Source organism: Mycobacterium bourgelatii, from assembly GCF_010723575.1.
GTDB lineage: Bacteria > Actinomycetota > Actinomycetes > Mycobacteriales > Mycobacteriaceae > Mycobacterium > Mycobacterium bourgelatii.
The window spans coordinates 1,722,007-1,779,677 of record NZ_BLKZ01000001.1 but is presented as its reverse complement, the minus strand read 5'-3'; the positions used below and the strand labels follow the sequence as shown (position 1 = coordinate 1,779,677).

41 protein-coding genes and 2 tRNA genes (2 of these 43 only partly in view) are annotated in these 57,671 nt (G+C 67.6%); 19 read left to right on the top strand and 24 right to left on the bottom strand.

Going from position 1 to position 57,671, the window contains the following annotated elements:
- Window positions 1-1,180, bottom strand: the 5' portion of a protein-coding gene (gene leuC, locus G6N68_RS08020) for a 3-isopropylmalate dehydratase large subunit (protein ID WP_163710111.1). Its footprint begins 224 nt before the window's first position; only the first 1,180 of its 1,404 coding nucleotides appear in the window; its start codon is at window positions 1,178-1,180; the stop codon falls past the left edge of the window.
- 79 nt (window positions 1,181-1,259) lie between these two features.
- Between leuC and G6N68_RS08015 the strand changes: the two genes are divergently transcribed.
- Both G6N68_RS08015 and G6N68_RS08010 read left to right on the top strand, forming a co-directional pair.
- Window positions 1,260-1,961, top strand: a complete 702-nt coding sequence (locus G6N68_RS08015; protein ID WP_163710107.1) for an IclR family transcriptional regulator — start codon at window positions 1,260-1,262, stop codon at window positions 1,959-1,961.
- 294 nt (window positions 1,962-2,255) lie between these two features.
- On the top strand, window positions 2,256-3,173 hold the full coding sequence (locus tag G6N68_RS08010) for an IclR family transcriptional regulator (RefSeq protein WP_069421938.1): 918 nt from the start codon (window positions 2,256-2,258) through the stop codon (window positions 3,171-3,173).
- 361 nt (window positions 3,174-3,534) lie between these two features.
- On the opposite strand, the gene G6N68_RS08005 is transcribed toward G6N68_RS08010, so the two are convergent.
- The gene (locus G6N68_RS08005; protein WP_163710104.1) at window positions 3,535-5,352 is read right to left on the bottom strand and encodes a fatty acyl-AMP ligase; all 1,818 of its coding nucleotides are present in this window, start codon (window positions 5,350-5,352) and stop codon (window positions 3,535-3,537) included.
- 597 nt (window positions 5,353-5,949) lie between these two features.
- Between G6N68_RS08005 and G6N68_RS08000 the strand changes: the two genes are divergently transcribed.
- The 4 genes from G6N68_RS08000 (at window position 5,950) to G6N68_RS07985 (ending at window position 16,278) form a co-directional block, all read left to right on the top strand.
- Window positions 5,950-6,096: a hypothetical protein gene (locus G6N68_RS08000; RefSeq protein WP_156789329.1), complete on the top strand. Its 147-nt coding sequence runs from the start codon at window positions 5,950-5,952 to the stop codon at window positions 6,094-6,096.
- Between the two features lie 202 nt (window positions 6,097-6,298).
- On the top strand, window positions 6,299-8,668 hold the full coding sequence (locus G6N68_RS07995; RefSeq protein ID WP_163710101.1) for a PPE family protein: 2,370 nt from the start codon (window positions 6,299-6,301) through the stop codon (window positions 8,666-8,668).
- Window positions 8,669-8,705: 37 nt separating this feature from the next.
- Window positions 8,706-13,022: a PE family protein gene (locus tag G6N68_RS07990; protein ID WP_163710098.1), complete on the top strand. Its 4,317-nt coding sequence runs from the start codon at window positions 8,706-8,708 to the stop codon at window positions 13,020-13,022.
- A gap of 373 nt (window positions 13,023-13,395) precedes the next feature.
- Window positions 13,396-16,278 carry a PE family protein gene (locus tag G6N68_RS07985; RefSeq protein WP_163710095.1) on the top strand — a complete coding sequence of 961 codons (2,883 nt, stop codon included), beginning with the start codon at window positions 13,396-13,398 and terminating at the stop codon, window positions 16,276-16,278.
- 1,656 nt (window positions 16,279-17,934) lie between these two features.
- Here G6N68_RS07985 and G6N68_RS32330 read toward each other — a convergent pair.
- Entirely contained in the window at window positions 17,935-18,564 is a 630-nt protein-coding gene (locus G6N68_RS32330) for a hypothetical protein (protein WP_163710092.1), read from the bottom strand.
- A gap of 1 nt (window position 18,565) precedes the next feature.
- Between G6N68_RS32330 and G6N68_RS32325 the strand changes: the two genes are divergently transcribed.
- Window positions 18,566-20,536 carry a hypothetical protein gene (locus G6N68_RS32325; RefSeq protein WP_163710088.1) on the top strand — a complete coding sequence of 657 codons (1,971 nt, stop codon included), beginning with the start codon at window positions 18,566-18,568 and terminating at the stop codon, window positions 20,534-20,536.
- A gap of 73 nt (window positions 20,537-20,609) precedes the next feature.
- Window positions 20,610-21,110, top strand: coding sequence for a pyridoxamine 5'-phosphate oxidase family protein (locus G6N68_RS07970; RefSeq protein WP_163710086.1), 501 nt, complete (start codon window positions 20,610-20,612; stop codon window positions 21,108-21,110).
- Between the two features lie 94 nt (window positions 21,111-21,204).
- On the opposite strand, the gene G6N68_RS07965 is transcribed toward G6N68_RS07970, so the two are convergent.
- Window positions 21,205-21,277, bottom strand: a tRNA-Glu gene (locus G6N68_RS07965).
- A 141-nt stretch (window positions 21,278-21,418) separates the two neighbouring features.
- On the opposite strand from G6N68_RS07965, the gene G6N68_RS07960 reads away from it, so the two are divergent.
- Entirely contained in the window at window positions 21,419-22,735 is a 1,317-nt protein-coding gene (locus G6N68_RS07960) for an ISL3 family transposase (protein WP_163710082.1), read from the top strand.
- A gap of 69 nt (window positions 22,736-22,804) precedes the next feature.
- Here the strand turns inward: G6N68_RS07960 and G6N68_RS07955 are convergent.
- The 3 genes from G6N68_RS07955 to G6N68_RS07945 all read right to left on the bottom strand — a co-directional run bounded on the left by G6N68_RS07955 (window position 22,805) and on the right by G6N68_RS07945 (window position 25,248).
- Window positions 22,805-22,876 (bottom strand) — tRNA-Gln (locus G6N68_RS07955).
- A 105-nt stretch (window positions 22,877-22,981) separates the two neighbouring features.
- Window positions 22,982-24,454: a glutamate--tRNA ligase gene (gene gltX, locus G6N68_RS07950; RefSeq protein ID WP_163710079.1), complete on the bottom strand. Its 1,473-nt coding sequence runs from the start codon at window positions 24,452-24,454 to the stop codon at window positions 22,982-22,984.
- Window positions 24,451-25,248 carry a fumarylacetoacetate hydrolase family protein gene (locus G6N68_RS07945; protein WP_163710076.1) on the bottom strand — a complete coding sequence of 266 codons (798 nt, stop codon included), beginning with the start codon at window positions 25,246-25,248 and terminating at the stop codon, window positions 24,451-24,453. The genes gltX and G6N68_RS07945 overlap by 4 nt, the downstream gene beginning before the upstream one ends.
- A 118-nt stretch (window positions 25,249-25,366) precedes the next feature.
- Here G6N68_RS07945 and G6N68_RS07940 point away from each other — a divergent pair, with 118 nt between their 5' ends.
- Window positions 25,367-26,659, top strand: a complete 1,293-nt coding sequence (locus G6N68_RS07940) for an MFS transporter (protein ID WP_163710073.1) — start codon at window positions 25,367-25,369, stop codon at window positions 26,657-26,659.
- Here G6N68_RS07940 and G6N68_RS07935 read toward each other — a convergent pair.
- Together G6N68_RS07935 and serA are read right to left on the bottom strand one after the other, a co-directional pair.
- Window positions 26,643-27,653: a 3-isopropylmalate dehydrogenase gene (locus G6N68_RS07935; RefSeq protein ID WP_163710070.1), complete on the bottom strand. Its 1,011-nt coding sequence runs from the start codon at window positions 27,651-27,653 to the stop codon at window positions 26,643-26,645. The genes G6N68_RS07940 and G6N68_RS07935 overlap by 17 nt on opposite strands.
- Window positions 27,654-27,702: 49 nt before the next feature.
- Window positions 27,703-29,289: a phosphoglycerate dehydrogenase gene (gene serA / locus G6N68_RS07930; RefSeq protein ID WP_163710067.1), complete on the bottom strand. Its 1,587-nt coding sequence runs from the start codon at window positions 29,287-29,289 to the stop codon at window positions 27,703-27,705.
- A 455-nt stretch (window positions 29,290-29,744) separates the two neighbouring features.
- Here serA and G6N68_RS07920 point away from each other — a divergent pair, with 455 nt between their 5' ends.
- The 4 genes from G6N68_RS07920 (at window position 29,745) to wrbA (ending at window position 35,437) form a co-directional block, all read left to right on the top strand.
- Window positions 29,745-31,544: a glycosyltransferase gene (locus G6N68_RS07920; RefSeq protein ID WP_240355417.1), complete on the top strand. Its 1,800-nt coding sequence runs from the start codon at window positions 29,745-29,747 to the stop codon at window positions 31,542-31,544.
- Between the two features lie 69 nt (window positions 31,545-31,613).
- Window positions 31,614-33,359 (top strand): glycosyltransferase, encoded by a 1,746-nt coding sequence (locus tag G6N68_RS07915; RefSeq protein WP_240355416.1) that lies wholly within the window; start codon window positions 31,614-31,616, stop codon window positions 33,357-33,359.
- A gap of 45 nt (window positions 33,360-33,404) precedes the next feature.
- On the top strand, window positions 33,405-34,838 hold the full coding sequence (locus G6N68_RS07910; RefSeq protein WP_163710063.1) for a phytoene desaturase family protein: 1,434 nt from the start codon (window positions 33,405-33,407) through the stop codon (window positions 34,836-34,838).
- Window positions 34,835-35,437, top strand: a complete 603-nt coding sequence (gene wrbA / locus G6N68_RS07905; protein ID WP_163710059.1) for an NAD(P)H:quinone oxidoreductase — start codon at window positions 34,835-34,837, stop codon at window positions 35,435-35,437. Before G6N68_RS07910 ends, wrbA begins: the two co-directional genes overlap by 4 nt.
- 131 nt (window positions 35,438-35,568) lie before the next feature.
- Here wrbA and ilvC read toward each other — a convergent pair whose 3' ends face one another.
- Genes ilvC through G6N68_RS07890 form a run of 3 tightly spaced genes read right to left on the bottom strand, consistent with a single transcriptional unit; the run spans window position 35,569 to window position 38,972 of the window.
- The gene (gene ilvC / locus G6N68_RS07900; protein ID WP_163718332.1) at window positions 35,569-36,570 is read right to left on the bottom strand and encodes a ketol-acid reductoisomerase; all 1,002 of its coding nucleotides are present in this window, start codon (window positions 36,568-36,570) and stop codon (window positions 35,569-35,571) included.
- 30 nt (window positions 36,571-36,600) lie between these two features.
- Window positions 36,601-37,116 (bottom strand): acetolactate synthase small subunit, encoded by a 516-nt coding sequence (gene ilvN, locus G6N68_RS07895; RefSeq protein WP_163710056.1) that lies wholly within the window; start codon window positions 37,114-37,116, stop codon window positions 36,601-36,603.
- On the bottom strand, window positions 37,116-38,972 hold the full coding sequence (locus G6N68_RS07890; protein WP_163710053.1) for an acetolactate synthase large subunit: 1,857 nt from the start codon (window positions 38,970-38,972) through the stop codon (window positions 37,116-37,118). Before G6N68_RS07890 ends, ilvN begins: the two co-directional genes overlap by 1 nt.
- Before the next feature lie 249 nt (window positions 38,973-39,221).
- Here G6N68_RS07890 and G6N68_RS07885 point away from each other — a divergent pair, with 249 nt between their 5' ends.
- Window positions 39,222-39,599, top strand: a complete 378-nt coding sequence (locus G6N68_RS07885) for a PH domain-containing protein (protein ID WP_205351271.1) — start codon at window positions 39,222-39,224, stop codon at window positions 39,597-39,599.
- Here G6N68_RS07885 and G6N68_RS07880 read toward each other — a convergent pair whose 3' ends face one another.
- From G6N68_RS07880 to G6N68_RS07870, 3 genes are all read right to left on the bottom strand, one after another.
- Window positions 39,600-41,066, bottom strand: a complete 1,467-nt coding sequence (locus G6N68_RS07880) for a neutral zinc metallopeptidase (RefSeq protein WP_163710050.1) — start codon at window positions 41,064-41,066, stop codon at window positions 39,600-39,602.
- Window positions 41,063-41,404, bottom strand: coding sequence for a DUF4333 domain-containing protein (locus G6N68_RS07875; RefSeq protein WP_163710047.1), 342 nt, complete (start codon window positions 41,402-41,404; stop codon window positions 41,063-41,065). The genes G6N68_RS07880 and G6N68_RS07875 overlap by 4 nt, the downstream gene beginning before the upstream one ends.
- A gap of 376 nt (window positions 41,405-41,780) precedes the next feature.
- Window positions 41,781-42,632 (bottom strand): DoxX family protein, encoded by an 852-nt coding sequence (locus G6N68_RS07870; protein WP_163710043.1) that lies wholly within the window; start codon window positions 42,630-42,632, stop codon window positions 41,781-41,783.
- A gap of 241 nt (window positions 42,633-42,873) precedes the next feature.
- Here G6N68_RS07870 and G6N68_RS07865 point away from each other — a divergent pair, with 241 nt between their 5' ends.
- On the top strand, window positions 42,874-43,995 hold the full coding sequence (locus G6N68_RS07865; RefSeq protein WP_163710039.1) for a PQQ-dependent sugar dehydrogenase: 1,122 nt from the start codon (window positions 42,874-42,876) through the stop codon (window positions 43,993-43,995).
- 28 nt (window positions 43,996-44,023) lie between these two features.
- Here G6N68_RS07865 and G6N68_RS07860 read toward each other — a convergent pair whose 3' ends face one another.
- The 6 genes from G6N68_RS07860 to gatC all read right to left on the bottom strand — a co-directional run bounded on the left by G6N68_RS07860 (window position 44,024) and on the right by gatC (window position 50,390).
- Entirely contained in the window at window positions 44,024-44,629 is a 606-nt protein-coding gene (locus tag G6N68_RS07860) for a flavin reductase family protein (protein WP_240355692.1), read from the bottom strand.
- Window positions 44,630-44,685: 56 nt separating this feature from the next.
- Window positions 44,686-46,194 carry an Asp-tRNA(Asn)/Glu-tRNA(Gln) amidotransferase subunit GatB gene (gene gatB, locus G6N68_RS07855; RefSeq protein ID WP_163710036.1) on the bottom strand — a complete coding sequence of 503 codons (1,509 nt, stop codon included), beginning with the start codon at window positions 46,192-46,194 and terminating at the stop codon, window positions 44,686-44,688.
- Between the two features lie 58 nt (window positions 46,195-46,252).
- The gene (locus tag G6N68_RS07850) at window positions 46,253-47,200 is read right to left on the bottom strand and encodes an AAA family ATPase (RefSeq protein ID WP_205351462.1); all 948 of its coding nucleotides are present in this window, start codon (window positions 47,198-47,200) and stop codon (window positions 46,253-46,255) included.
- Window positions 47,201-47,447: 247 nt separating this feature from the next.
- Complete coding sequence (locus tag G6N68_RS07845; RefSeq protein WP_163710032.1) at window positions 47,448-48,479, bottom strand: ATP-dependent 6-phosphofructokinase; 1,032 nt, start codon at window positions 48,477-48,479, stop codon at window positions 47,448-47,450.
- Between the two features lie 130 nt (window positions 48,480-48,609).
- On the bottom strand, window positions 48,610-50,094 hold the full coding sequence (gene gatA / locus G6N68_RS07840) for an Asp-tRNA(Asn)/Glu-tRNA(Gln) amidotransferase subunit GatA (RefSeq protein WP_163710029.1): 1,485 nt from the start codon (window positions 50,092-50,094) through the stop codon (window positions 48,610-48,612).
- A complete protein-coding gene (gene gatC / locus G6N68_RS07835; protein ID WP_163710026.1) occupies window positions 50,091-50,390 on the bottom strand; it encodes an Asp-tRNA(Asn)/Glu-tRNA(Gln) amidotransferase subunit GatC in 300 nt (99 codons plus the stop codon). Before gatC ends, gatA begins: the two co-directional genes overlap by 4 nt.
- Window positions 50,391-50,674: 284 nt before the next feature.
- Between gatC and G6N68_RS07830 the strand changes: the two genes are divergently transcribed.
- Window positions 50,675-51,331 (top strand): ACT domain-containing protein, encoded by a 657-nt coding sequence (locus G6N68_RS07830; protein WP_163710023.1) that lies wholly within the window; start codon window positions 50,675-50,677, stop codon window positions 51,329-51,331.
- Window positions 51,332-51,458: 127 nt separating this feature from the next.
- Window positions 51,459-53,309 carry a putative bifunctional diguanylate cyclase/phosphodiesterase gene (locus G6N68_RS07825; RefSeq protein WP_163710020.1) on the top strand — a complete coding sequence of 617 codons (1,851 nt, stop codon included), beginning with the start codon at window positions 51,459-51,461 and terminating at the stop codon, window positions 53,307-53,309.
- Between the two features lie 5 nt (window positions 53,310-53,314).
- Here G6N68_RS07825 and ligA read toward each other — a convergent pair whose 3' ends face one another.
- Window positions 53,315-55,405, bottom strand: coding sequence for an NAD-dependent DNA ligase LigA (ligA, locus tag G6N68_RS07820; RefSeq protein WP_163710016.1), 2,091 nt, complete (start codon window positions 55,403-55,405; stop codon window positions 53,315-53,317).
- 43 nt (window positions 55,406-55,448) lie between these two features.
- The gene (locus G6N68_RS07815; RefSeq protein ID WP_163710012.1) at window positions 55,449-56,477 is read right to left on the bottom strand and encodes a uroporphyrinogen decarboxylase/cobalamine-independent methonine synthase family protein; all 1,029 of its coding nucleotides are present in this window, start codon (window positions 56,475-56,477) and stop codon (window positions 55,449-55,451) included.
- 106 nt (window positions 56,478-56,583) lie between these two features.
- Here G6N68_RS07815 and G6N68_RS07810 point away from each other — a divergent pair, with 106 nt between their 5' ends.
- Entirely contained in the window at window positions 56,584-57,213 is a 630-nt protein-coding gene (locus tag G6N68_RS07810) for a sensor domain-containing protein (protein WP_163710008.1), read from the top strand.
- Between the two features lie 24 nt (window positions 57,214-57,237).
- Here the strand turns inward: G6N68_RS07810 and mnmA are convergent, their stop codons facing one another.
- Window positions 57,238-57,671 carry the 3' end of a tRNA 2-thiouridine(34) synthase MnmA gene (mnmA, locus tag G6N68_RS07805; protein ID WP_163710005.1) on the bottom strand. The gene runs 646 nt beyond the window's last position, so the window shows 434 of its 1,080 coding nt (coding positions 647-1,080); its start codon lies off the right edge, out of view; the stop codon is at window positions 57,238-57,240.

The following is a 57,671-nucleotide window of genomic DNA, read 5'->3' as shown; positions in this document are numbered from 1 at the left end:
CACCGAGGCCTTCTTCTTCGGCCTGCGCTCGTACCCGCATGGAACCCGGGACGATCAGCATCCGCACGCCGTCGGCGACCTTTCGGCCACGCAGCACCTCAGCCACCACCCGTAGGTCTTCGATACGGCCGTTGGTACATGACCCGACGAACACGGCGTCCACCGCGATATCGCGCATCGCGGTACCCGGTCGAAGGTCCATGTACGCCAATGCCTTTTCGGCGGCCTGCCGTTCGGCGTCATCGGTCATCAGCTCCGGATCCGGCACCGCGCCCGCCAGTGGCACGCCCTGACCCGGATTGGTTCCCCAGGTCACAAAGGGGCTCAGCGAGGCTGCGTCGAGGTAGACCTCGGTGTCGAAGACGGCGTCGGGATCGCTGTGCAGTTGTTGCCAGTAGGCCAATGCGGCGTCCCATTCGGCACCCTTCGGCGCGTGCGGACGGCCGCGGATGTATTCGTAGGTGGTCTCATCCGGGGCCACCATGCCGGCGCGAGCACCGGCTTCGATGCTCATATTGCAGATCGTCATCCGGCCTTCCATCGACAGCGATTCGATAGCGCTGCCCCGATATTCGATGACGTGGCCCTGTCCGCCGCCGGTCCCGATCTTGGCGATCAGCGCAAGGATGATGTCTTTGGCCGATACACCGGCGGGCAATTGACCGTCCACATTGACCGCCATCGTTTTGAACGGCCGCAGTGGCAACGTCTGGGTGGCCAGCACGTGCTCGACCTCAGAGGTGCCGATTCCCATTGCAATTGCGCCAAAAGCGCCATGGGTCGAGGTGTGGCTGTCGCCACACACGATCGTCATTCCCGGCTGCGTCAAGCCCAATTGGGGTCCGACGACGTGCACGATGCCTTGCTCGATGTCACCCATTGGATGCAGGCGGACACCAAATTCCGCGCAGTTGCGGCGCAATGTCTCAACCTGTGTGCGAGAAATCACATCGGCGATCGGTTTGTCGATGTCGACGGTTGGGACGTTGTGGTCCTCGGTGGCGATCGTCAGGTCCGGCCGCCGCACCGGTCGTCCGGCCAACCGCAGACCGTCGAAAGCCTGCGGGCTGGTCACCTCGTGCACGAGGTGGAGATCGATGTAGATCAGGTCGGGTGCGCCGTCTTCGCCGCGTACCACAACATGGTCGTCCCAAACCTTCTCAGCCAGCGTGCGCGCCATCTCTGCCTCACTTCGTTGCTTCGCGCCGCGCCGATCGATCAGGCTGTGATCTCAGAATGCGAGACGCTAGTATCTCCTTGTGAGACAGCATAGCGGTATCGGGGTCCTCGACAAAGCTGTGGTCGTTATGCACGCGATCGCGGAATCTCCCTGCGCGCTTGCCGAACTGTGTGAGCGAACGGGCCTACCGCGGGCCACGACGTATCGACTGGCGGCCGCGCTCGAAGTCCACCGCCTGCTGGGACGTGACGAAGCCGGCCGCTGGCATCTGGGTCCCGCGGTCAGCGAGCTTGCGGCACGCGTCACCGATCCCCTGCTGGCCGCCAGTGCGGCGGTGCTGTCTGAGTTACGGGAAACCACCGGAGAGAGCGTGCAGTTGTACCGCCGCGAAGGGACGACACGAGTCTGTGTGGCCGCGTTGGAACCGTCGGCGGGGCTTCGCGATACGGTCCCGGTCGGGGCGCGGTTGCCGATGACGGCGGGCTCCGGGGCCAAAGTCCTTCTGGCCTACAGCGACACCGAAACCCAGCAGGCGGTGTTGCCGGCAGCCATGTTCACCGACCGCGCGCTGGCCGAAGTGCGGCGGCGCGGGTGGGCGCAAAGTGTGGCCGAGCGCGAACCGGGGGTGGCCAGTGTCTCGGCGCCGGTGCGCGATAGCCGTGGCGTTGTGGTGGCAGCCATTTCGGTCTCCGGTCCGATCGACCGGATGGGGCGGCGCCCCGGGGCGCGTTGGGCGGCCGACCTATTGGCCGCCGCCGACGCACTCACCCGCCGGCTCTAGCGGGAGGGCGCTGGGCTGAGCGCGATAAGGCTGGCTGGGTTGGCATCGAAGAACGGCGCGCGTGCGCGTCAGCGTATGGGAGCGCTACATCACCGCAAGCTCGGCCTGCCGTCTATGCCCGTCGGCGGCACCGCCCCCGCCGCCGGCCAGACCCGCCGAAAAACGTAAAAGTCCCCCACTTTCGTGGTGAAATGAATGACTTTACGTCTGCGCGGCATGATCGGGCGATGCCGAGTTAATTGACAAATATCTGACGTAGAATTGATGCATTTCTGACATTCGACGAGGAGCGAGATGCCCAAACCCCGCCCAGACGACGGCAGTCAGCGGCCCGGATCGCCGCCGACTGACCGAGTAGTGGCAGTCCTCGAAGTCCTGGCGACCCAGCACGAGCCGAGTTCGGTCGCGTCAATCGCCTCCCGACTGGAGCTCAACCGATCGACCGCGACATCGATCCTGCTCTCGCTTGAAAAGGCCGGGTGGGTGACTCGGCAGTCGGATCGCCGATACACCTTGGGGCCGGGGCTTATCGCCGTCGCCGATGCAGTGCACCAAGCGTTCCCCGTTTCATCCGATATCAGCCACACCCTCGAGGAATTGGCGCAACGCGCGGGTTGCGGAGCAACGCTGGCCTGGGTCGGTACCACTGACATGACCTTCCTCGCCAGCGTCCCCGGCAGGCGCAAGATGCCGGCCGGGGTCAGTGTCGGCCTCCGGTTGCCCGTAGGCGCGCCCGCCTGCGCGGCGGTGATCGCGCACCGCGATGCGCACGCACGCCGCGAGTGGCTGGACACGGCGAAGCCTGGTGATAAGCCCATCCTTGAGGATGTGCTGTCACAAATACATTCGAGCGGCGTGGCGGTTTACGGGTTGGGTGAGTCAGACCCAATGGTGCTTGACTTGCTTGGCGAGGTAGCCGAACTGCTGACGGAGAACCCGCAGCGCAGCTCGCTACGGCGGCGAATGTTCAGGTTGTTCTCCGAGCTCGCCCCAATCCCTTACACCGAAGAGCAACTCGCCTCTGAGCGGCCACTGTCAATCGGTTTCCTATCGGCTGCGGTATTCGCTGACGGCAAGGCAAGTTACGAGCTGCAGCTCGGGCCGTTGTTGCCGGAAGTCGGCCGATCGGAGCGTGACCGCTATATCAATGAGCTCCGCGCGACGGCGGACAAGCTCAGCACCGGCGCAAAGGCCTTGCACCGCAAGGGTTGACGATCGACCCCGGCAAGACCAGTGAACGCGGCTGTCCTTCGATCCGGCCGCACTCGTGGTGACAGCGGACAGGTCAGGCAAGGGTTGTCCTGCGGGTGCGAAGTTATAGAGGTAGAGCGCAACAACCGTTAGGCAGGGTTATTTCCCGCGGGCGAAGGTTCTGTTTCAGCCATTACCGTCGGCGAGGAACCAGTCGCCGATGGTGTCGACCCGCTCACCCAACAACCCGGCGGCCGCGTCGATGCCGTTGTGGCGCAACCCCAATCCTGACCAACCCGAGACCAGACAGCATCAGATGACTAAGCCCGACTCGACCAGCCGGCCGACAGTGCGTTCCCCAGACGGCCGGTGGCGTACGGGACTAACTCTGCGCCCGAACCGCTGTCGTTTGCGCAGCGGCCAACGACGGTTCGCCATCGAACCGCCGCACTAGCAGCGCCGTGGCCGCTAGGCTGCCGTCGAGCCAGCGGGCGCGGCACTGGAACCGTTGCACTTTGCCGCTGGTCGTCTTGCTCACGCTGCCGGGCGGCCCCACTACCACCACCGAGCAGCGCAGCCGGTGGTCTTCCAGTACGACCGCCCGCGCCGCTTCAACCACACCCGACAACACATCGTCTGGGGCATCAGCGCTGACTTCCACCAGCACCGCTAGCCCTTCGCTACCGCCCTCCTCTATGGCAAACGCCGCGATCCCGCCCGGCCTGATTGCGGGATGGCAATTCCGAAGGCTTTCTTCAATATCTTGCGGATAGATATTGCGGCCCGCCAAAGTCAGCACGTCTTTCATACGACCACACACATACAGCTCACCATCGTGCACAAAGCCCAGGTCCCCGGTTCGCAGGTAGCCACTGCTGCCAGCCACACCAGCCAAGCGAGCCGCGAAGGCGGCCCGGGTGGCCTCCGGTTTGCCCCAATAACCCGCGGCCTTGCTCGGCGAGTCCACCCAGATCTCGCCGACCCGGCCCTCGTCCAGCGGCGCGCAGCTCTCCGGGTCCACAATGCGCACGTCGACGTCGTCGGTCAACGCACCGCAGCCCCTGAAGACCTTTGACGCGGGCCCGTCGTAAGGAACCGCTATCCCTTGCGCTTCGAGCTTATGCGTGTCCACTCGTAACGTGGAGCGCCCGAACAGGGTTACTCCGACAGTATGTTCGGCCAGTCCGTAGGCGGGGCAGAAAGCCTCGGGACGCAGACCGGCGACGCTGAACGCCTCCAAAAAGGTGCGAATGGTGTCCTCACGGACCGGTTCTGCCGCACTCATCACCATCGACAGCGAACTCAGGTCCCATTGCGCACGCTGTTCGGCGGTGGTCTTCCGCACCGCCAGTTCGTAACCGAAATTCGGGGAGACCGTGTGCGTGGCGCGCACGCGGTGCATGACCTCGAACCACAGCGCAGGCCGCCGGACAAAACTCAATGGCGACATCAAGGTGAGCTCGAAATTGCCCGCCAACGCGTTCAGGATGGCGCCGATAAGCCCGAAGTCGTGATACGCGGGCACCCAGAAAACTCCCCGCATATTCAGCCCAAGTCCGAGGTGCCGGCGCTCGAATTCTTGCTGATGCTCCAAGTTGCCGTAAGTGATGACGACGCCTTTGGGGGCGGAGGTGGTGCCCGACGTGTACTGCAAGATGGCGGGAGTGTCGTGACTTGGGGCCCAGCCTGAAGCCGCATCGAAGGACGAGCCGAATCCGCGCGTCCGGCGGTTCATGATGCCAGGCGAGGTGGCGTGCCAGTTTAGGTTTGCGGGCCAGACAACGGTGCGTCCGGTCATCAAAGACTTGGCCGCACCGAGGCGTCGGGCGTTGGCATACTGCCGATTGGTCAGCACCGCTTTTGCATTGCAATCAGCCGCGATCCGCTGCAGAGGCTCAATCGACTTTTGCGGATTGACCGGGTTCGGCGGATACACGGGAACCGCCAGTACCCCCGCGGCCATACAACCAAGGAGGGCACGAACGAAGTCCAGACCGGGTGGGTACACCAAGAGTGCGTGATCGCCTGGTACCAGACCGCAACGCTGCGTGAGCAACCCAGCCGCTGCATTCATTTCGGTCACCACATCAGCACGACTCATCGACTCAGTGACGCGACCTCGATCATCGACAAAGGTGATGGCGGGGGAATCAGGAATCTGCACCCCAAGTTCTCGAATCCGGTCCAACATCAGCGACATTGGCAGTGAGCCTCCAATCCCTGTAGGTGATCTCTGCTAGGCGTGAAATGAGGGGTCGGGTCGCCGCCGACACCGACAATTCATTGCCGAGCCCTTAAGTGAGCCCTTTGGTGCGCACCTCGTTGTGTGTGACTACAGACCTGAATGGAGGGCGGCGAGGCCACTTCCGCACAGAGAGCAACCTGGAGCCCTGCCTGACGCTTAGCCGCCGTGCGCGCGGTGGCACGACCTTGCAACCGTGTACGAGATTGACAACTATTCGTCGTCTTATTGACGGATAGTCAATATACCTGAGGGCGGAAACACACACAAGACTCGGCCTGGCCCCCCTCGAGGGGATGCAGCACCGGGTTACTTGCGAGCCCGACGGAGCCGGCGTCTTCCCCTCAATTGGTCGCGTTTTCAAGTCGGGACAGCTCCGAGGAGTCCAGTCGGCGTCTCGACAGGAAGATGGCGACAATATCTGTGCGCCTGCAGATTCCGCGCTTTGTTAGGAGCCGTTCGTGGGGCCATCCGACCAGATCGGCACCGAGGTTCCTGAGGACGGCGACGAAAGTACGCATCCAAGCGAGGGTTTCATCGCGGTGTCCGAACACCGTGCGGCACCTCATCCGCCAATTCCTCAATGGCACCGCCGAATTGGCGCCCGCCCCGTTGGGTATCGGACTGGCCATCGAGCTAGCGCAGCAGCTCTTGACCGGCCCCTCCTACCAAACTCTTGTGCGCGGTGCCACCCTCGGGTAGATTAACTATCTGTCATCGTGGTGACGAATAATCGTCACCACGGCGATAGTGGCGTAAGGCGAGAACGCGGTCGAGCCAAACTTCGGTTGCCGTTTGAGCGGGAGTGGGCTCGATGCCCCGCATTAGGTCTGTAGTCACACACGACGAGGTGTGTGTGTAACGGGGGATGCCTTCATCCCGCCCGCTGCAAGGAGTGAATCCCATGAATTTCCAGGTGCTCCCACCCGAGATCACCTCCCTGCAGATTTTCGGTGGCGCGGGGTCGGGACCGATGTTGGCGGCAGCGGAGGGCTGGCAAGGACTGGCCGCGGAGTTGAACGCGGCGGTGACGTCGTTCGAATCGCTGACTACTGAGCTGGCGAGCGGGGCGTGGCAGGGCGCGGCCTCGGCGGCGATGACGGCTGCGGCGACCCCATACCTAGGGTGGCTGAGCGCGGCCAGCGTGCACGCCGAGACGGCAGCCGGCCTGGCTCAAGCGGCTGCGGCGGCGTTTGAAGCGGCGCGAGCGGCGACGGTGTATCCGGCGGCGATCGCGGCCAACCGCAACCAGTTCGTCGCGTTGGTGAACTCAAACCTGTTGGGGCTCAACACGCCAGCCATTTTCGCCGCCGAAGCCGAATACGAGATGATGTGGGCCCAAGACATTGCCGCGATGGTGGGCTATCACGGCGAGACTTCTGCGATCGCCGCGGCGTTGACGCCAATCGTCCAACCGTTGACGAAGCTTGCAAACCTGCCGACTCAGGCCGCCGCGGCCATGTCCGCCACGTTGACCGGACCCCCACCCGCCGCCGTCGAGATACCCACAATATCCCTTCCGCCCTTTAATATTCCCCAGCTACGGTTGCCGACTTTAAGTCTTCCGAGTTTGGGAATCAGCAACTTCAGCCTGCCCGAACTCAACATTCCCCAGATATCTCTAGGTAGTTTCAGTCTACCGCCCACAAGCATATCGCTGTCGATGCAAAGTCTGACCATACCGTCGTTCACCTTCCCCGCCATTTCCCTACCGAGCATAACTATCGGCGGATTTAGCACCCCGCAACTCGCGACGGCACCATTCGTACTGCCTTCAGTACAATTCCCAACTAGTGGATTCTATTTTCCATCCGGCGGGGATTTGGCCTTCGCCAATAAGAATATATTAACCAATGGCGGAACAACTTCTCTCAATTATGTCTCCATAATGATCGGACCCGTGCCGAAGGTCTTGTTCAGCATGCCTGAACCTATTGGTATTAGTCTTGACTTGAAGCTGCCGCAAAATATCCCCGTTAACTTCGCCCTTCGTGTATCGATGCCGAGCAACACCCCCGGCATATACATCGGCGATTTCAACCTCGCGACGAAACAGTTCGAGCCAGGTGCCGCCGGTTTCGTCCTGCCGCCTATCGAAATCACCGGGTTCACCACCCCGAGTATCTCCATTCCCTCTTGGCAAACCCCCGAAATCACCCTCACCAACCTTGGCGCAACGATCGACATCGGGCCGATCGACATTAACGGGGTCTCCCTTGGCCCGCTGATCGTTCCCCCCATCAATATTGGGCAATTCGAAATACCCAACATCGCTGTCGGCGCCATCGACCTCGCTGGGTTCAACACTCCCCCGCTCACCGTGACCGGCGGTTCTATCGGCTCCGACTTCTTCAATCTCATCCCGAAGATCGGTATCGAGTGGCCTAATCCACTCTCGGGCCTCATGAACCCCGGGCCTGATGGCCCCACCCTAGGGCCCATCACCACGCCGGCTATTAGCGTCAGCGTCGACTCGCCCCAAATAACGATTCCCCAGATCTCGTTCCCCCCGTTCAACCTAAACGCTGTAACTGTTCCACCGGTTAATCTGTCGCCATTCAGCCTGGGTTCGATTAGCGTACCTAATATTCAAGTAAACGCGATCAACGTCGGCGCAATTGACATACCAAGTATCAGCATAAAACCCCAATTACCAAATATTAGCATCGGCACCTTCACGGCGCCCGCCATCACCGTCGGCAACTTTAACTTACCTGCGATCAAAATCCCGGAAATAACAACGCCGGAAATCACACTCTTCAACCCACATGCAGGTCCTAACGTTGCTTTGGGCATGCGGATTGACTCGGTCGCCTTCGTTGGCCTAGGTAATTCGCTGATTTCACTTAACCCCAACCCATTCGAGACATCGGTGAACATCGCGATTCCCCCAACTCAAATTCCGCCCCTCACATTAATAAACGGCAGGAGCTTCGACAGGGAGTTTAGCCTGGTGATAGACAACGTAGCGGTCGGGGCCTTTACCCTGCCTCAACTCACGATTAACCAGTTCAATCTCGCGCTGCCCACCGGCCCGCAGCTGAATCTGTCCGACCTCGGCATCGGCAACATCTCTCTTAGTAGCCTCAGCCTCCCCCAAATCACCGTTCCACCGATCGGAATCGGACCGCTCACCGGTACCACTTTGCCGCAGATCGACCTCGACGGCATTCAGGTTGGCGGCTTCAGCAGCCCCCCGATCGTCCTTCCCCCCATCAAATTCACTCAGACCATCTTGCCGAGCTTCACCCTGCTGCCAGCCATATCGCTCTAGCACCCGACCAGTACTGACTATTCGGAGATAGGCACTCATGTCATTTGTGATCGCCACACCCGAGCTGCTGACATCCGCCGCCGCTAGCTTGAACTCCCTGGGGTCCTCGCTGAGCACCGCCCACACGGCGGCGGCATCGGTAACCACCAGCGTAGTGGCCGCGGCCCAGGACGAAGTGTCGGTGGCCATCGCGACGCTGCTCGGTCAGCATGCGAAGGCGTACCAGGCGGCGGCCACGCAGGCCGCGCTGCTTCACGACGCATTTGCAGGGCGCCTGTCGGCGGCGAGCGGTGCATACGCGGCGGCGGAGGCGGCTAATGTTTCGCCGTTGCAAGCCTTTGAGCAAAGCGCCCTGGCTGCAATCAACGGGCCTGCCGAGGCGATGGTGGGGCGTCCGCTGCTCGGCGATGGGGCCAACGCGACCACCCCGGGCGGCAATGGCGGTGCGGGCGGGTTGTTGATCGGCAACGGTGGCAATGGCGCGGCGGGAGCGCCCGGCATGCCGGGCGGCGACGGCGGGCCTGCCGGGTTGTTCGGCAACGGAGGGGCCGGTGGGGCCGGCGGCGCCGGTGGCGGCAGAGGAGGCAACGGAGGGCCTGCCGGCTGGTTCGGCAACGGAGGGGCCGGTGGGGCCGGCGGCTCCGGTGGCGGCGCCGGCGGCAACGGTGGGGCTGCCGGTTTGCTGACGGGGGTCGGGGGGGCGGGCGGTAGCGGTGGTATCGGCACCGATAACCCCACGGGCATCGGTGGCACCGGCGGAGCTGGCGGTGCCGGCGGGCCCGGCGGGTTGTTCACCAACGGCGGCACCGGCGGGGCCGGCGGTCAAGGTGGCCAAGGCGGGATCGGTGCGAATGGTCCCGCCAACACGCAGGGCGGCACCGGCTTCACCGGCGGCGTCGGCGGCCCCGGCGGCCCGGGAGGCCAAGCCCCGCAGCTGTTCGGCCAGGCCGGGGCCGGTGGACCGGGTGGCCAGGGCGGCACCGGCGGGACCGGTGGAAACGGTGGTGACGGCATCACCCCCGGTGCCGGCGGAACCGGGGGCACTGGGGGTATCGGCGGCCTGGGCGGCGCCGGCGGCAGCGCCGGCGGGTTGTTCACCTCCGCCGGTCCGGCGGGCGCCCCGGGCACCGGCGGTACGGGGGGCCTCGGTGGCAATGGGGGCAACGGCACCCAGGGCATCTCTGCCGAGCCAGGCAGCGGAGCCAGTGGAGGCCAGGGCATCGCTGGCGGGAGTGGTGGCCAGGGCGGTAAAGGTGGGGCGGCACTGCCCGGCGGTCTCGCCGGAAACGGCGGGAAAGGTGGAAACGGCGGCACCGGTGGCACCGGTGGGGACGGGGGCTCTGGAGAGCCTACCGGCGGCCCCGGCGGTAACGGCGGAACCGGCGGCACCGGCGGTGCGCCTGGCCCAGGTGGGCTGTCGGGGGGTCTCGGCGGGAGAGTGGGCCAGCCCGGACTCGGTGGAGACGGAGGAACCGGCGGACGGGGCGGCGACGCCACGGGGACTAACGCCTATGCCGGCGGCAACGGCGGGACCGGTGGATCGGGCGGCGGTCCCGGAGGTAACGGCGGCAACGGGGGCAACGGAGGCACCGGCGGCATGGGTGCACCCGGCGCCGATGCCACAACAACCACCGGCCCCGTCATAGGTGGTACGGGCGGAACCGGGGGCGCCGGAGGCCAGGCCGGACTCTCCGGCGGCGCGGGTGGCAAGCACGGCATCGGCGGGCAAGGCGGACAAGGGGGACAAGGCGGGCAAGGCGGCAAAGGCTCAGCAGGCACCAGCGGAGAGCCCCCCACCGCCGGCGGCCAGGGCGCCCAGGGCGGCCAGGGCGGCAAAGGGGGCGCTGGCGGAAGGGGCATCAACGGGATCGGCGGCGGTGACGGTGGCAAGGGCGGCATCGGTGGCGAGGGCGGTACCGGCGGCACCGGTGGCGACTACACCGGCGTCGCCACCGCTTCGCAGGCCGGTACCGGCGGCATGGGCGGCAAAGGCGGCACTGGCGGCGACCCCGGTCTAGGCGGGCGCGGAACCGATGGTGGCGCGGATGGCGCCCTCGGCACCGGAGGTACGGGCGGCACCGGCGGCAACGGTGGCCAAGGCCAGCAGGGCATGTCCGGCCAAGGCAGCGGATCTCCAACTCAGGCCGCGTCCGGCCAGAAGGGCGGTGACGGAGGCCGAGGCGGCCAAGGCGGCGACGGCGGCAAGGGGGTCGCCGGAATCGGCGGCGGTAACGGTGGCATCGGCGGGGTCGGTGGCCAGGGCGGCGCCGGCGGCACCGGCGCCAACGGCGCTATCGGTCAAGTCGGCGGAACCGGCGGCACCGGCGGTACCGGAGGTGCCGCCGGGGCGGCTGGGTCCGGAACCGACGGTGGCACACAGGGCAAGATCGGCACCGGCGGCACCGGCGGCACCGGCGGCACCGGCGGGCGGGGCGGCCAAGGCGCCAATGGCTCCGACAGCTACGCCCCAACCGCCGGCGGCCAGGGCTTCGACGGCGGTGCCGGGGGCCAGGGCGGCTCCGGCGGCGCCGGCGACGGCAAAGGCGCTCACGGCGGCAACGGCGGCCAAGGCGGCACCGGCGGCCAAGGCGGCGCCGGCGGCAACGGCGGCAACAACACCAGCAGCGGCGGCAAGGGCGCCGACGGTGGCAACGGCGGCAACGGCGGCAAGGCCGGGGCGGCCGGCGTAGGAAGGGACGGCGGCGCGAACGGCAGCATCGGCTTCGGCGGCAACGGCGGCAACGGCGGCAACGGCGGCAATGGCGGCGACGGTGCGAGCGGCACCGACAGCGGCTCCCCCACAGCCGGTCAGACGGGCGGCCAAGGTGGCGCCGGAGGTAAGGGCGGCGATGGCGGAGCCGGCGACGGTAACGGCAATCACGGTGGCGACGGCGGTAAGGGCGGCATCGGCGGTGCCGGTGGCAACGGGGGCAACGGCGGCAACAAAACAGGCAGCACCGGCGGCAGCGGTGCGAACGGGGGCAACGGCGGCAACGGCGGCACCGCCGGGGCGGCCGGTGTCGGAACCGACGGCGGAAGTAACGGCACCGTCGGCACGGGTGGCAAAGGCGGCAACGGAGGCAACGGCGGAAGCGGCGCCCCAGGCCGCGGCAACGACGGCACCGGCGACCCCGGCGGCAGCGGCGGCAAAGGCGGCAACGGCGGCGCCGGCGGCGACGGCATCGGCGGCGTGGGCGGTGGCAACGGCGGCGACGGCGGCAAGGGCGGCAACGGCGGCAACGGCGGCAAGGGTGAAAACGCCCCGGCTTTCAAGGACGGACGAAGCGGCGGCAAGGGCGGCGCGGGAGGCGCCGGGGGCAATGGCGGCGACGGCGGAGCCGGCGGGGGCTCCGGCGGCAACGGCGGCTCCGGCGGCAGCGCCGGCAACGGCGGCAACGCCGGCCACGCCAAGACCGCCGGCTATGACGGCGGCACCGGCGGTGCCGGTGGCACCGGCGGTGCCGGCGGCATCGGCGGCAAAGGCAACGGCACCGGTGACGGCGGCAAAGGCGGTACCGGTGGCGCCGGCGGCCAAGGCGGCATTGGCGGCGACAGCCGAGGTGCCAGAACTGGCGGCAAGGGCGGTGCCGGTGGCGCCGGTGGCATCGGCGGCGACGGCGGCTTGGCCACCGGCAGCGGCACCGCCGGCGACGGCGGCGCCGGCGGTGCCGGCGGTGCTGGCAATCACGGCGGCCACGGCGGCAACGTCGTAAACGGCCGCGGCGGCAACGGCGGCGCCGCCGGCACTGGCGGTCAGGGCGGCGCCGGAGGCAATAACACCGGCACAGGCGACGCCGGTAACGGCGGCGCCGGCGGCACGGGCGGCAAGGGCGGTGGTGGCGGCACCGGCGGCTCCGGCGGCAGCAATACTCGAAACCAAGGCGGCGCGGGCGCCACGGGCGGCACCGGCGGCGCGGGCGGTGCCGGCGGCACATCTACCGGCCCCAGCGGCAAAGGGGGCAACGGCGGCGACGGCGGCGCCGCCGGCGACGGAGGCACAGGCGGCACGGGCGGCGCCGAGAGCTTCGGCGGCCCCGGCGGAAACGGCGGCATAGGAGGCGCCGGGGGGCAAGGCGGCGACAGCCCGATTACCGAAAACGGCGGCACCGGCGGCAAAGGCGGAAACGGCGGAAACGGCGGAAACGGCGGTCCGGGTTCGTTTATCAAAAGCGACGGCGACGGCGAGGGCGGCGACGGCGGCAGCGGCGGCAACGGCGGGAACGGCGGCAAGAGCGGCCCACTGTCAGGTCAAAGCGGCAAGAGCGGCTCCGCCGGCAGCCCTAACAATAAGACCCAAGGCGGCTTCTTCGGCACCGGCGGCGCAGGCGGCCAAGGCAGCAAGGCCGTCCTCTGATCGATGGATCATCGGGTGGCGGGTTATGGACCCGAACACCCTGCGGCGACTCGAGCCCTGCGGTGGGACACCGGCAGTGTCGAGGCTCGGCGTTTCCCTTGACCAGGATCTCGCGCTCACTTCTCGTGCCACTCACCGCATCCTTGTGCAGACCTTTCACCTTCAGCTAAATTTAATATTCGTCATCTTTATGACGAATAATTGTCATATTGCTTTCAGGCGATAGTCCTGCGCGTGGCGAGAAGCGGTCAAGCAAGCGTGCGGGCTGTCATCCGCGCGGGATTGGTTTCGCTGCCCAGCGTCGGGTTTGGCGTGACGTCCAACGACGGGTGCATGAACCGGTGACGCTTCGCACCGGAGATAGGCAACGCACATGTCGTTCGTGATCGCCACCCCCGAGGTGTTGACATCCGCCGCCGCCAGCCTGGGCTCGATTGGGTCGTCGTTGAATACCGCCAACACCACAGCGGCATCAGTGACCACCGGTTTGTTGGCGGCGGCCCAAGACGAGGTGTCGGTGACCATCGCTGCGCTATTCGGGCAGCATGCCCAGGCCTACCAGGCCGCGGCCGCCCGAGCCGCCCTGCTCCATGACGAATTCATGCAACACCTGTCCGCCGCGGGCCGCGCCTACGCAACCGCCGAAGGGACCAACGTCTCTCCGCTACAAGCCGTCGAGCAAGCCGTGCTGGGGGTAATCAACGCCCCGACCCAGGCGCTGCTGGGGCGTCCGTTGATTGGCGACGGAGCCCACGCCACCACCGCAGGCGGCAACGGCGGTGCCGGCGGGCTGCTGATCGGCAACGGCGGCAACGGCGCGGCAGGTGCGCCCGGCCAACCCGGCGGTGATGGCGGTGCCGCCGGGTTGTTGATCGGCAATGGTGGGGCCGGTGGGGCCGGTGGGATCGGCGGCGCGCGCGGCGGCAACGGCGGGGCCGCTGGGCTGCTGATGGGATTCGGCGGGGCGGGCGGTGCCGGAGGTATCGGCACCGACAACCCCACCGGCATCGGTGGCGCCGGCGGCGCCGGAGGGGCCGGCGGGCCCGGCGGATGGTTCACCAACGGCGGCGCCGGCGGAGCCGGCGGCATGGGCGGCCAAGGCGGCAACGGTGTCAGCGGCCCAGCCGACACCCAAGGCGGCATCGGCTTCACCGGTGGCCCAGGAGGCGACGGCGGACCCGGAGGCCAGGCCCCACTGCTGTTCGGCAAGGGCGGGCCGGGAGGTCCGGGCGGATCCGGCGGCACCGGCGGGATCGGCGGAAATGGCGGCGACGGCCTCTCCCCCGGTACCGGTGGGACCGGGGGCACCGGAGGGGCCGCAGGCCAGGGCGGCGCCGGAGGTGCCGGCGGATTAGTCACGCCCGCCGGGCAGGCGGGAACCCCGGGCGCCGGTGGCACCGGGGGCACCGGTGGAAACGGCGGCAACGCTACCGCCGGCATCTCTGCGGTGGCAGGCACCGGAGCGACCGGGGGCCAGGGCATCACCGGCGGGCAGGGCGGCCAGGGCGGTACGGGTGGGGCTGCACCGAATGGCGGCATTAGCGGTAACGGTGGTAACGGAGGCAATGGCGGCACCGGGGGCACCGGCGGAGATGGAGGATCGGGCGCGCCCGAAGGCGGCGCCGGCGGTAACGGGGGCATCGGGGGCACCGGCGGCGCCCCGGGCCTTGCCGGGCTGTCGGGCGGTCCCGGTGGCCGCGCGGGCAACCCCGGACTCGGTGGCGACGGAGGGAACGGCGGGCGCGGCGGTGACGCCACCGGAACCAACGCCTTTTCCGGCGGTAATGGCGGGGCTGGCGGATCCGCCGGCGGCCCCGGCGGCAACGGCGGCAGCGGCGGCACCGGCGGCACCGGCGGTACGGGCGCGGCCGGGGCCGATGCCACGGAAACCGACGGCCCCGAGCAGGGTGGTATCGGCGGAACCGGGGGCGCGGGCGGCCAGGCCGGACTCGCCGGCGCGGGTGGCAAGAACGGCGTCGGCGGGCAAGGCGGGCAAGGCGGACAAGGCGGACAAGGCGGACAAGGCCTTTCGGGCGTTGACGGAGAATCACCCACGGGCGGCAGCCAGGGCGGCCAAGGTGGCCAAGGCGGTCAAGGTGGCGCCGGCGGCAACGGCATCGGCGGCATTGGCGGCGGCCAGGGCGGCACCGGTGGCATCGGCGGCCAAGGCGGCCAAGGCGGCACCGGCGGCGCCAACACCAGCACCGCCGCTGCCGCTGGAGTCGGCGGCGACGGCGGCAAAGGCGGCACAGGGGGCACCGCCGGATTTGGCGGACTCGGAACCGACGGCGGCGCCGACGGAAGCATCGGCACTGGCGGGACCGGCGGGACCGGCGGCAACGGCGGGCAGGGCGGACAGGCCCTGCCCAGCGCCAGCGGCACCGGTTTCCAGGGTGGCACCGGAGGCCGCGGCGGCCAAAGCGGCGACGGCGGCAAAGGCATCAACGGGATCGGCGGCGGCCAGGGCGGCACCGGCGGCATCGGCGGTCAAGGCGGCACCGGCGGCGACGGCGGCAACGCCCAGCCCGGGGCCGACGGCTTCGACGGCGGCAAAGGCGGCACAGGGGGCGCCGCCGGAATTGGCGGACTCGGAACCGACGGAGGCGTCGACGGAAACATTGGCAACGGCGGCAACGGCGGGCAGGGCGGACAGGGCCAGTCCAATTCCAGCGGCCCCGGTTTCCAGGGCGGCACCGGAGGCCGCGGCGGCCAAGGCGGCGACGGCGGCAAAGGCATCAACGGGATCGGCGGCGGCCAAGGCGGCACCGGCGGCATCGGCGGCCAAGGCGGCACCGGCGGCGACGGCGGCAACGCCCAGCCCGGAGCCGACGGCTTCGACGGCGGCAAAGGCGGCACCGGAGGCACCGCCGGCGCGGCCGGCACCGGAACCGACGGCGGCGCCAACGGAAGCATCGGCACCGGCGGCACCGGCGGGACCGGCGGCACCGGCGGACAGGGCGGGCAAGGGGCCGACGGCACGACCAGCACTTCGCCGACCGCGGGCGTGCAGGGCGGCCAGGGCGGCCGAGGGGGCCAAGGCGGCGACGGCGGAGTCGGCGACGGAAACGGCGCGCACGGTGGCGCCGGCGGCAAGGGCGGCATCGGCGGCATCGGCGGCACCGGAGGCACCGGCGGTGACAACACCGGCACCAGCGGCCTGGGAGCGGTGGCGGTGGCACCGGTCTCGGCCGTCGGGCACCGACGGCGGCGCCATCGGCAGCGTCGGCACCGGCGGCGACGGCGGCACCGGCGGTAACGGCGGGAAAGGCTACACCGGCAGCACCGGTGTCAGCAGCAGCTCGCCCACCGCCGGCGACCAGGGCGGCCAGGGCGGCGCCGGCGGCAAAGGCGGCACCGGCGGCGCCGGCGACGGCAACGGCGCGCACGGGGGCAACGGCGGCGTCGGCGGCGTCGGCGGAGCCGGTGGCACCGGCGGCGACGGCGGCGACCACACCGGCATCTCCACCGCCATCACCGCAGGCCAGCGGGGAAAGGCGGCAAGGCGGCGGCGGTCGGTCGGCGGCGGCAGCGGAACCGACGGCGGCGCGGATGGCGCCGGCGGCAACGGCGGCATCGGCGGCAACGGCGGCAACGGCGGGCAGGGCCAGCAGGGCATGACCGGCGCCGACGGTTTATCTCCGACTGCAGGTTCACAGGGCGGCATGGGGGGCCAAGGCGGCCAAGGCGGCGACGGCGGCGAGGGCATCAGTGGGATCGGCGGCGGCCAGGGTGGTATTGGCGGTATCGGTGGTCAAGGCGGCATCGGCGGCACCGGCGGCGAAGGGTTGGCGGGCGAGCGCGGCGGAACCGGCGGCCGGGGCGGCACCGGCGGTGGTGCTGGCGCCGCCGGCAACGGAACCGATGGCGGCGTAGCTGGCGCGCTCGGTACCGGCGGTACCGGCGGTGACGGCGGCACCGGCGGGCAGGGTGGGCAAGGCAGCGATGGCGCCAGCGGAGAATCCCCCACCACCGGTGAGCAGGGCGGCCAGGGCGGCGACGGCGGCCAAGGTGGCGCCGGCGGGGCGGGTGACGGCAACGGTGCACACGGCGGCGCCGGCGGCAAGGGCGGCATGGGCGGCATCGGCGGTACCGGCGGCACTGGCGGTGACAACACCGGCACCAGCGGCCTGGGTGGAAACGGAGGCCAAGGCGGCACCGGCGGCACCGCCGGGACGGCTGGCGTGGGAACCGACGGCGGCTCCGGCGGCAGCATCGGCACCGGCGGCACTGGCGGCACCGGCGGCACCGGCGGGACCGGCGGCAACGGCGGGCAGGGCGGACAGGGCCAGTCCAATTCCAGCGGCCCCGGTTTCCAGGGCGGCACCGGAGGCCGGGGCGGCCAAGGCGGCGACGGCGGCAAGGGCATCAATGGGGTCGGCGGCGGCCAAGGCGGCACCGGCGGCATCGGCGGTCAAGGCGGCACCGGCGGCGATGGCGGCAACGCCCAGCCCGGAGCCGACGGCTTCGACGGCGGCAAAGGCGGCACCGGCGGCGCCGCCGGCGCGGCCGGGAACGGAACCGACGACGGCGCGGTGGGCACAGTCGGCACCGGCGGCACCGGCGGGACCGGCGGCACCGGCGGACAGGGCGGGCAAGGGGCCGACGGCACGACCGGCACTTCGCCGACCGCGGGCGTGCAGGGCGGCCAGGGCGGCCGAGGGGGCCAAGGCGGCGACGGCGGAGTCGGCGACGGCAACGCGCACGGCGGCGCCGGCGGCAAGGGCGGCATCGGCGGCATCGGCGGCACCGGAGGCACCGGCGGTGACAACACCGGCACCAACGGCCTGGGAGGAAGCGGTGGCTAAGGCGGCACCGGCGGCTCCGCCGGGGCCGGCGCCGGCACCGACGGCGGCGCCATCGGCAGCGTCGGCACCGGCGGCGACGGCGGCACCGGCGGTAACGGCGGGAAAGGCTACACCGGCAGCAACGGCGCCAGTAGCAGCTCGCCCACCGCCGGCGACCAGGGCGGCCAGGGCGGCGCCGGCGGCAAAGGCGGCACCGGCGGCGCCGGCGACGGCAACGGCGCGCACGGGGGCAACGGCGGCCAAGGCGGCATCGGCGGAGCCGGTGGCACCGGCGGCGACGGCGGCGACCACACCGGCATCTCCACCGCCATCACCGCAGGCTCCGGGGCCAGCGGCGGCAACGGCGGCACGGGCGGCACGGCCGGCTCCGGCGGCAGCGGAACCGACGGCGGCGCGGATGGCGCCGGCGGCAACGGCGGCAATGGCGGCAACGGCGGCGACGGCGGACAGGGCCAGCAGGGTAGAGCCGGCACTGACGGCGGCAGCGGATTTCCCACCGCCGGCAGCCAAGGCGGCAAGGGGGGCGGAGGCGGCCAAGGCGGCGCCGGCGGCGCGGGAATCGGCGGCGGCGGCGGCAACGGCGGCAACGGCGGCGAGGGCGGCACCGGCGGCAACGGCGGCAACGGCGGTCCGGGTGCCGGCAGCTCGGGCCAGCCCGGCGGAAACGGCGGCCGGGGCGGGACCGGCGGTAGCGCCGGGGCGGCCGGCGCCGGGACCGACGGTGGCGCGTCAGGCACCATGGGCTTCGGCGGCGACGGAGGCACCGGCGGCACCGGCGGGCAAGGCGGGCAAGGCCGCAACGGCGTCAGCGGCAGCACCCCCACCCACGGCGGCCAAGGCGGACAGGGCGGCGCCGGCGGCCTGGGCGGCGATGGCGGCAAAGGCGACGGCAATGGCGCGCACGGCGGCAATGGCGGCCAGGGCGGCCAGGGCGGCAACGGCGGCACCGGCGGCAACGGCGGTGACAACACCGGCACCAGCGGCCTGGGTGGAAACGGTGGCCAAGGCGGCACCGGCGGCACCGCCGGGGCGGCTGGCACCGGAACCGACGGCGGCGCCGGCGGCAGCATCGGCACCGGCGGTGACGGCGGCACCGGCGGCACCGGCGGGAAAGGCTTCACCGGCGGCAGCGGCGCCAGCGGCAACTCCCCCATCGCCGGCAGCCAAGGCGGCCAAGGCAGCCAAGGCGGCCAAGGCGGCCAAGGCGGCCAAGGCGGCGCCGGAGGTGCGGGCATCGGCGGGATCGGCGGCGGCCAGGGCGGGACCGGCGGCGACGGCGGCGCCGGTGGCAATGGCGGAAACGGCGGCAACAACACCAGCAATGGCAAGGGCGCCAATGGCGGCTCGGGCGGCACCGGCGGTGGTGCCGGGGCGGCCGGCACGGGAACCGATGGCGGGAATGACGGCACCGTCGGCACCGGCGGCACCGGCGGCAACGGCGGTCGCGGCGGAAACGGCGGCCAAGGGGCAAATAACACCGGCGCAGGCGGCGGCGGCGGTAATGGCGGAAACGGCGGCAAGGGTGGAGCCGGCATCGGCGACGTCGGCGGCGGCACCGGCGGCAACGGCGGTAACGGCGGAACGGGCGGGGTCGGCGGCGCCGGGCGCAATGTCCCGATCTTCACCGACGGAGACGACGGCGGCGTGGGAGGCGCCGGAGGCCTCGGTGGCGCTGGCGGCGACGGCGGAACTGGCGGGGGCTCCGGGGGCAATGGCGGTCGCGGCGGAAACGGCGGCAACGGCGGCAACGGTAGCAACGCCGACACCGCTGGCTACCACGGCGGCACCGGTGGCGCCAGCGGCGCTGGCGGCAAAGGCGGTGCCGGTGGTATTGGCAACGGCACCGGTAACGGCGGCAACGGCGGCAACGGCGGCAACAGCGGCACGGGCGGAATCGGCGGCGACAGCAGGGGCGCACAGGACGGCGGCAAGGGCGGTGGCGGCAGTACGGGCGGCGCCGGCGGCGTGGGCGGGGAGGCCACCGGCAGCGGCACGGGCGGCAGCGGCGGCACTGGCGGCAAAGGCGGTTCCGGGGGCCACGGGGGCCACGGCGGCAACGTCTCCGGTGGTGCCGGCGGCCGCGGCGGCCACGCCGGTGCCGGTGGCCAAGGCGGCGCCGGGGGCAACAACAGCGGCACCGGCGACGCCGGCGCCGGCGGTACGGGCGGCGTCGGCGGCACGGGCGGTGGCGGCGGCACCGGCGGCAGCGGCGGCAGTGGCTCGAGCAACAGAGGGGGCCTCGCCGGCCGGGGCGGCACCGGCGGCGCGGGCGGCGCCGGCGGTGATGCTACCGGCACCAGCGGCAAAGGCGGCGCCGGCGGTGGCGGAGGCGCCGGCGGTGACGGCGGCGAGGGCGGCACCGGTGGGACCCTCTCCTGGGGTGGCGACGGCGGCAACGGCGGGGTCGGCGGCAATGGTGGTGGCGGCGGTGACGGTGCCGGCACCGACGCCGGTGGTGACGGCGGGACCGGCGGCAAGGGCGGCCACGGCGGCAGCAGCGGCCCCGACGTTGTCGTCGGCGACGACATCGGCGGCGATGGCGGCAGCGGCGGCACAGGAGGCACTGGGGGCACGAGCGGCACGGGTGTATTGGGTGACGCGGGCGACACCGGGAAGGCCGGCTTCAACAACCTCTATGCATTTGGCGGCGGAGGGGGCGACGGCGGCGCGGGTGGTGCCGGCGGCAGCGACGACAGCGACAATGATTGAACCAGCGATTCGCACTCAGGTTTGCGCCAGCCCACCACGGATCGTCCCGGCGACCGCCTGACAAACTGACGCCATGGGAACCAATCAGCGCGCGCTTATCGTCATGTCCGAGGCTGAGATCGCCGACTTCGTCGCCACCAGCCGCACCGGCACACTGGCCACCATCGGCCCCGATGGCCAGCCGCACCTGACGGCGATGTGGTACGGCGTGCTCGACGGTGAAATCTGGCTGGAAACCAAAGTGAAGTCACAAAAGGCCGTCAACATCAAAAGGGATCCGCGGGTCAGCTTCCTGATCGAGGGTGGCCACACCTATGACACCCTCCGCGGGGTCTCCTTCGAAGGCGTCGCCGAGATCGTCGACGATCCAGAAACCCTGCACCGAGTCGGAGTCAGCGTCTGGGAGCGCTACACCGGGCCGTACACCGACGAGATGAAGCCCTTCGTCGACCAGATGATGAACAAACGGGTCGCTGTGCGCATCGTCAGCCGCCGCACCCGCTCCTGGGACCACAGCAAGCTCGGCCTCCCGCCCATGCCGGTGGGCGGCTCGACCGCACCGGCCGCGCAATAGAGCCCGGCCGGCCGCGGCGGCCGCGCTAGCCCGGCGAGCAGACGCGAAATCCCCCAACGAAATTGGGGGATTTTGCGTCTGGTCAATACATTTGTAGCCCCGATGGGATTCGAACCCACGCTACCGCCGTGAGAGGGCGGCGTCCTAGGCCGCTAGACGACGGGGCCGGACCGATCCGAGCAGTCAGCATAGCTCACGCCCGTAAGCCCACCTAATCAGGCTCTTCGGATTCCAGCGGGGTCCGGTGCTGGCTCTAGGGTCGGCGTGCCCTGCGGTTGTAGGGACGAAGGTGCCTGAGTCTTTGAAGCGTGACCATCAAATTCAAAAGCACCTTCGTCCGTTATGAGCCTAGTCAGATCGTCGAAGCCCTGGTCGGGCTCAAGGATGTCCGCGTCCTGGCCTATCGACGTATCGGTCCCGATGTCGAGCTGGAGATCGAGCAGGCCGTCGTTGAGCGGTTATGCCCGACATGCGGGGGCGCCGGCCGGATCAAGGAGCGGCCGATCGTGCGCTATGTCGACCTGCCCGTCTATGGCCAGCCGATGCGTCTGGCGTGGCGCAAGCACCGTTTGATCTGCCGGCGAACCGACTGCGCGGGGACGAGTTGGACCAGTGCCGACCATCGCATCGCGGCCAAGAACTGCCTGCTGACGACCCGTTGTGCCAAATGGGCGACCATGCAGGTCGGGACCGGTCGTGCGGTCTCCGATGTCGCCAGTGAGTTGTCCTGCGATTGGCACACCGTCAACGACGCGGTCATGACCTACGGTCGGGCGCTGCTTGCTGCCGACCGGCGTCGCCTCAACGCCACATCCGCGATCGGCTTGGACGAGACCTCTTTTGTGAAACTGTGCAGCCGCCGGGGCCGTTGTTATGCGACCACCGTCGCTGATGTCGCCAACCACCAGATCATCGAGATCCTGCCCACCCGAAGCTATGTCGATGTCGCCGGCTGGATCGACCGACAACCCCTGGCCTGGAAACACCGCATCCGCTTCGGCGCCCTGGACATGTCGGCGACCTACGCCGCGGTCTACACGGTGATGCTGCCCCGCGCCCAGCAGGTCGTCGATCCTTTCCACTGCGTGCAACTGGCCAACCGGGCCCTCGACGAGATTCGACGACGCGTGCAGCGTGAAACAAAGGGTCACCGCGGCCGCCGCCACGACCCTCTCTACCGGGTCCGCCGGTTACTGCTCACCGGTGAAGAACGCCTCGATGCCAAGGCCACCCAACGCCTGAGTTCTCTCCTGCAACTGGGTGATCCCCGCGGCGAAGTCGCCCTGGCCTACCGGGTCAAAGAACGACTGCGCGAGTTCTACCGCTGCACAGACATCCGCACCGCCCGCACGATGCTCTCCGAACTGATCGACCACTGCCTACGCCCGAGCCTGCCGCCCGAACTGAACAAACTCGCCCGCACCTTCAAAGCCTGGTTCGACAAGATCTGCAACTTCCACATCGCCCGCGTCAGCAATGGACCCACCGAAGCCCTAAACAACCTGATCAAACGCATCAAACGCATCGGCTACGGCTTCACCAACTTCGAGAACTACCGCGTCCGAGCACTGCTCTACGCCGGCAAGCCCAACTGGCGCGTCCTGACATCCATCGTCGTCCGATGAACACAGCACCCCGGCAGAATCCGAAGCGCCCCTAATCACACAACATCCGCTGGGCGTCAGGAGACTTTGCTGGGGTACCAGGACTCGAACCTAGAATGGCTGAACCAGAATCAGCTGTGTTGCCAATTACACCATACCCCATCGGCAGCCTAAAACAGCTGGTCAGAACCCATTGTACGGTACAAAACCCGCGTCCTCGGGGCGCTATCCCAGCCGTTGTAAGCCGCTGTGCAGACTACCAAAGATTCAGGAGGCCTCGTCGCGCGCGGCACGCAGTCGGTTCAAGCTGCGATCACGCCCGAGTAGTTCCAGCGATTCAAACAGCGGTGGACTGACCGTTGTTCCGGTGGCGGCCACCCGAATCGGACCGAACGCCTTACGCGGCTTGAGCTCCAATTTCTCGATCAGTGCCGCCTTGAGGGCCTCCTCGATGTGCGCGGTCGTCCACTCCGCCACGCCATCCAGCGCGGCGATCGCCGCATCTAGCACCGGACGAGCATCCGGACCCAATTCCTTGGAAGCGGCCTTCGGGTCGATCGCGTACTCGTCATCGTTGAGGAACTTCAGCAGGTTCCAGGCGTCGCTGAGCACGACGATGCGCGTCTGGACCAGTTCGGCGGCGACCGCAAAACCCGTTGGGTCCAACTCGAGGTGATGGCCGTGTGCCTCAATGAAGTCGCGCAGCCTGTTGGTGAAATCACTGACGTCAAGACGCCGAATGTGCTCGGCGTTGATCGCGTCGGCCTTCTTCTGATCGAATCGGGCCGGGTTGGAGTTGACGTTGACCACATCGAACGCGGCCACCATCTCGTCGAGGGTGAACAGATCGCGATCGTCGGCGATCGCCCAACCAAGCAGCGCAAGATAATTCAGCAGACCTTCGGGGATGAAGCCCCGGTCGCGATGGGCGAAGAGGTTCGACTGCGGGTCGCGCTTGGACAGCTTCTTGGTCCCCTCCCCCAATACCGTGGGCAGATGGGCGAATTCCGGCGTCCATTCGGCAACGCCGATCCGGATCAACGCCTGATACAGCGCGAGCTGCCGCGGTGTCGAGGGCAGCAGGTCGTCGCCGCGCAGCACGTGTGTGATCTTCATCAATGCGTCGTCGCACGGGTTGACCAAGGTGTACAACGGATCTCCGTTCGCCCTCGTCAACGCGAAATCGGGCACCGTGCCCGCCGCGAACGTCGTCGGCCCGCGCACCAGGTCGTTCCAAGTGAGGTCTTCATCGGGCATGCGCAGCCGAACCACCGGCTTACGACCTTCGGCCAGGTATGCCGCACGCTGTGATTCCGTCAGGTCGCGGTCGAAATTGTCGTAGCCCAGTTTGGGATTGCGGCCGGCGGCGATGTGGCGGGCCTCGACCTCTTCGGGCGTGGAAAAGGCGTAGTAGGCCTCGCCCGCGGCCAATAGTCGTTCCACCACGTCGCGGTAGAGGTCGCCGCGCTGCGACTGCCGGTAAGGGGCGTACGGTCCGCCCACCTCGGGTCCCTCGTCCCAGTCCAGGCCGAGCCAGCGCAGCGCGTCCAGCAGCGCCAAATAGCTTTCCTCGCTGTCGCGCTGGGCGTCGGTGTCCTCGATGCGGAAGACGAAGGTGCCGCCGGTGTGGCGGGCGTAGGCCCAGTTGAACAGCGCGGTGCGGACCATGCCGACATGCGGAATGCCGGTGGGCGACGGGCAGAATCGAACTCGGACGCTCGCGTCGGAGGATCGGGTCACGACTTTCCTTTGCGGACGACGGGATTGGTGAGGGTGCCGATGCCCTCGATGGTGATGGAGACGGTGTCACCGTCCTCGATGGGACCGACTCCTGCGGGTGTGCCGGTGAGGATGAGATCGCCGGGCAGCAAGGTCATTACGGCCGAAATCCATTCCACGATTGCGCCGACGTCATGAATCATCAGCGAGGTGCGGGAGTTTTGTTTGACCTCCCCGTTGACTTCGGTGCGCACCTCAAGGTCGGCGGGATCTACGTCGGTCACGATCCACGGACCGATCGGGCAGAAAGTGTCGTGTCCCTTGGCCCGCGTCCACTGTCCGTCGGCTTTCTGCTGATCGCGCGCCGACACGTCGTTGCCGATCGTGTAACCGAGGATGTTGTCGGCGGCCTGGGCGGCGGTGACGTCCTTGCAGGCACGGCCGATGACGACCGCCAGCTCGCCTTCAAAGTGAACCGGTGATGCGTTGGCGGGCAGGCGAATTGGCACGTTCGGCCCGATGATCGCGGTGTTTGGCTTCATGAAGATGACCGGATCCGCCGGTGTCGGCCCCGTTTGTCCGCCCATTTCGGCGATGTGGTCGGCATAATTCTTGCCGACGCAGACGACCTTGCTGGCAAGTATCGGAGCCAGCAGACGCACATCGGCCAGCGGCCATGAGCGGCCGGTGAAGGTTGGTGTGCCGAAAGGGTGTTCGGCGATCTCGCGGGCCGTCAGCTCGCCGGGGTCGTCCAGATTGCCTTCGATGCTGACGAACGCGACGCCGTCGGGGCTGGCGATTCGACCAAGACGCATTCCGATGAGCCTAGCGGGGTGGTAATCGCGTGCGCGGCGCAGCCGGGCGTGCGACGGGGGCGCAAAACGGCCCGCTACGCACAGCAGCGACACCGTCGGGCTATGCGAGCATGGGTAAATGGCCAAGGATGAGGCCAGCACGAGCGCCCGACGCTGGTCGATCATGGCGGTGTCGCTGGGCGTGACAGCGAGCTCCTTCCTCTTCATCAACGGCATCGCGTTCTTGATCCCCATGCTGCAGTCGTCCCGCGGCATCCCCTTGACCCAAGCGGGCCTGTTGGCGTCAATGCCCAGCTGGGGGATGGTCGTCACGCTGATCGGCTGGGGCTATCTGCTCGACCACGTGGGCGAACGGATCGTGATGACTGCGGGTTCGGCGATCACAGCCGCTGGGGCCTACGCGGCGGCATCCGTGCATTCCCTGTTCTGGACCGGCGTCTTCCTGTTCATCGGCGGTATCGGGGCGGCGAGTACGAACAGCGCGGGCGGCCGCCTGGTTTCGGGCTGGTTCCCTCCGCACCAACGCGGACTGGCGATGGGAATTCGCCAGACGGCGCAGCCGCTGGGAATCGCTGTCGGCGCGTTGGCAATCCCCGAGTTGGCCGAGCGCGGCGAGTACGCGGGGCTGATGTTGCCCGCGATCGCGTGCGGCGTCGCGGCGCTGGCGAGCCTTGTCGCCATCACCGATCCGCCCCGCAAATCCCGCAAGGTGGCCACCGACGAGGAGCTCGCCAGCCCCTACCGTGGATCGTCGACATTGTGGCGGCTGCACGCCACGTCGGCCTTGCTGATGATGCCCCAGACGGTGACCGTGACGTTCATGCTGGTCTGGCTCATCAACCACCATCATTGGCCGGTCGCGGCGGCGGGCCTCCTGGTAACCGTCGCGCAGCTATTGGGCGCAGGGGGCCGCATCGCGGTCGGCCGCTGGTCCGATCACGTTGGCTCGCGTATGCGCCCGGTCCGCGTCATCGCCGTCGCCTCCGCTGTGACGTTGTTTCTCCTTTGCCTGAGCGACTACGTCGATTCCCGCTTCGACGTACTGCTCATGATCGCCGTTTCGGTGATCGCGGTGCTAGACAACGGTTTGTCGGCCACGGCCATCACCGAATACGCCGGGCCTTACTGGAGCGGCCGAGCATTGGGCATCCAGAACACCACGCAGCGGCTGGTGGCCGCGGCTGGGCCGCCGCTGTTCGGGGCGCTGATCAGCGCCTCCGCCTACCCGCTGGCGTGGGGCCTGTGCGGTTTGTTCCCGCTGGCGGCGGTGCCGTTGGTACCCACCAGAATGCAGCCACCCGGCCTGGAGACCAGAGCGCGCCTCCAATCCGTCCGCCGCCATCGCCTGAAGCAGTCGGTCTCTCGAGCGCGACGGGGTCCTTCCGACGACGCGTCTACAGCGACGCCCTGATCCGCTCGCCCACCTCGGTGGTGCTGAGCCGTTGGTCACCGCGGCTGGCCAGATATGTCTCGACGGCCTTGTCCACCCTGGCGGCGGCGTCATGGTCGCCGAGGTGCGCCAGCAGCAGCGCAACGGACATGACCGCCGCCGTCGGATCCGCGATCCCCTGCCCGGCGATGTCGGGGGCGCTGCCGTGCACCGGCTCGAACATCGACGGGTTGGTGCGGGTGGCGTCGATGTTTCCGCTGGCGGCCAGGCCGATGCCACCGCACACCGCGGCGGCCAGGTCGGTGATGATGTCGCCGAACAGGTTGTCGGTGACGATCACGTCGAAGCGTCCCGGATCGGTGACCAGGTAGATGGTGGCCGCGTCGACGTGCTGGTAGGCCACCTCGACGTCGGGGTACTGCGCGCCGACCTCCTGAACGGTCCGCAGCCACAAGCTCCCGGCGAACGTCAGCACGTTGGTCTTATGCACCAGCGTGAGGTGCTTGCGACGCCGCTGGGCCCGTTCGAACGCGTCGACCACGACGCGACGCACCCCGAAGGCGGTGTTGACGCTGACCTCGGTGGCGACCTCGTTGGGGGTGCCGACGCGAATGGCGCCTCCGTTGCCCGTGTAGGGGCCCTCGGTTCCCTCACGCACCACCACGAAGTCGATGTCCGGGTTGCCGGCCAGCGGGCTGCTCACCCCCGGGTACAGACGGGACGGTCGCAGGTTGACGTGGTGGTCCAACTCGAACCGCATGCGCAGCAACAGACCGCGCTCCAGCACACCGCTGGGGACCGACGGGTCGCCGATCGCCCCGAGCAGGATGGCGTCGTGCTCCCGCAGCTCGGGAACCACCGACTCCGGAAGCACTTCGCCGGTCGCGTGGAACCGCCGGGCGCCCAGGTCATATTCGGTCTTTTCCACGCCCGGCCGCACGGCGTCGAGGACCTTGATCGCCTCGGCTATGACCTCGGGGCCGATGCCGTCGCCGGCAATAACCGCCAACTTCATCGGATTCGCTCCTCGTCAATGCTGCGCGTTGCGTCGTCGCCAGTCCGCGTCACGACAGGTCAACCACTTCGAGCTTGTTGGCGCCGACGGCCGTCGCGATCTCCGACCGCACGCTTTCGGGCACATCCTGGTCCAGCCGCAGCAGGATCGTGGCGTTGTCCCCTTCGGTGTCCTCGGACAGCTGCGCGGCCTGGATGTTCACCCCCGCCGAACCCAGCAAGGTACCGATCTTGCCCAGGGCACCGGGTTGGTCGGCGTAGTTGATCACCAGGTTCGTCCCCTGCGCACGCAGGTCGAAGTTGCGGCCGTTGATCTGCACGATCTTCTCGACCAACTGCGGACCGGACAGCGTGCCGGCGACGTTGACGACCGAGCCGTCGGCGGCAACGCCACGCACATCGACCACGCTGCGGTGGTTGGGGCTCTCGCTGGCCTTGGTGATCTCGGCGGTGACTCCACGTTCGGCGGCCAGTGCCGGCGCATTGACGAACGTCACCGGGTCCTCGATCACCGCCGAGAAGAGCCCGCGTAACGCCGACAGCTTGAGTACCTCGACCTCCTCGGCGGCCAGCTCACCACGCACCTGAACCGTCAACGACACGGGCAGTTCGTCGGCCAGCGCGGCCACCAGCACGCCGAGCTTGCGCACCAGATCCAGCCAGGGCGCCACCTCCTCGCTGACCGCTCCACCGCCGACGTTGACGGCGTTGGGAACGAACTCGCCGGCAAGTGCCAGCCGCACGCTTTCGGCGACGTCGGTGCCGGCGCGATCCTGAGCCTCACCGGTGGACGCGCCGAGGTGCGGCGTGACCACTACCTGCGGCAGGTCGAACAGGGGGCTGTCGGTGCAGGGTTCGGTTGCGAACACGTCGAGACCCGCGCCACGCACGTGACCGCTGTTGATGGCTTCGGCGAGGGCCGCCTCGTCCACCAGGCCGCCTCGGGCGGCGTTGACGATGATGACGCCGGGCTTGGTCTTGGCCAGCGCCTCCTTGTCGATCAGGCCCGCCGTTTCTGGGGTCTTCGGCAGGTGCACCGAGATGAAGTCGGCCTGAGCCAAAAGCTCGTCCAGGGATAGCAGTTCGATGCCCAGTTGGGCGGCGCGGGCCGACGAGACGTATGGGTCGTAGGCGACGATGTGGGCGCCGAAGGCCGCGATGCGCTGGGCGACCAGCTGACCGATCCGGCCCAGCCCGACCACGCCGACGGTCTTGCCGAAGATTTCGGTGCCAGAGAACTTCGACCGCTTCCAGGTGCGCTCGCGCAAGGTCGCGTCAGCGGCCGGGATCTGTCGGGCAGCGGCCAGCAGCAACGCGATCGCGTGTTCGGCGGCGCTGTGGATGTTGGAGGTCGGGGCATTGACCACCAGCACACCGCGGGCGGTGGCAGCGTCGACGTCGACGTTGTCCAGCCCGACGCCGGCCCGGGCAACGATCTTCAGCTTGGGGGCTGCGGCCAATACCTCAGCGTCAACGGTGGTTGCGGAGCGCACCAGGAGTGCGTCTGCTTCGGGCACCGCGGCCAGCAGCTTTTCCCGGTCCGGACCATCTACCCAGCGCACCTCAACCTGGTCTCCCAGGGCAGCGACGGTTGATTCGGCAAGTTTGTCGGCGATCAAAACAACAGGCAGGTTCACGCGGACAGCGTAGTCGGGGATCGCGAGCGCGGCGGAGCCGGGCGAAGCGGGTCGCCGCCATCGACCCCGCGGGGATCGCGAGCGCGGCGGAGCCGGGCGAAGCGGGTCGCCGCCATCGACCCCGCGGGGATCGCGAGCGCGGCGGAGCCGGGCGAAGCGGGTCGCCGCCATCGGCCCCGCGGGGATCGCGAGCGCGGCGGAGCCGGGCGAAGCGGGTCACCGCCATCGGCCCCGCGGGGATCGCGAGCGCGGCGGAGCCGGGCGAAGCGGGTCACCGCCATCGACCCCGCGGGGATCGCGAGCGCGGCGGAGCCGGGCGAAGCGGGTCACCGCCATCGACCCCGCGGGGATCGCGAGGGCGGCGGCGACTCGCGACACATCAAATAATTACACGACCAAATAGTTACTTGCGCGAATCTCTTACCACAACCGCCTTTGCTGTGTAATATCCGCCCGTGTCCTTCCTGGTAAACCCGGCGATTTGCGCCAACATGATCGTCCGCAACGAAGCGGCGATCATCCGCGAAACGCTCAGCCACATCGCGCGCTACATCAGTGCGTGGGTGATCGTGGATACCGGCTCCGATGACGGGACCCAGGACGTCATCCGCGATCACATGGCACGCCTCGGCATACCCGGGGAGCTCCACGAGCGGCCGTGGCGCAATTTCGGGCACAACCGGTCCGAGGCATTGACCCTCGCCCAGGGCCACGGCGACTACATCTGGGTCCTCGACGCCGACGACAAGGTCGTGGGCAACCTCGATTTCGGCCAGTTGGGCGAGGATCTCTACCAGCTCCGTTATGGCGAAGGTTTCGACGTCTACTGGCGGCCAAACCTCTTCCGCGACGGGTTGCCGGTCCGCTACGAAGGCGTGGTCCATGAGTACGTCGTCGTCGACTCTGATTTCACCCACGACCGACTCGACGGTGACTATTACATCGATTCTCGCCGACTCGGAGCGCGCAATCGGGATCCGAAGCGGAAGTACGAGAGCGACCGCGACCTGCTGCTGGCTGAGCTGGAACGCAATCCTGAGGACGCACGGTCGGTGTACTACCTGGCGCAAAGTTACTTTGACTTGGGCGATTTCGAGAACGCCCGCAAGTGGTACCAGCGCCGCGTCGAGATGGGCGGGTGGGCCGAGGAGGTCTACCAGTCGATGTACCGCGTCGCGGAGTCGATGTGGTCGATGGGTGCGCCCTGGCCGGAGGTACAGGACGCCTACGTGAGGGCCTGGGAGTTCCGGCCGACCCGCGCGGAACCGTTGTACGCCATCGCCTTTCGCTACCGACTCGACAAGCGCTATCACCTCGGCTATCTGTTCGCCAAGCACGCCGCAGAGATTCCGTTTCCCACCGAGGACACGTTGCTTGTCAGTGCGGACACCTACACCTGGGGTGCGCTCGACGAGGCCGCCGTCTGCGCCTCATGGATCGACAAGCACGCCGAGGCGGTGGCGCTGTGGCGACGAATCCTGGCCAAGGACAACATTCCCGCCGAAGATCGCGAACGAATTACCGTCAACTGCGACAACAGTGCGCCCATGATCTTCGAAGCGGCCGCCGCTTACCCCGGTGAGCTGGCGCGGGACCTGACGGGCCGTCGCCGCGACGCCGAGGTGGTGCTCAGCGTGGTCGCAGGGCCAGATCGCGACGCCGTCGAGGTGACGCTGAACTCACTGCTGAACTGCTGCACCGACGTTCGGCAAATCGGGCGCTACCTGGTGGTCGATGCCGGCCTGCGTGCGGACGATCGCGCGATACTGCTCGAACGGTATCCATTTGTGGAGTTTTGCCCGCTCGCCGTGGGAGCGTCTACCGGCGCCGTGCTGTCGCAGATTCGGGATCACATCTACGGACGGTTCTGGCTACACCTGGCACAAGGTTGGCAGTTCTATGCCCAGGAGCACTTGATCACCCGTCTGACCAGCGTGCTTGGGGCCGAGGAAAACGTGTACCAGGTGGCGATCAACTTCACCGACGCGGACAAGCTGATCGGTGCGACCGCGACAGACGACATAGTGTCCCGCGCGCCTGGCGCCGGACGCTATGTGCTGGGTGGTCAAGTGGCGTATGGCCCGGCAATGTTCGACACCGCGAGGCTTGACCGGGTCGGCGGTATCCGTGCCAATGACCGCGATCCCCTCGCCGAGCTGGGTCGGCGGGCAACCACCGCCGGTCTGGCGACGGCCAGCCTCGACGAGGTCTTGTGCGTCAATACGGTGCCGACTCGCCAGTCGGTCCACGCCTGAGCCGCAACACACCAACAGCCCAAGAGTTAAGAGCTCGCCATGCTAGATCGCCCTGCAATCTGCCTCAACATGATCGTGCGCAATGAGGCTCACATCGTCACCGAAGCGCTTGACGCGGTCGCCCCGCACATCAGCTGTTGGGTGATCGTCGATACCGGCTCCACCGACGGGACCCAGGAGATCATCCGGAACCGGATGTCCCAGCTCGGCATCCCCGGAGAGCTGCACGCACGGCCCTGGCGCAACTTCGGCCACAACCGGACCGAGGCTCTGACCCTTGCCCAGGGCCACGGCGACTACATCTGGGTCATGGACGCCGACGACACCATCACCGGCACGATCGACTTCACCGGGCTCAGCGGCGACATCATCTGGCTGCGGTGCCGAGACTCGTACACCAACACCTTTTGGCGCCCACAGGTATTCCGCGACGGGCTGCCGATCCGCTACGTGGGCGTTGTGCATGAATACGTGGCGGACGACGTGAGCTTCCGTGACGCCCGATTGGACGGCGACTACTACGTCGAATCCCGTCGACTCGGCGCGCGCAACAGCGACCTGAAACGCAAGCACGCCAGCGACCGCGATCTGCTGCTTGCCGAGGTCGAACGCAATCCCAGCGATTCTCGGTCCGTCTTCTACCTCGCCCAGAGCTATTTCTGCTTGAGCGATTACGCCAACGCGCGGATGTGGTATGCGCGGCGCGCCGAGATGGGCGGTTGGGATCAAGAGGTCTTTTACTCGCTGTTGCGGGTCGCGGCGTCCATGGCGGAACTCGGCGAGCCGTGGGCACAGGTGCAGCAAAGGTACCTGTTGGCTTGGGAGAACCGGCCGAGCCGGGCCGAGCCGCTGTATGAAATCGCGCGGTGGTATCGCAGGCAGCAGCGCTATCAGCCCGGCTACATGTTTGCCAAGCGCGCTGCCGAGGTCCCCTTTCCGGAATATGACATGCTCGTCGCCGCCGACGTCTACAACTGGCGCTCGCTCGATGAGCAGGCGGTGTGCGCGTCGTGGATCAATGAGAAGGCCGAGGCTTTCGCGCTCTGGCGGCGGATTCTGGACCGCCCTGACATCCCCGACGATGACCGCCAACGGATAGCGGCCAACCTCAGCCTGTGTAGGCCGCCAATGATCAATGCCGCTTCCCGGTACCCGGAGGCCATGGCGCGGCGCCTCTTTGCCAGTCCGCGCCATCCTGAGGTCACCGTCAGCCTGGTCGCCGGCCCGAATCGCGCCGACACCGATGTGACCCTGAACTCATTCCTGAACAGCTGCACCGACGTGTCGCGGGTCGGACGCTTCTTGGTGGTCGATGCCGGCCTGTCAGCCGCAGATCGGGCCGACCTTCTTGAGCGCTATGGGTTTCTTGAGTTCATCGACGCCGGCCCCGACAGCGGGCCGGGCACCCATCTCACCTATCTGCGCGCTCAGATCCACGGACGGTTCTGGCTGCACCTCGGACAGGGCTGGCTGTTCTTTGCACCCGAAGACCTGATCGCCCGCCTCACCGCGGTGCTCAAGGCCGAACCACAGGTGTTCCAGGTGGCGATCAACGGCGGCGACACGATCACGCCGAGCGGTGCGAGCGCGGCAGCGGACACGGTGAGGCGAGCGCCCGGCGCGGGTCGCTACGTGCTGCGCGAGCGGGTGGCGTACGGACCTGCCATGTTCGACACCGCCCTACTGGATCGCGTCGGCGGTATCCGTGCCAACGACCCCGATCCCCTCGCCGAGTTGAACCGGCGCGCCGCCGCCGCCGGTCTGGCGACGGCCAGCCTCGATGAGCTGTTGTGCATCCAGCCGGACCCGACGTAGTTGCCCAGGATTCCCAACCACGACGTCATCAGCTCTAATTCATAGATGGACGTCACCGTGGTGGGCAGCGGACCCAACGGGCTGGCTGCGGCCGTGATCTGCGCCCGCGCGGGGTTGAAAGTGCAGGTGCTCGAGGCTCAGCCGACGTTTGGTGGCGGTGCCCGCAGCGCGCCCGACGTCGAATTTCCCGGTGTGCTGCACGACATTTGCTCGGCAGTTCACCCGCTGGGCTTTGCGTCCCCATTTTTCGCCGAGTTCGATCTGGCCGCGCGCGGGGTGACGCTGGCCGTTCCGGAGATCTCGTATGCCAACCCGCTACCAGGCCGGCCCGCGGCGATCGCCTATCGCGATCTGAAGCGCACTTGCGACGAGTTGGACCACGGCGCGTCGTGGCGACACCTGCTCGGCCCGTTGGTGAAGAACTCCGATGCGGTGGTGGACTTCCTGCTGGGCGACAAGCGATCGGTGCCCAGTTCGCCGATAACCTCCGCGCGGCTCGGACTGCGAATGCTGGCCCAGGGCAGCCCGGCATGGGGGACTTTGTCCGGTGATGATGCCCGTGCGTTGTTCACCGGCGTTGCCGCGCATGCGATTACACCGCTGCCCTCCCTGGCGTCGGCGGGAGCGGGGATGATGCTGGCGACGCTCGCCCACTCGGTCGGCTGGCCCATTCCGGTGGGCGGTACACAGAAGATCACGGATGCGTTGATCGCCGACCTGCGTGCGCACGGCGGCGAAGTGATCAGCGGCGCGGAGGTCACGGAGCCGCCGGACGGCGTCGCACTGTTCGACACGGCGCCTACCGCATTGTTGCGCGTGTACCGTGACACGATTCCATCGCGCTACGCAAAAGCCTTGCACCGCTACAGTTTTGGGGCTGGCGCGGCGTCCAAGGTCGACTTCGTGCTCAGCGGCGACATCCCGTGGTCCGACCCTCGACTGAAAGACGTGCCGACCTTTCACCTCGGCGGCACCCGCGAGGAGATGGCGCACGCCGAGAGCGAAGTGGCGGCGGGGCGCCACCCGCAGTTCCCGATGGTGCTCGGCTCCTCGCCCCACGTCACCGATCCTGGGCGCATCGACGAAGGCGGTCGCCGTCCGTTCTGGACGTATGCGCATGTGCCGGCTGGATCCACCGTCGATGCGACAGAGACCGTGACGGCCGTCGTCGAACGGTTCGCGCCCGGGTTCCGCGACATCGTGCTGGGTTCGCGCAGCGTGCCCGCCGCGCGGATGTCCGACCATAACGCCAACTACGTCGGCGGTGACATCGCCGTCGGTGGAGCCAACTTGGTACGCGCGCTTGGCGGCCCCACGCCACGGCTAAACCCTTGGAGCACACCAATTCCCAAGGTGTACCTGTGTTCGTCCGCGACCCCGCCCGGCGCCGGGGTGCACGGGATGGCCGGGCTTTTCGCGGCTCGCACCATGTTGCGGCGCGAGTTCGGCATCAGGGAATTGCCTACGCTTAGCCCATGACGAAACTCGCCATCATCTATTACTCAGCCACCGGCCATGGCACCACCATGGCCAAGCGCGTCGCAGCGGCGGCCGAGGCCGCTGGCGCCGAGGTCCGGGTGCGCCACATTGCCGAAACGCGTGACCCGGCAGCGTTCGCACAGAACCCCGCGTGGACGGCGAATTACGAAGCGACCAAAGACCTTCCAGCGGCCAGCGGCGACGACGTCGTGTGGGCGGACGCCGTGATTTTCGGCTCACCGACCCGATTCGCCTCCACTACATCGCAATTCCAGACATTCATGGACTCGCTCGGCGGGTTATGGGCGCAAGGCAAGTTGGCCGACAAGGTGTACGCGGCATGGACGTCGACGGAATCCCCGCACGGCGGCCAGGAGACCACCCTGGTCAGCCTCTACATGTCGCTGATGCACTGGGGCGGCATCATTGTGCCCCCCGGCTACACCCATCCGCTGAAGTTCGTCGACGGCAACCCTTACGGGGTCAGCCTGGTGGCCAACCGGGAAAACATCCACGACCTCGACGAGGCGACCGCCAACGCGCTTGACCACCTGGCCCAGCGAGTGGTTTCAGTCGCCGACCGGCTTTCCGCGCGCTAACGCGCGCCGACCGTCACGCCAGAGTGACCGCCGTCGCCGAGCGTCACGCCAGAGTGACGGCCGGCCTGAAGAGACGCCCGGCGCCGAGCGTCACATCAGAGTGACGCCCGGCGCCGTGGCGGCCGTAAGAATCAGGCGGTTTCGGTGATCGGCCGGTCCACCCAGCTCATCAGGTCACGCAACTTCTTGCCGGTGACCTCGATGGGGTGCTCGGCGTTCTCCTTGCGCAGCTGCTCGAGTTGCTTGTTACCGCCCTCGACATTGGCGACGAGCTTCTTGACGAAGGTGCCGTCCTGGATGTCGCGCAGGATCTCCCGCATCCGCTCCTTGGTGCCGGCGTCGATGACGCGCGGACCCGACAGGTAGCCGCCGAACTCCGCGGTGTCGGACACCGAGTAGTTCATCCGCGCGATGCCACCCTCGTACATCAGGTCGACGATCAACTTCAGCTCGTGCAGCACCTCGAAGTAGGCCATCTCCGGCGGGTAGCCCGCCTCGACCATCACGTCGAACCCGGCCTTCACCAATTCCTCTGTGCCACCGCACAACACGGCCTGCTCACCGAACAGGTCGGTCTCGGTTTCGTCTTTGAAGGTGGTCTTGATGACACCGGCCCGGGTGCCACCGATGGCCTTGGCGTAGGACAGCGCCAACGCCTGACCCTCACCGGTCGGGTCCTGGTCGACCGCGATCAGGCACGGCACGCCCTTGCCGTCGACGAACTGACGCCGCACCAGGTGACCGGGCCCCTTCGGCGCGACCATCGCGATGGTGACATTGGCGGGCGGCTTGATCAGATTGAAGTGGATGTTGAGGCCGTGGCCGAAGAACAACGCGTCGCCGTCTTTCAGGTTGGGCTCAATGTCATTCGCGAAGATCTCGGCCTGCGCGGTGTCGGGCGCCAGCAGCATGATCACGTCCGCCCACTCGGCCACCTTGGCCGGCGTGTCGACGTCGAGCCCCTGCTCCTCCACCTTGGGCCGGGACTTGGAGCCCTCCTTCAGCCCGACGCGCACCTGCACACCGGAGTCGCGCAGGCTCAGCGAGTGCGCGTGCCCCTGGCTGCCGTAACCGATCACGCCGACCTTGCGACCCTGAATGATCGACAGGTCTGCGTCGTCGTCGTAGAACATCTCTAGTGCCACTGCTGAATTTCTCCTTAGCTACTTGGTGGCGGCGATGTTGCGCGGACCGCGCGACAACGACACCATTCCTGATTGGGCAATTTCGCGAATGCCGAACGGCTCGAGTACTCGCAGCAGCGCTTCGAGTTTGCCACGGTTGCCGGTGGCCTCGACGGTCAACGATTCTGGGGATACGTCAATCACGTTGGCGCGGAACAAGTTTACCGCTTCAATGACCTGACTGCGGGTGCCCGCATCGGCGCGCACCTTGATCAACGCCAACTCCCGCGACACCGAGTTCTCTTCGTCCTGCTCGACGATCTTGATCACGTTGATCAGCTTGTTGAGCTGCTTGGTGATCTGCTCGAGCGGGGTCTCCTCGACGGAGACGACGATCGTCATGCGCGACAAGTCTTTTTGCTCGGTGGCGCCCACCGCCAATGACTCGATGTTGTAACCGCGCCGCGAGAACAGTGCCGCAACCCGGGCCAGAACACCGGGTTTGTCTTCGACCAGCACCGACAAGGTGTGCGTCTTCGGCGATCCGTTTGCCATTACGCGTGCCCTTCACCGTTGTCGTCGAACAACGGACGAATGCCGCGGGCGGCCTGGATTTCGTCGTTGCTGGTACCGGCGGCCACCATCGGCCACACCTGGGCGTCGGCCCCGACGATGAAGTCGATCACCACCGGCCGATCGTTGATCGCCCGGGCCTGGTTGATCACGTCGACGACGTCTTCCGCACGCTCGCAACGCAATCCGACGCAACCCAGCGCCTCGGACAGCTTGACGAAGTCCGGGATGCGGTGTGAGTGCGTGGCGAGGTCGGTCTGGGAGTAGCGCTCCTCGTAGAACAGGCTCTGCCACTGGCGCACCATGCCCAGGTTGCCGTTGTTGATCAGCGCAACCTTGATCGGGATGCCCTCGATCGCGCAGGTGGCCAACTCCTGGTTGGTCATCTGGAAGCAGCCGTCGCCGTCGATCGCCCACACCTCGGTCTCCGGGACCGCGATCTTGGCACCCATGGCCGCCGGGATCGCGAACCCCATGGTCCCCAGGCCGCCGGAGTTCAACCAGGTGCGCGGCTTCTCGTACTTGATGAACTGCGCCGCCCACATCTGGTGCTGCCCCACGCCGGCCACGTAGATGGCGTCCGGACCGGCGATCTCGCCCAGCTTCTCGATCACGTACTCCGGGCTCAGGCTGCCGTCGCTCTGCGGCCCGTAGCTCAGCGGGTACGTCTCCTGCACCCCGTCCAGGTACGACCACCAGTCTGTCATCTCGAGGTTGCCGGGAACTTCGTAGTGCCGCAGCATCTCGATGAGCTCGACGATGACGTTCTTCACGTCGCCCACGATCGGCACGTCGGCGTGGCGGTTCTTGCCGATCTCCGCCGGGTCGATGTCGGCGTGGATGACCTTGGCCTCCGGGGCGAACGAGTCCAACTTGCCGGTCACCCGGTCGTCGAAGCGGGTGCCCAGCGCGATCAGTAGGTCGCTGCGTTGCAGTGCCGCCACCGCGGCCACCGTGCCGTGCATGCCGGGCATGCCCAGGTTCTGCCGGTGGCTGTCCGGGAACGCACCGCGGGCCATCAGCGTGGTGACCACCGGAATCCCGGTCAGCTCGGCCAATTCCCGCAGCTCAGCGGTTGCCTCACCGCGGATCACGCCACCGCCGACGTACAGCACCGGCTTGTGCGAGGCAGCGATCAGCTTCGCCGCCTCGCGGATCTGCCGATTGTGCGGCTTGGTGTTCGGCTTGTAGCCGGGCAGGTCCATCCGCGGCGGCCAGCTGAACGTGCACTGCCCCTGCAGCACGTCCTTGGGGATGTCGACGAGCACCGCGCCCGGGCGTCCGGAAGCCGCGATGTGGAACGCCTCGGCTATCACCCGGGGAATCTCGTCGCCGGTGCGGACGAGGAAGTTGTGCTTGGTGATCGGCATGGTGATGCCCGAGATGTCAGCCTCCTGGAAGGCGTCGGTCCCGATCAGGGTCCGTCCGACCTGCCCGGTGATGGCGACCACCGGAATCGAGTCCATCTGTGCGTCGGCCAACGGCGTCACGAGGTTGGTCGCACCCGGACCCGAGGTGGCCATGCACACCCCGACCCGGCCGGTGGCATGGGCATAGCCACTGGCGGCGTGACCGGCGCCCTGCTCGTGGCGGACGAGAACGTGGCGCAGCTTCTGGGAGTCGAACAGCGGGTCGTACACCGGCAGGACCGCTCCACCGGGGATCCCGAAGATGACGTCGACGTCGAGTTCTTCCAATGACCGGATGACCGCCTGAGCGCCGGTAAGTTGTTGCGGTGCAACACGTTTCGTTTGTGCCGCCGGGGGCTTGGCGCCGTTGGCCGATTTCGGCCGGGCCGGCGTCGATGTCGGTGCCGGTGGCTTTGTTGGAGCGCTCACTGGTCCCCTTCGTCCTTTTTCAGTCTTTTTCGGTCTGGAATTAGCTTGAGGCAAGAAAAAACCCTCGTCAGCTCAGCTGCTGTACGAGGGTCGCGTTGGTGCTCGAGAGCTAGTCAGGCACCAACGCGCCGACTAATTACTACGAGCATCCCGGTTTCCATAGCGTTCGACGGTAGCCTTCGTACAGCTCAGGAGTCAAATCCGGTGCTTGAGCGAGGGCCGCGATGGGCACGGTGAAATGATGCTCGGGTGGCTACTCAATCCCCGGTTGTGATCAAAGTGTCGCCGATGGCGCACTTCGCCGTCGGATTTCTGACCCTCGGCCTGCTGATTCCGGTGCTGACCTGGCCGCTGAGCGCTCCCCTGCTGCTCATCCCGCTGGTGCTGTCGGCGATGATCGCCCGCCTGCGCACCGTGGCCGACGAGCAGGGGGTGACGGTGCGGACGCTGTTCGGTAGCCGCGCGGTGCGCTGGGAGGAGATCGACGGCCTGCGGTTTCACCGGGGCAATTGGGCGCGCGCCCAGCTCAAGGACGGAACCGAAGTGCGGCTGCCCGCGGTGACCTTCTCGACGCTGCCGCAGTTGACCGAGGCCAGCGCGGGACGGGTGCCCAACCCGTACCGGTGATCAGATCCCGTTGAAGCATTCGTCGACGTTGTCCAGCACACCCGCCCGGAAAGCGTTGGCCCGGGTGAAGCCGGCCGGGGTGTTCTCGCCGTTGACGTCGCTGGCGGCCACGCCATTCACCAGGATCCCGATGAGGGCCTTGTCCAGGTCTCCAGCCGTCAGCACCAGTTGCTTGCCGGACGGGACGCTGACGGGCTGAGCCATGCCGCGCTGAGCGGCCCCGGTCAGGCACGCGGTCCGCACTGCGGCCACCCCCGTGTCCAGCGGCAGCCCCCGTTCTTTCTGAACCGCCAGGACATACCGCGACGCGACGATCGACAACGCGGTGTTGTCGCCCTGCAACATCTGTGGGTCCGTCATCCCTCCGCGGCCACCGGGCTTGCCGATCTCCTGCAATGTGGGCAGGTCGGCGATCACGGTGTTGGTCGACGGGCAGTAGGAGGCACCCTTGGTGGGTTTGGCGTCCGAGCACGTCGTGGAGGTGTAAGACACGTTGGGCGGCGATTTCGGCGAAAAGACCTTGTTGAGAATTTCGATCAGGGTCCCGATGTTGTCTTCGTCGACGTCCACCTCGCCCTCGCCTGCGCCATCCGGCAGCGCCACCGGCAAATCCCCACGACGGTTCTTGATTTCGGCGGAGTCGATCTTTGCGCACGTGGCAGACCCACTGTCGTAACCCATCTGGAACGCGCTGACCCGGTCGAACCCGGAGCCGTGCTCGGACTGCTGCGACTCCTCGTATTCCCTTTCGGTCGCGATTCCGTCGGAAATCTTCAACATGCCGGCAATTACGTGACTCAGCGCATCACCGGTAGTGAGATTGAAGCGCGGCGAGTGCCCCTCCGAGACCCACCGAAGATAAACGCCGGCAAAGCAATCCGCCTGCTGCTCCTTGACGATCGTCGGCGTCCTGCGCACGTTGACCAGGCCCCCGTTGTTCTGCAGCGCGTGCCCGAACTCGTGAGCAAGAATTCCGACTACCGCCATATCCCCGAAGAACTTCTTCGCCGCGGGGAACAGCTGGCCGCGGTCCCATTCGACGCTATTGCAACGCGGGGAGTACGCGGCGTTGATCGCCCCGGCGGTCGGGTAACCACACACCGTTGGGCTGTCCGGATCCTCCGAGTCGTAAGAAACGAAATCAGTGACGGCCTTGAAGGGTTTCTTGGCGGCGTCCGGCCAGTATTGCTTCCAGAAGTCTTCGATGTCGTTGAGCGCCAGCAGCGCCAACCGGTCGATTTCGCCACCGTCGCTGTTTTGAACGGTTCCGGTCGGTTTCGGCGCATTCGGGCGCGGTCCGCTGGCACCCTCACTCAGAGGCAACCCACCTACCTGGGCCGGATCGTAGAGCGCCGACACCGCCCGCCCGCTGATCATGGTCGTCTTACCCGGTGAGCTGCTGCAGCCGGTCAGCGCGAGTAAGCCGCACCCGGCAATGGCGATCGCCCCGACCCAACGCGGCTTCATTTGCCACCATCCAGCTGGGGCATCCCAACGACGTACGTTCCGTCGTCATCCTGGAACGTCACCGTCAACTGATGCTGCTTACCGCGCACGCTGGCGGTACAAGTAAAGGTGTCGCCCTTCTTCACCGTCGGATCCTTGCCGTCGTTGCACCTGACGTCCTTGATATCCCCGGCGACATACCCATTGGTCCTGTCCACCAACACTTTTGGTACCTCGGTTTGCACGTCGGCGACGGCGATCTTCTTGACGTCCTTGTTGCCGACCCCTCCGGACATCAACACGACGGCGACGACCGCCGCGACGATCACGGCCGCGACGAGCGATGCGGCGACGAGCATTGGCTTCTTATTCGACCCGCTCTTCTTCGGTGTGCTGGGCGCAGCCGGAGGAGGAGGCGTCGGAGGACTGGGGGGCTGGCGGGGCGGCACGTGTTGTCGCGGCGGCGGACCCCACTGCGTTGGGGGCTGGGGCGGCTGGCGCGGCGGGCTCCACTGCGGCGGCGGACCGTACTGGGTCGCGGCCCGAGGGTCCCACCCGGGTTGCCGGCCTGAGTCCGGCCGCTGCGGCCAGGGACGCTGGTTGTAATCGCGGGGCGTGCTCACCATCTCCCCCAAGGTCGACCTATACCGACGACAACGCGTGCAGAAGACTCTCAGGCTAAGTCATCAGGTCAGCCGCGCAAAGCGCAAAATTCGGACCCTTGGCAAACGTCGATCAGGCGAGCGGATTAACCCCGTTGAGGAACACCCAGACGCCGATGCCCGCGGCGATTCCGGCGAGCAACGCGACGAAGGACCCGATGAACGGGCGACGGGCCCAGCCGCGACCGGCGTCGAGACCGTAGCGGCCCGGGCCGGCCAAGATGATGGCCGCGGCCATCACGATCAGGCTGATCTGGTACTCGTGGCCATCGGGGAGGAAGTAGGCGAACGTGTTCGAACGTGGCTGCGCGGAGACGGTGGCCAGCAGCCCGTTGATCAGGAAGGCCAGTGCCCCTGCGGCGGCGATTGGCGTGAGCAACCCGAGGACCAGCAGCAACCCCGCGACCGTCTCGCCGCCGGCGCTCACATAGGCCAGGATGTCGGCGTGCTGGTAGCCGACGTCGGTCAGCGCGTTCTTGAACGTGTGCACGCCGGAGCCACCCCACCAGCCGAACAGCTTCTGCAGGCCGTGAGCGATGAGCACTGCGCCGAGTCCCAGGCGCAGTATCAGCAAGCCGAAGTCCTGCGTGCCACGCCGGTCTCCCGCACGTCGCTCGTCGTCGTCCAGATCGATCGGGACGGGCGCTGGCGTCACCGGCCGGCCCGGCTGGGGCTGGACGTACGGCAGCGGCTCTTGCGCGTCGACCAGGCTGTAAGACGAACTGACACCAGAGCTCGCCGGGTCGTACGGAGGAATGATGGTGGTGGTTCCAGCGGTCCCAAATTCACCCGCGTACCCGGCTGGCGTCAGGTCGTCTTCCGGATCGACCAGACTTGCCGTGGCGGGACGTCCCCCCGCTGCAGGTGCAGGGGACGCAGGCAAACCGTCCGGGCGCTGCCAAGGTGAGTCATTCGAACTGGTCACCCGTGCCAGAGTAAGGGCAATTTCGCTCGAATCTGGGATTTGAGCCGCGCTTTGGCCGGTTAAATCCGCAGTTGGGCTGCCAAAAGGGTGCAAACCCGGTTATTCAGGCCGAACTGACGCGCAATTCGCGCGGTGTCCGGCCTGCCTCAGCCCGTCCGGCGCGGTGTCGGCCCTCGCTCATCGCTGCTGTACAGGGCGGCGCGTGCCAGCACATTCCGCGAATTCCCGTAGCCTGTCGGTCATGCGAGTAGCGCAGTCGGTTCGTGGCGGGTTCGCCGTGCTGTGCACGGCGGCGCTCGTTTTGAGTGGCTGCGCGCGGTTCGACGACGCCCAGTCGCAACCCTTCACCACCGAGCCCGAACTCCGGCCCCCGTCCACCTCGTCGCCGCCCCCGCCGCCGCCGCTGCCGCCGACTCCCTTCCCCAAAGCGTGTCCGGCCCCGGGAGTAATGCAGGGCTGCCTGGAGAGCACCAGCGGCCTGATCATGGGCGCCGACAGCAAGACCGCGCTGGTCGCCGAGCGCACCACGGGCGCCGTCAAGGAGATCTCGGTCAGCGCCGAACCGAAGGTGAAGCTGGTCATCCCCGTCGATCCGTCGGGTGATGGCGGGTTGATGGACATTGTGTTGTCGCCTACCTACTCCCAGGACCGGCTGATGTACGCCTACATCAGCACCCCCACCGACAACCGGGTCATCCGGATCGCCGACGGCGACGTCCCCAAGGACATCCTGACCGGGATCCCCAAGGGGGCCACCGGAAACACCGGCGCGCTGATCTTCACCAGCCCGACCACGCTGGTCGTGATGACCGGCGACGCGGGCAACCCGGCGATGGCCGCGGACCCGAATTCGTTGGCGGGCAAGGTGCTGCGCATCGAACAGCCCACCACGATCGGCCAAGCGCCCCCCACGACCGCGCTGTCCGGCGTCGGTGCGGGCGGCGGCATGTGCATCGACCCCATCGACGGCTCGCTGTATGTCGTTGACCGCACGCCAACGGCGGACCGATTGCAGCGGATCACCAAGAAGTCCGAAGTCTCGACGGTCTGGACGTGGCCGGACAAGCCCGGGGTGGCCGGATGTGCGGCAATGGACGGCACCGTGCTGGTGAACCTGATCAACACCAAGCTGACGGTGGCCGTCCGGCTCGCATCCAAGACGGGTGCGGTGACGGGCGAACCCGATGTCGTGCGCAAAGACACTCATGCGCACGCGTGGGCGTTGCGGATGTCGCCGGACGGCAATGTCTGGGGCGCGACGGTGAACAAGACCGCCGGTGACGCCGAGAAGCTGGACGACGTGGTGTTCCCGTTGTTCCCGCAGGGCGGCGGCTTCCCGCGCAACAACGACGACAAGACCTAACCGGTCACGCCGCGTCGAGGGTGTGCCGTTAGGGCACGTCCAGGGTGAACCGCATGCCGTATCGATTCGATGTTTCCCGCGACTGCGCCTTGTAAAGCTTCTGCGGGTCCAAGTGGCCACCGTCGTCGTCGATGACGAAGTCGTCGATGTCGGACAGGTACAGCAGCTCTTCGGGCACCTCACCGGCGTGCACGCTCACGGGCTCAACCAGGTAGGCGATGTGGTCGCCCACCGGGCTCCGACTGGCGGTTTTGCCGACGAACCACCCGACGGCGTCGTCGAGAATCGGCATACCGAAGGGCCCGGCACGCCAGGAGCACCGCTGGAACTTGTCTTCGTCGGACAACTTGGCGAACAACTCGGCCAGTACCCGCGCGTGGCGCGGCAGCAGATGGACTGCCACGTACTCGGATCGGCTCGCCACCTCGGCGGTGGGGTTGGCGTAGTGGAAGCCGACCATGAAGCTCGGCGGCTGCACGCTGGTCTGGGCAGCCGAAGTCACCAGGCAGCCGGAGGGCTGGCCGTCGGCGGCCGTGGTCACCACGTACACCGGGCCGTCCAGCATCGTCAGGAAGTCATCGAACGATTCATCGATCACGTCACCATCATGAGGCCGCGCGCAGCATTGCGACAGTCTTTCTGCCGGTCTCTAGCGATCTACCTAAATATCAGGGGGATATTCAGGCGCTTTCAGGCCTGCCCGCAGGCCGCCAACACCAGTTCACGCACCCGCGCCGCGTCGGCCTGTCCGCGAGTGGCCTTCATCACAGCGCCGACTATCGCCCCTGCCGCGGCCACCTTGCCACCGCGAATCTTCTCCGCCACATCGGGATTGGCGGCCAAGGCTTCGTCGACCGCCGCCTGCGTCAGCGCATCGTCGCGCACCAGCGCCAGACCGCGGGCGGTCATCACCTCCTCGGGCTCACCTTCACCGGCCAGCACGCCCTCGATAACCTGCCGGGCCAGCTTGTTCGAGAGCTTGCCCTCGTTGACCAACGCAACCACCTTGGCGACCTGGGCCGGGGTTATCGATAGTTCGTCAAGCTGCACACCGGCCTCATTGGCTTTCTGCACCAAGAAGTTGCCCCACCAGGCCCGGGCCTGCTCGCTGGGCGCCCCGTGTTCGACTGTCGCCATGACCAATTCGACGGCGCCCGCGTTCACCAGATCCCGCATCACCTCGTCGGAGATGCCCCACTCCTGCTGAATTCGCTTGCGGCTCAACCACGGAAGTTCAGGGATGGTCTGACGCAGTTGTTCCACCAGCTCCCGGCTGGGCGCGACGGGCTCCAGATCCGGCTCGGGGAAGTACCGGTAGTCCTGCGCGGTTTCCTTGGCCCGTCCCGGGCTCGTGTAGCCGGCCTCGTGAAAGTGCCTGGTTTCCTGAGTGATTTGACCACCGGCTACCAAAACGGCCGCCTGACGCTGCATTTCGTAACGCACCGCGACTTCGACGCTCTTCAACGAGTTGACGTTCTTGGTCTCGGTACGAGTGCCGAATTCGGCTGCCCCCTTCGGCATCAGCGACACGTTGGCGTCGCAGCGCATCGAACCCTGATCCATACGGACGTCGGATACGTCTAACACCCGCAACAGGTCTCGCAAGGCCGTCACATAGGCACGCGCGATTTGTGGCGCCCGTTCCCCGGCGCCCACGATGGGTTTGGTGACGATTTCGATCAACGGCACGCCCGCGCGGTTGTAGTCGATCAGCGAGGTGGTCGCGCCGTGGATGCGGCCCGTCTCGCTGCCGATGTGGGTGAGCTTGCCGGTGTCTTCCTCCATGTGCGCTCGTTCGATCTCCACCCGCCAGGTGGTGCCGTCTTCCAGTGGAGCTTCGAGGTATCCGTTGATGGCGATCGGCTCGTCGTACTGCGAGATCTGGTAGTTCTTTGGCATGTCCGGATAGAAGTAGTTCTTCCGGGCAAAGCGGCACCACGGCACGATTTCGCAGTTGAGCGCGAGCCCGATCCGGATAGCCGACTCCACGGCCACCCGGTTGACTACCGGCAGCGATCCCGGCAGGCCAAGACACACGGGGCACACCTGTGTGTTGGGTTCGGCGCCGAACGTCGTGGCGCAGCCGCAGAACATCTTGGTCGCGGTGGAGAGCTCAACGTGCACCTCAAGGCCCAGCACCGGATCGAAGCGGGCTATGACCTCGTCGTAATCCAGCAGGTCGGCCGTGGCAGCAGTCATGGCCCAAATCCTAGTGGGGGCCGTTGCGGCCGTTGCGCGCCCTGACCCGGGCGAAGCGCTACGCGCGCGTCGGGCCCTCGTGTCGCCTGGGGAACAGCCGCGCCAGGGCCGCCGCGATCTCGAGATAGCTGTACCGACTCTCCTTGCTGAGCCGTTCCAGCGCGATGTCGCGACCCTTACGCACGTGCCGATCGAACGGCACCATCACCGCGGCGGCGACGTGAGCCGCAAGTTGCTCGAGTTCCTTGCCCGCGACCAGGTCGAGCTTGGTCGGTTCGACGTGGTTGACCGCGAGCACGGTCGAGCGGACCAGCCGCTGGTATCCGTTGTTGTACAACCACTCCAATGTCGTTCTGGTCTTGTGGATGGCATCGATCGACGTGCTGGTCACGACGACCAAGGCCCGCGACTCCGGCAGCACGGCCTCCATGACGTTGGATCGCAGCGCCTTGGGACAGTCCACCAGCACGACCGAATAGTGGTTGCGCAGGATCGAGAACGTCTTGACGAAGTCCTGGCGCTCCATGCGCCAGTTGCTGTGCGCGTAGTCGGGCAACCTGAGCACCTCGAGGCCCGAGCCGTTCATGAAGGTGTGCGCCCGCACGTCCTCGTAGCGGGTCACCCCGTTTGCCGATACCAGGTCGGCCATGCTCAGCGCGCACTTGCGCCCGTGCCGGTCTGCGAGGTCGCCGGCATCGGCGTCGGCGTCGACGGCGATGACCCGGTCGTCGCGTACCTCGGCGAAGGTCGAGCCCAACGCCTCGACGACGGAGGTCTTGCCTACCCCGCCCTTGAGGTTGAGAACGGCGATCGAGAACGCGCTGCCCAACCCGGTGCGGATTTCGTCTTGCAGGCCGCGCTCGTAGGCGGCCCGGTTGCCCAGGATCGCGTCCATGTGGGCGAGGCGATAGAGGCGGTCGCGCCAAGTCGGGCTCGCGGGCATCTCGGTGCGATGTTCCAGAACGTCAAGAGAGGTGCCGCCCGGCCCGCGCTCACGCGGAGGCATCCGCAGCGGGATCCCGGCCGGAGTCGGCGCCGTAGGCGACGGCCAGGGGCCATAAGCCATCCCCGGCGTCCCCGGCCGTGCCGGTGGAGCAACCTGTTCGAAGCCTCCGCGATAAGGTCCGCGGCCACCGCGGTCACTCATATATGCCATATAGCCGGTTCTAAACAACCAGAAACCTGCTGGAGGTTTAAGTCGAGGCAGCGGCTGGTTTAACAGCCACACTCAGGCACGAGTGGGGTTTGCCGCGTCAGCCGAAGAAGGCGGCCGCGTCGTCGTAGCGGCTCTGCGGTACCAGCTTGAGCTGGCGAACGGCGTCCGCCAGCGGCACCCGGCCGATGTCCTGACCGCGCAGCGACACCATCTGGCCGTACTCCCCCGCGTGCGCGGCGTCCGCAGCGTTGACCCCGAACCTGGTTGCCAGCACCCGGTCGTAAGCCGTGGGCGTCCCGCCGCGCTGGACGTGGCCGAGCACGGTGACCCTGACGTCCTTGTTGATCCGCTTCTCGACCTCGGCGGCCAACTGCGCGGCTACCCCGGTGAACCGCTCGTGGCCGAACTCGTCAATTCCGCCTTCGCGCAACGAGATCGAACCGGCGATGGGCTTGGCGCCCTCGGCCACGACACAGATGAAGTGCGAATCCCCACGCTGGAAGCGGCGCTTGACGAGCCGGCAGACTTCCTCGACGTCAAAGGGCTGCTCGGGGATCAGCGTCATGTGTGCGCCGGTGGCCAATCCTGAGTTCAGCGCGATCCACCCGGCATGGCGTCCCATCACCTCCACCAACATCACCCGCTGGTGCGACTCGGCCGTGCTGTGCAACCGATCGATGGCATCAGTGGCCACCGTCACGGCGGTGTCATGGCCGAAAGTCACGTCGGTGCAATCGATGTCGTTGTCGATCGTCTTGGGTACGCCGACGACGGGCACATTCTCTTCGGACAGCCAGTGCGCCGCGGTCAGTGTGCCCTCGCCGCCGATCGGTATGAGCACGTCGATGCCGTTGTCGTCGAGGGTCTGCATGATCTGGTTCAACCCGGCCCGCAACTTGTCGGGGTGCACCCGCGCGGTGCCCAGCATCGTCCCACCCTTGGCCAGCAGCCGGTCGTTGCGGTCGTCGTTCTTCAGCTGCATGCGCCGGTTTTCCAGCAGTCCCCGCCAACCGTCCTGGAATCCGACGACCGATGAGCCGTACCGGGCGTCGCAGGTGCGTACTACCGCTCGGATGACGGCGTTGAGACCGGGACAGTCGCCGCCTCCAGTGAGAATTCCGATCCGCATGTCTTCATCTTGCCTCCCCGCGTCCCAGGTGGCGCGCCGGACTGCCGAGCAGACACAAAATCCACCAAATCGGCCCGATCAGGGGCGATTTTGCGGCCGCTCGCGCCGCGCGAGCGAACCTAGATGGCGCCTAGATGGCGGTAGGCAACGGGCCGCGGGCGGCTTCGTAGGCCGCCCCCACCCGGTACAGCCGGTCGTCGGCCAACGCCGGCGCCATGATCTGCAGGCCGACCGGCAGCCCGTCGTCGGGCGACAACCCGGACGGCACCGACATGCCGCAGTGGCCGGCCAGATTCAACGGCAGCGTGCACAGGTCGAACAGGTACATGGCCAGCGGGTCGTCGACCTTCTCGCCCAGCGGGAAGGCGGTCGTCGGCGTCGCGGGAGACACCAGCACGTCGACGGATTGATAGGCCTTGTCGAGATCGCGGGCTATCAGCGTGCGCACCTTCTGCGCCTGGTTGTAGTAGGCGTCGTAGTAGCCGGCGGACAGGGCGTAGGTACCAATCATGATGCGCCGCTTGACCTCTGGGCCGAAACCGGCGGCCCGGGTCAGGGCCATCACCTCTTCGGCGCTGTGCGTGCCGTCGTCACCGACCCGCAGTCCGTAGCGCATCGCGTCGAAACGCGCCAGGTTGCTCGACACTTCCGACGGCAGGATCAGGTAGTAGGCCGGAAGCGCATAGTCGAAGTGCGGGCAGTCGACCTCGCCGACCTCGGCGCCCAGTTCCTTGAGCTGTTCGACCGCGGCCTCGAAGGACGACAGCACTCCCGGCTGGTAGCCCTCACCGCTGTGCAGTTGGCGCACCACACCGACCCGTACACCACGCAGATCACCGGCCGAGCCTGCCTTGGCAGCCGCGACGACATCGGGCACCTCGGCGTCGATGGATGTCGAGTCACGCGGGTCGTGGCCGGCGATCACCTCGTGCAACAGCGCGGTGTCCAACACGGTGCGCGCGCACGGGCCCCCCTGGTCCAGCGACGAGGCGCACGCCACCAGCCCGTAGCGGGACACGGTGCCGTACGTGGGTTTGACGCCGACGGTCGCGGTCAACGCCGCCGGCTGGCGGATCGACCCGCCGGTGTCGGACCCGATGGCCAGCGGCGCCTGGAAAGCGGCGAGCGCCGCCGCGCTGCCGCCGCCGGAGCCCCCGGGTACCCGGTCGACGTTCCACGGGTTGCGGGTCGGCCCGAAGGCGGAGTTCTCGGTAGACGAACCCATGGCGAACTCGTCCATGTTGGTCTTGCCCAGGATTGGGATTCCGGCCGCGCGCAGCTTCGCGGTCAAGGTGGCGTCGTAGGGCGATCGCCAGCCTTCGAGGATCTTGGATGCGCAGGTGGTGGGCATGTCGACCGTGGTGAAGACGTCCTTGAGCGCCAGTGGCACCCCGGCCAGCGCCGAGGGCAGCTGCTCACCGGCGGCCAGCTTGGTGTCGATCGCTTTCGCCGCGCTCAGCGCCTCGTCGGCGGCGACGTGCAGGAAAGCGTGGTACTGGTCGTCGGTCGCGGCGATCTGATCCAGGCAGGCCTGGGTGACTTCGGTGGAGGACAGCTCCTTGGCGGCGATCTTGGCGGCCAGCGTGGCGGCGTCCAGTCGGATGATGTCCGTCACTGACTCTCCCCCAGGATCTGGGGAACGGCGAAGCGGCCGTCGACGGCTTCGGGAGCCTGGTCGAGCGCCTGCTGCTGGGTCAGGCAGGGTGCGATCTCGTCGGGGCGCATCACGTTGACGTCCTTGAGCGGGTTGTCGGTGGCTTCGACGCCGGTGACGTCGACGGCTTGGATCTGGCTGACGTGGGTCAAGATGGCATCGAGCTGACCGGCGAAGCTATCCAGTTCGGTCTCGGTCAGCGCCAGCCGGGCAAGCCGGGCCAGGTGGGCCACGTCGTCGCGGGAGATCTGGGACACGAGCGAAAAGCCTAGTCGGGCGGCGCCGACTCCGATGAGCAGGCCGGGTACCGCTGGCACCGCTGGTCACACCGGCCACTGCAGCACCGCCAAGAGTCGGCACGATCGGCTGGCGAGAGTGCTGGCGCATGCGATGTCAGATTGCAGATCACCCGCCTGAACAGGAAATTGTGGCGGGTGTTTCCCCTGTGACTTCATGGTCGACGGCGCTCTGACATGCGGACCGCCGCTGCCCAGCAGACCTCGAAATGCCCCAGACACGCCGCTGTGTCACAGTGTTGGCCGTGCCTTCGTATCTGTTGCGCATCGTGCTCGTCGACCGGCCCGGCAGCCTGGGGTCGCTCGCGGTTGCGCTGGGTTCGGTGGGCGCCGACATCCTCTCGCTGGACGTGGTCGAGCGCAGCAATGGGTATGCGATCGACGACCTGGTGATCGAGCTTCCCCCGGGCGCCATGCCCGACACCCTGATCACGGCCGCCGAGTCGCTCAACGGCGTGCGGGTGGATAGCGTTCGTCCGCACACCGGGCTGCTGGAAGCCCATCGGGAGTTGGAGCTGCTTGATCGAGTCGCCACCGCCGGCGGCAACGAGTCAAAGCTGCAGGTTCTGGTCGACCAGGCGCCACGGGTGCTGCGGGTGAGTTGGTGCACGGTGTTGCGCAGTTCGGAGGGAGAGGTCCACCGGCTCGCCGGCAGTCCGGGCGCTCCCGAGACCCGGGCCGATTCCGCGCCGTGGCTACCCATCGAGCAAGCGGCGACGCTGGACGGCGGCGCCGACTGGGTGCCCAAGGCCTGGCGGGACATGGACACCACCATGGTCGCCGCGCCCCTCGGTGACCCGCACACGGCGGTGGTACTGGGCCGTCCGGGCCCCGAATTCCGGCCTTCGGAGGTCGCAAGGCTGGGATATCTGGCCGGTATCGTGGCGACGATGCTGCGCTAAATAGCCGGCGCGCTGAACGTCAAAAGCGCTGCGCCCGGCGCGATATATTGAAAATGCCGATCGGGCGGCACAGAGCATTGCTGTTGTGACGCTGCTTCGTACGCCGCGCGACAAGAAATTAACACTAATGCAAAGCCATACCCCGCCAAGCAATTTGCACGGCATTGTCACCAACGTGGCCACCAAACTGATGGGCGCGACCAGCAGCAACGCGTCGACGGTCAGCACCGAGGCTCTGGCCGAGCTAGTGAGTTACTTGGACGTCGACGTCAGCTTTTTGCGGCACAACGACCACAAGATCAGGGCCACCGTATTGGTGGCCGAATGGCCGGTGCGGCCGTATATTCCCGACCCGGATCCGCTGCATACGATCTATTTCGCCGACGCCGATCCGATCTTTGCCATGGCCGAAAACGCGAAGGAACCGGTAATTGTGCGCCCGCAGGCGCAGGGTGAGGATTACCGGCAGAGGATCGCCGAAGCCGGTGGCGCTCCGATGATCTCGCTGGCCACGGTTCCCCTGCTGTCCGGGGATGTCACCACCGGGGTGCTGGGTTTTGTGAAGTTTGGCGACCGGGAATGGGGCGAAGACGAGATCAACGCGCTGACGGTCGTTGCCACCATGTTCGCGCAGGTGCAGGCGCGGACGAACATCGAAGAACAGCTCACCTATCACGCCGCGCACGACGATCTGACCGGACTGCCGAACCGCCGAACCCTGTTGGCACATCTCGACGACCGCCTGGCCGCGCATCGACCGGGCCCGGTGCCCGTCCTGCTCCTCAGTCTCGGTCGGCTCAAGTCCATCAACGACTACCTCGGCCATGTCGCCGGGGATCAGTTCATTCAAGGTTTCGCGGCGGAACTCCGAATGGCGATGGACGGACTGGGGCTGGTCGCGCGCATCGGCGGCGACGAATTCGTCGCGGTGCCGTCGGAGACGATGGACCTGGCCGAAACGAGACGGCTGGCCGAGAATCTCACTGCGCGCCTGACCGAGTACGTGACGATCGCCGGTGAAGTTATCAACCGCATAGTGAGTATCGGCGTTGCCACCGGTAGCCCCGGCAGGGACTCGCCATCGGATCTGCTGCGCCGTGCCGACGAGGCACTGGTGTCGGCCAAAGCCGCCCGGGTCGACCGGATCGGCGTCTTCTCCAGGGAGATGCTTGCCCGGCGCGAGATTCGCGCCGACATGGAACTGCATCTGCGGCATGCCATCGAAACCGACGCTCTGACAGTCGAATACCTCCCCGAAGTCGACATGCCGACCGGCAAGGTGCTCGCCGTCGAAGCGTTGGTGCGCTGGCAGCACCCCACCCGGGGCTTGCTCCTCCCGGATTTGTTCATTCCTGTTGCCGAATCGCTGAACCTCACCGGAGAACTCGGCGAGTGGGTGCTCAACGCCGCGTGCGCCGACATGGCACGGTGGCGAGCGAACGGCGTGGGATTCGACACCATGCTGCGCATCAACGTCTCCCCGGTCCAGCTTGTCGCAACCGGCTTGGTGGACACCATTGCCGGCACGCTGGAGAAGTTCGGCTTGGAAGGCACGGCACTGGGCGTGGAAATCACCGAAAGCACGCTCATCAACGACCTGATAAGCACCCGGGCCACCTTGTGCGGTCTCACCGAGATCGGAATCGACATTGCCATCGACGATTTCGGCACCGGGTTCAGCGGCATGGAGATGGTACGGACGTTGCCAGTGAGCACCTTGAAGATCGACCGCGGGTTCGTGCGCGAAATCGATACCAGCGCGGACGATTTGGCGATCGTGCGGGCGCTCATCGGACTCGCCCGGGCGCTTGATCTCACGGTGGTCGCCGAGGGGGTCGAAACCGACGGTGCGGCCAGGTCGCTACTCAGGGAGGGGTGTAGCCGAGCACAGGGCTTCCTGTTTTGCCGTCCCCTACCCGCGGCGGCGACGGAACAACTGCTGGCCCAAGGCAGCGTCGCCACCACCGTCGCGACCTGACTGCGCTAGTCCGCTTCTTCGGCCTCGGCAGGCTCGGCGGGCGGTCCCTCGGCCAACAACTTCCGAAACCCGTCCTCGTCGAGAATGGGCACCCCGAGCTCAACGGCCTTGTCGTACTTAGATCCTGGCGAATCGCCGGCGACCACGTAGGACGTCTTCTTCGACACCGAACCGGCGGCCTTGCCGCCACGGGCCACGATCGCCTCCTTGGCGTCGTCGCGGGAAAATCCCGTCAACGAACCGGTGACGACGATGGTCAAACCGGTCAAAGTGCGCGGCACGCTGTCGTCGCGCTCGTCGGCCATCCGCACCCCAGCCGCCCGCCACTTCTCGACGATCTCGCGGTGCCAGTCGACGGTGAACCATTCGGTGACCGCGGCGGCGATGGTCGGCCCCACGCCTTCGACCGCGGCGAGCTGTTCGGTCGACGCCTCGGCAATGGCGTCGATACTGCCGAATTCGGTGGCCAGCGCGCGGGCGGCCGTCGGCCCGACGTGCCTGATCGACAGCGCCACCAACACCCGCCACAGCGGCGCATCCTTGGCCTTGTCGAGGTTTGCCAGCAGGCGTTTGCCGTTAGCCGACAGTTGGCCGGCCTTGGTGCGGAACAAGTCGGTGCGCAGCAGTTTCTCCTCGTTGAGGTCGAACAGGTCGCCCTCACTGCTGATCACGCCGGCTTGCAGCAGCGCAATACCCGCCTCGTACCCTAGGGCCTCGATGTCGAGCGCGTTGCGGCTTGCGACATGAAATACCCGCTCCCGCAACTGCGCTGGGCAGGCGCGCGCGTTGGGGCACCGAATGTCGGCGTCGCCCTCCTTCTCGTAGGCCAACGTCGTGCCGCACTCGGGACAGGTTGTGGGCATGACGAATTCGCGTTCGGAGCCGTCGCGCAGGTCCACCACGGGACCCAGCACCTCGGGGATCACGTCGCCGGCCTTGCGGATCACCACGGTGTCGCCGATCAGCACGCCTTTGCGCTTGACCTCCGAGGCGTTGTGCAGCGTGGCCTGGGCGACTGTCGACCCGGCAACCTTCACCGGTGTCATGAAGGCGAACGGGGTGACCCGTCCGGTACGTCCGACGTTGACCCTGATGTCGAGCAGCTGCGTTTGCGCTTCCTCGGGCGGGTACTTGTAGGCGATGGCCCAGCGCGGTGCTCGCGACGTCGACCCGAGCCGACGCTGTATCGCGACTTCGTCGATTTTGACGACGACGCCGTCGATTTCGTGCGCCACCTCATGGCGATGCTCGCCCCAGTAGTCGATGTGCTCCTGCACGCCGGCCACGTCGTCGACCACCCTGGTGTGCTCGGAGACGGGCAGCCCCCAAGCCTGCAGAGCGAGATATGCGTCGTGCTGGGTTACCGGGCGGAATCCTTCGGTGTGGCCCAGCCCGTGGCAGATCATCCGCAGCTTGCGCCGTGCCGTGACCGCAGGATCTTTCTGCCGCAACGATCCGGCGGCGCTGTTGCGGGGATTGGCGAACGGCGCCTTGCCCGCCTCGACCAGACTCGCGTTGAGCGCCTGAAAGTCCTCGAGTAGGAAGAAGACCTCACCGCGCACCTCGAGCACCTCGGGCACCGGGTAGTCGTCACTGACGCTGAGCCGCTCCGGCACGTCCTGAATGGTGCGGGCATTGAGCGTGACGTCCTCGCCCGTGCGACCGTCGCCCCGGGTCGCGGCCCGCGTCAGTCGTCCGTTGCGATAGACCAGCGACAACGCGACGCCGTCGATCTTGAGCTCGCACAGGAAGTGGGCGGCATCGCCGACCTCGTTGTGGATCCGGGTGGCCCAGGCGTTGAGTTCTTCCGGACTGAACGCGTTGTCCAGGCTGAGCATCCGTTCCAGGTGCTCGGCCGGCTCGAAGTCGGTCGCGAAGCCGGCGCCCCCGACCAGCTGGGTGGGCGAGTCGGGCGTACGCAGCTCGGGATGCTGCTGCTCCAGGGCCTCCAGCCGGCGGAGCATTTGGTCGAATTCCGCGTCCGTGATGATCGGCGCGTCGCGGACGTAGTACCGGAACTGGTGCTCGCGGACCTCCTCGGCCAACTCCTGCCATTCACGCAACACGTCCGGGGGCAACACCTCGGATGAGCTCACCTTCGCAGGTTATCGAAATGCACCGACACACCTTTCACGCCCGTCAGATGGCGTCGGGATCTTGCGCTATCAGCTCCGCAGCCTTATGGGCCAGACCGATGGCGGTGCGCGCCCATTGCACCGTCGCACCCGCCAGGCCGCATGCCGGGGTGACCCCGACGCGGTCGCGCAGCACCGCGCGGCCAAATCCCAGCCGGTCGGTCACCGCAACCACATTGACGGCCACTTCCTCGGCCGTCGGCGGCCGTTGCGGGCCGCCCGTGGCGGGAATCACGCCGAGGGCGACGGTGCGCCCCGAGTCGACGAACGCGGCGACATGATCCAGGTCTTCGGCCCGCAACGTGCCGGCATCCACCGATACCGCACTGATTCCGCTGCGCTGCAACAGATTCCATGGCAGCGCGGCCGCACAGCTGTGCAGCATCACCGGCGCGCCCGCGCCGCCGACGCAGGTCTCGAACAGCGCCTCCGCGACCGCTTCGTCGAGCGGCGCGATCGGGCTCAGCGCGGTCACCCCGGTCAGCCGGCCGTCCAACGCGGCCGGCAGCGTCGGCTCGTCGTACTGGACCACCACCGGTGTGTCGAGCCGGCGGGCCAGCGCCGCGCGATGCGTCGCAACGCCCTCGGCCAGCGACGCCGCCAGGTCACGCACCGCGCCCGGATCGGTGATCGCTCGATGACCATTGGCCAGCTCGAGGCCCGCGGCCAGCGTGATCGGCCCAGGCGCCTGCACCTTGACCACCCGCCCGCCGCCGCGCAGGCCGGCCGTCTCCCACGCCTCTTCCAGCACGTCCATGTCCTCGTCGAGCAGGCTGACGGCTCGGCGTGTCACTGCTCCGGGCCGCGCAACGAGGCGGTAGCCGCGCGGCACCGTGTCGATGGCCAGGTCGACGAGTAGGGCACCGGCCCGTCCCAGCAGGTCGGCGCCCACTCCCCTGGCAGGCAGTTCAACCAGATGTGCCAGGGCACCCGCCAGTTCACCGACGACGACCTCGGCCGCCGGCCGCGCGGCGGTGCCGGGCCAGGACCCTATGCCGGTTGCCCGGGCGAACAGGGAAGCGGAAGCGTTCACCCGGCAACCGTATTGGACATCACACCGCGCGCGCTTTCCCTGGGGGTGTTGGAGGGGTGTTTACCGATGGACTGCGCGGGTAGTTTCGAGCCCGAAAGGGTGGTTGATGAGGAGCAGGACAAGGCCGCTGCTGTGGTGCTGCGCGGTGTTGCTGTTAGCAGCGTGCACGCGCGTGGTGGACGGCACGGCGTCACCCGTCTACGGCGGCCCTTCGGGCGTTTTCAACGTGGGCGCACTGCTCTTGGACGACTCCCGGATGCGGGCGATAACGGGCGCCGGTGACGACCTGACCATCATCCCCTCGATGGACGGTGGATCGCCGGTGGACATCGAAGCCCTGGCGGAGATCGTGCCCAAGGAATGCCGGTTCATCTACGCCGAGACGGTGACCTTCGGACCGGACGTCGAGGCATTCCACAAGACCACCTACCAAGCACCGCCCATTGGCGCGCTGATCTCCGAGGGCGGTGCGGCTTATCGGGACCCGGACACCGCCCGACGCGCCTTCGACGCCTTGGTGGCCACGGTCAAGGGCTGCGCGACGACGACGAGCGGTCGGCTGTTTGTCGGCAAGTGGAAAGCCGACGCCGACTCGTTGCACCTCCGTCCGGGCGATTGCGGCCGTGACTACCGCGTGCTGTCGACGATGCTGCTCGAGGTGACTTTCTGCGGGTTCCCCGAGTCGGTGTCCGACATCGTGATGACCAACATCATGGCCAACGTGCCGGGCCGGTAAAGGGGCCCAAGCGTCGGACGAGCCTCAGCCTCGGACCGTCTCGGCGATGGTTGCGCTGCCGAGCACCTCGTCCCCGTCAGGGTCGGGGCGGTAGAGCACCAGCGTCTGCCCACGCGCCACCCCGCGCAGCGGGGAACGCAGCTGCACGTGAAGTTCGTCACCAACCAATTCGGCTATCGCGGCAATGGTTTCGCCATGCGCCCGCACCTGTACCGCGCACTCGATGGGGCCCGTCGGCGCCGTTCCGGCGGTGAAGACGGGCGCCCGTCCGGTGATCGCGTGCACGTCGAGTTCGTCCGCGTCACCGACATACACGGTCGCGGTGTCGGCGTCGATCGCCGTGACGTAGCGGGGTCGCCCGTCGGGCCCCGGACCGGCGATGCCCAGTCCCTTGCGCTGTCCGATGGTGAAGCCGTGCACCCCGTCATGCTCGGCGAGCACGGTGCCGTCCGAATTGA

Bases quoted from the DNA above. Each gene is read 5' to 3' on its own strand.
- G6N68_RS07970 (WP_163710086.1), top strand. From the start codon at position 20,610: ATGGGAACCAATCAGCGCGCGCTTATCGTCATGTCCGAGGCTGAGATC.
- gatB (WP_163710036.1), bottom strand. From the start codon at position 46,194: ATGACTGCTGCCACGGCCGACCTGCTGGATTACGACGAGGTCATAGCC.
- G6N68_RS32325 (WP_163710088.1), top strand. From the start codon at position 18,566: ATGGGCTTCGGCGGCGACGGAGGCACCGGCGGCACCGGCGGGCAAGGC.
- G6N68_RS07940 (WP_163710073.1), top strand. From the start codon at position 25,367: ATGGCCAAGGATGAGGCCAGCACGAGCGCCCGACGCTGGTCGATCATG.
- G6N68_RS07935 (WP_163710070.1), bottom strand. From the start codon at position 27,653: ATGAAGTTGGCGGTTATTGCCGGCGACGGCATCGGCCCCGAGGTCATA.
- G6N68_RS07910 (WP_163710063.1), top strand. From the start codon at position 33,405: ATGGACGTCACCGTGGTGGGCAGCGGACCCAACGGGCTGGCTGCGGCC.
- wrbA (WP_163710059.1), top strand. From the start codon at position 34,835: ATGACGAAACTCGCCATCATCTATTACTCAGCCACCGGCCATGGCACC.
- G6N68_RS07810 (WP_163710008.1), top strand. From the start codon at position 56,584: ATGAGGAGCAGGACAAGGCCGCTGCTGTGGTGCTGCGCGGTGTTGCTG.
- G6N68_RS07880 (WP_163710050.1), bottom strand. From the start codon at position 41,066: ATGAAGCCGCGTTGGGTCGGGGCGATCGCCATTGCCGGGTGCGGCTTA.
- G6N68_RS07990 (WP_163710098.1), top strand. From the start codon at position 8,706: ATGTCATTTGTGATCGCCACACCCGAGCTGCTGACATCCGCCGCCGCT.
- G6N68_RS08010 (WP_069421938.1), top strand. From the start codon at position 2,256: ATGCCCAAACCCCGCCCAGACGACGGCAGTCAGCGGCCCGGATCGCCG.
- G6N68_RS07875 (WP_163710047.1), bottom strand. From the start codon at position 41,404: ATGCTCGTCGCCGCATCGCTCGTCGCGGCCGTGATCGTCGCGGCGGTC.
- G6N68_RS07850 (WP_205351462.1), bottom strand. From the start codon at position 47,200: ATGCCTCCGCGTGAGCGCGGGCCGGGCGGCACCTCTCTTGACGTTCTG.
- ilvN (WP_163710056.1), bottom strand. From the start codon at position 37,116: ATGGCAAACGGATCGCCGAAGACGCACACCTTGTCGGTGCTGGTCGAA.
- G6N68_RS07995 (WP_163710101.1), top strand. From the start codon at position 6,299: ATGAATTTCCAGGTGCTCCCACCCGAGATCACCTCCCTGCAGATTTTC.
- G6N68_RS07865 (WP_163710039.1), top strand. From the start codon at position 42,874: ATGCGAGTAGCGCAGTCGGTTCGTGGCGGGTTCGCCGTGCTGTGCACG.
- ilvC (WP_163718332.1), bottom strand. From the start codon at position 36,570: ATGTTCTACGACGACGACGCAGACCTGTCGATCATTCAGGGTCGCAAG.
- G6N68_RS07945 (WP_163710076.1), bottom strand. From the start codon at position 25,248: ATGCGTCTTGGTCGAATCGCCAGCCCCGACGGCGTCGCGTTCGTCAGC.
- G6N68_RS08005 (WP_163710104.1), bottom strand. From the start codon at position 5,352: ATGTCGCTGATGTTGGACCGGATTCGAGAACTTGGGGTGCAGATTCCT.
- G6N68_RS07845 (WP_163710032.1), bottom strand. From the start codon at position 48,479: ATGCGGATCGGAATTCTCACTGGAGGCGGCGACTGTCCCGGTCTCAAC.
- G6N68_RS07825 (WP_163710020.1), top strand. From the start codon at position 51,459: ATGCAAAGCCATACCCCGCCAAGCAATTTGCACGGCATTGTCACCAAC.
- G6N68_RS07985 (WP_163710095.1), top strand. From the start codon at position 13,396: ATGTCGTTCGTGATCGCCACCCCCGAGGTGTTGACATCCGCCGCCGCC.
- G6N68_RS07915 (WP_240355416.1), top strand. From the start codon at position 31,614: ATGATCGTGCGCAATGAGGCTCACATCGTCACCGAAGCGCTTGACGCG.